The sequence below is a fragment of the Pseudomonas sp. QTF5 genome, assembly GCF_000512695.2.
GTDB lineage: Bacteria > Pseudomonadota > Gammaproteobacteria > Pseudomonadales > Pseudomonadaceae > Aquipseudomonas.
The window spans coordinates 1-57,671 of sequence record NZ_AZRW02000017.1; the positions used below are offsets into that span (position 1 = coordinate 1).

A 57,671-nucleotide genomic window follows, 5' to 3' on the forward strand; every position below is an offset into this window, starting at 1 on the left:
GGGAGGCGAATTCTACAGCGTTACTCGCTGCTGTCAACACCTCTTTTTCTCCGCTTTCGACCGGGAAGATCGAACCGTCAATAAGGCGACAACACACTGCCTTACCAACCCCTTCTGGCCTCGATGAACTGAAGCGTAACCGCTGCCGAAAACCGCATAACTCATTGTTTACCAAGGAGTTTTCCGTTTCGACTGCGCCGGAAGTGGGGCGAATTATAGACTTTCAGAATCTGCCGTCAACCCATGATTTGATTTTTCTATCAGGATGTTCAATATCGCTGCTTATATATAGATGCACCTGCAACGAATGCGCAGTATATTGCCCAACACATAAGACAACACTCTCGCTTGCTACTTCGGACGATGCCACGCAATGAATGACCACCCCCGCAGTCTTGCCTCGACTCTGTTCTCGGTTGGCCTGCTCTTGATAGCCATGGCATCGATCCAGTCCGGAGCTTCCCTGGCCAAAAACATGTTCCCGGTTATCGGTGCTCAAGGAACAACCACCCTGCGATTGATCTTTGCCAGTGTGATCATGCTACTGCTATTGCGCCCATGGCGAGCAAAGCTCACCGCGAAATCCCTGCGCACCGTTATCGTCTACGGAATGGCGTTGGGCGGCATGAATTTCCTCTTCTATATGTCCTTGCGCACCGTCCCCCTGGGTATTGCCGTAGCCCTGGAGTTCACCGGCCCATTGGCGGTCGCTATTTATGCCTCACGTCGAGCGATCGACTTTCTATGGATCGCTCTGGCGGCTATAGGTTTACTGCTATTGATTCCGATAGGCGCCACGAGTGCAGGCATCGATCTGGTCGGTGCAGGTTATGCCCTTGGGGCTGGTGTCTGCTGGGCATTGTACATTCTGTTCGGCCAGAAGGCCGGGGCTGATAATGGGGTGCAGACCGCCGCGTTGGGTGTGATGATTGCCGCATTGTTCGTAGCCCCCATAGGCATTGTCCACGCTGGCGCTGCGTTGCTGACACCCTCGTTGATTCCCGTGGCCATCGGGGTCGCTATCCTATCTACCGCCCTGCCCTACACCCTCGAGATGGTCGCCCTGACACGGATTCCAGCCCGTACCTTCGGTACGCTGATGAGCATTGAGCCCGCGTTCGGCGCATTGTCCGGCCTGTTGTTCCTCCATGAATACCTTTCCCTGTCACAGTGGATGGCTATCCTGTGCATCATTCTCGCTTCTGTCGGCGCGACCATGACCATGGGGAGCACCGCAAAGCCTGTGGTCGCAGCGGATTGAAACGAGATTTGACGAAGGTCTGGTATTTGCCGCTCAATTAGGCCATGTTTAGGTCACGTAACTCAGTGTCAGACATGGATTTTTTCAGATAGGGATATCAGAACGCTTCAAGCAAAAGCGAAGGCAGGTAGACCCAGGCGCAGATCCGGGGCCGCGATTAAGGACAGCAATGAAACGAATTTTGATACTGATCGCCGTACTTGCAATTGCGGGCTGCGCGGCGACCTCGAAACCCCAGATGAAACACGGCAAGAAAGGACTGCATATCAACTGTTCGGGGCTCTCGTCCTCTTGGGACAAGTGCTACACCAGCGCCGCCAATTCGTGTGCGCCCAAGGGATACAAGGTCATCGCCAAGTCAGGGGATGCGGTGGAAGAACCCGGCGACTATCCGTTCGGCCTCAACCCTGCCGGCTATACCAGCCGCAGCATGATCGTCATCTGCAAGTAACCCTCCCTTCCTATCGGGCTTGCGTAGCCCGATAGGCGCTTCGCTCCGATGCTGCTAACGTTCGTCAGTCAATGACCGTTCAGCAAAGGGCGATATCCATGACCACCGCTATCAATAACAAAAAAATCGTATTGGTCGTCGGCGCAGGCGATGCCACCGGCGGCGCCATCGCCAAACGTTTTGCCCGTGAAGGTTATGTCGCCTGCGTCACACGTCGCAGCGCAGACAAACTCCAGCCATTGGTAGAGTCCATCACAGCCAGTGGCGGCGAGGCTCACGGTTTTGCCTGCGATGCGCGTAATGAAGAAGACGTGATAGCGCTCATTGAGCAGATCGAAACCGAGATCGGCCCCATCGAAGCGTTCGTCTTCAATATCGGCGCCAATGTGCCGTGCAGCATCCTCGAGGAAACCGCCCGCAAGTATTTCAAGATTTGGGAAATGGCCTGTTTCTCAGGGTTTCTCAACGCCCGTGAAGTGGCCAGGCGCATGGTCACCCGCCAACGGGGCACGATCCTGTTCACTGGTGCCACTGCTGGCTTGCGCGGTGCCGCGGGTTTCGCCGCCTTCGCCGGAGCCAAGCACGGGATTCGCGCCTTGGCGCAAAGCATGGCCCGCGAACTGGGACCGATGAACATCCATGTCGCCCACGTCGTGGTTGATGGCGCCATCGACACCGACTTTATCCGCAACAATTTTCCGGAAAAATACGCGACCAAGGATCAGGATGGCATCCTCAATCCCGAGCATATCGCCGACAACTATTGGTACTTGCACAGCCAGCCACGGGATGCCTGGACCTTCGAGCTGGATCTGCGCCCCTGGAACGAACGCTGGTAGCCCTCCCCTTCCAACAATAAGAAGAGCACATCGACCATGAGCAAAACCGTGGAGTTCTTTTTCGACCTCGGCAGCCCCGCCACTTACCTGGCCCATACCCAACTGCCGAAGATCTGCAAACAGACCGATAGTCAGCTGATCTACAGACCGATGCTGCTGGGCGGTGTCTTCAAAGCTACCGGCAATGTTTCTCCCATCACCGTACCGGCCAAGGGTCGCTACATGTTTCAGGACCTGGACCGCTATGCCAAACGCTATGGCGTACCGCTGAAGTTCAACCCGAACTTCCCGATCAATACGCTGATGCTGATGCGTGCTGTCACAGGGATGCAACTGCGTCATCCAGAACGCTTTCAGGCGTTTATCGATTGCCTGTTTCACGCGCTTTGGGTTGAAGGACGCAGTCTCGATGATCCCGCGACCGTCGCCGCCGTGTTGACGAAAAACGGTTTTGATCCGAACGAAGTGCTGGCGCTGACCACCGATGAGGCAGTCAAAGCCACCCTCAAGGAAAACACCGAGGAAGCGGTACAACGTGGCGTATTCGGTGCGCCGAGCATGTTTGTCGGTGATCAGTTGTTCTTCGGCCAGGATCGGTTGGACTTCGTCCTTGAAGCCCTACTTGCGCAATAACCAGCGCCTGCCTATGACATGAGCCAGGCGCTGTAAATAGCGTCTGAACTCAAACCGCTCAAATAGACGCAGTTCGGGTGTTCAACCATTCGAGGGCCGCGCCGTCGAGCAACGGGCTCAAGCGTTCACGCACCTCAGCGTGATAGGCGTTGAACCACTGCTTTTCGTCTTCGGTCAGCAGCGACGGTTCCAGGCAACGGGTGTCGATCGGGCACAGGGTCAGCGTTTCGAATTTCAGGAACTCACCAAATTCGCTCTTGCCCGCTTCGCGATTCAACACCAGATTCTCGATCCGCACGCCCCAGCGACCCGGACGGTAAGTGCCCGGTTCGATGGACGTGATCATGCCCGGCTGCATCGCGGTTTGCGGTGCCGCCGCGGCCTGATAGGCGATGACTTGCGGGCCTTCGTGAACATTGAGGAAGTAGCCGACGCCGTGACCGGTGCCGTGACCATAGTCGACGCTTTCGGCCCAGATCGGGGCGCGGGCAATAGCGTCCAGCAACGGCGACAGAATGCCTCGTGGGAACTGAGCACGGGAAAGTGCAATCACGCCTTTGAGCACTCGGGTGCAATCGCGCTTCTGCTCGGCAGTCGGCGTACCCACCGGCACCATTCGGGTGATGTCGGTGGTACCGCCCAGGTATTGGCCCCCGGAGTCGATCAGCAACAGGCCGTCACCCTCGATCACCGCGTGTTCTTCTTCGGTGGCGTGGTAGTGCGGCATCGCACCGTTGGCGTTAAACGCGGCAATGGTGTTGAAGCTCAGCGACACATAATCCGGACGCCGGGTACGCGCCGCGGTCAGGTGTTCGTCGATGGTCAGTTCAGTGATGCGCTCGCGCCCCAAGGCCACTTCCAGCCAGGCGAAGAATTCGCACAGCGCCGCGCCGTCCTGCTCCATGGCCCGACGAATGTGCTCGGCATCGGCCAGGCTTTTCTGCGACTTGGCCAGGGTGGTCGGGTTCAGGCCTTCGAGCAGTTTCACGCCGTTGTTCAGGTTATCCAGCAGACCCGCCGTGACCCGCGCCGGATCGACTTGCAGGCTCTCGCCGCTCGGTACGGCGCGCAAGGCGGCGGTTACTTCGCTGTAATCGCGCAGGGTCACGCCGTCCTGTTCGAGTATGGCACGCAGCTCGGCGCTCACTTTGCTCAGGGCGACGAACAAGGTGGCCTGCTGCTGGCTGATCAGGGCGAAGGACACGAACACCGGATTGAACGACACATCGCCGCCGCGCAGGTTGAACAGCCAGGCGATGTCGTCGAGTGTGGCGATGAAGTGCCAGTCGGCACCGCGCTCTTTCAGCACCTCACGCAGTTTGGCGAGTTTTTCGCCACGGCTGACCGTCGCCTGAGGCGGCAAGTGTTGGTAGATCGGCTCGTTCGGCAGGCTCGGACGGTCACTCCAGACTTCACTCAGCAGATCGATGTCGGTGCGCAGACGTGCGCCACGTTCTTCGAGCTTGCTGCTCAGGGTACGCGCCGACGCCACGGCCATCACCGCGCCATCGACTGCGACGACACCGCCTTCAGGGGTTTGCTCGGCCAGCCAATCGAGCGGGCCGGGTTGACCCGGTTGCAGCTTGACCAGTTCAATGCCGCTGCCCTTGAGCTCCTTGCTCGCTTGTTCCCAATAGCGGCTGTCGGCCCAGACACCGGCAAAATCCGGGGTAACGATCAGCGTGCCCACCGAGCCGTGAAAACCCGACAGCCACTGCCGCCCCTGCCAATAGCCCGGCAGGTACTCCGACAGGTGCGGGTCGGCCGACGGCACCAGCAGAGCATGAATGCCCTCCCGGCTCATCAGCTCGCGGGTTTGCGCCAGGCGCTGGGGTACCAATCCATTGGTCAAAGGCTGTGTACTCATCGTGTCTCCTGCTAACCACTCATCATTATTATTCGGTGCCGATCGGCGTCGGCGCTTAAGGACCTGTCGCCCAGAATGCCGGAGCACTGGCGCAAGCTGCTTTAATCAGGTGTACCGCTTGATCGATATCCTGCTCGGTAGTGAAACGCCCCAGGCTCAAGCGAATGGTGCGACTGGCCGAGCGTGCGTTATGCCCCAGGGCCAGCAGTACATGGGACGGCGCATTGCTGGCGGAATTGCAGGCCGAGGTCGCGGAAAATGCAATCGAGGTGCTCAACGCCGCGGAACTGAATTCGCCTTCGTTGAAAGTCAGGCTCAGGGTATGGGGAATGCGCTGGGTCGGGCTGCCATTGAGGCGCACGCCGGGAATGCTCAGCAGCGGCTCGAGCAAGCGTTCACGCAGACGCGCGATGGTGGCTCTTTCTTCATCGAACGAGGTGGCCGCCAACGCGAAGGCTGCCCCCATTGCGGCAATCTGGTGCGTCGCCAGCGTGCCGGAACGCAACCCGCCCTCGTGACCACCACCGTGGATCTGCGCCTGCAGACGCTGCTGCGCGCGAGAACCGACATACAGCGCGCCAATGCCTTTGGGGCCGTAGACCTTGTGCGCCGAGAACGACATCAAATCCACCGGCCACCGAGCCAGATCGATCGCCACTTTGCCCGCGCCCTGGGCCGCATCGACGTGGAACAACGCATCGCGATCACGCACCACCTGGCCGATGGCCGGGATGTCGTTGATGGTGCCCAGTTCGTTATTGACCAGCATCAATGACACCAGAAAGGTGTCCTCACGCATCGCTTCGCTGACTGCTTGCGGGGTAATCAGGCCTTCGGCATCGGGCACCAGATACGTCACCGCAACGCCTGCGTCCTGCAATTGTTTTGCCGTGTCGAGAATCGCTTTGTGTTCGATCTGGCTGGTGATGATGTGGCCGCCGGACACGCCGCGGGCCTGGGCCACGCCCTTGAGGGCAAGGTTGTTGGATTCGGTGGCGCCAGAGGTCCAGACGATCTGTTCCGCCTGGGCGCCCACCAATTCGGCGACCTGGCGCCGTGCTTGCTCGACCGATTGCCGGGCCTGTTGGCCGAAGGCGTGGGAACTGGACGCTGGATTGCCGAAGTTACCAGTGAAACCCAGACACTCGACCATGACCTTGATGATTCGCTCATCCACCGGCGTGGTGGCGGCGTAGTCGAAATACAACGGACGTTTATTCATAAAAGACTCGCAGAGCGTGTTCCGGGATCAGGAAGCTCGTCACTGGAAGTTTCAAAGCGCCGCCTCATGAGCGACGCCGAATTTTCAGAACGACAGCAATACCTGATCGGAGGCCATTAAAGAAGAACAACTTCATTTAAAAGTGCGTAGGAACGCTCCTGAAGTCGAGCTTAACAGGCATCGGGCCACCGGATGAAGCAATGCGTCAGCTAAAACTTTCGAGCAATAACGGATACATCGAAGCTACCAACAATAAGGCCATGCCCCAGTTGAACAGCCGCAACCAGCGGCGATCGCGCAGCACATTGCGCAACAAAGTGCCGCAACCGGCCCATACACTGACACTTGGCAGATTGATCAAGGCAAAGACCGCGGCAATCACAATCACATTAGTGAAATAGCCCTGCATCGGTGTGTAGGTGCTGATGGCTCCGATGGCCATGATCCAGGCCTTGGGGTTGACCCATTGAAACGCTGCCGCGCCCAAATAACTGATCGGCTTGCCCTCGCCCTGTTCACCCTCGGCTACCGGCCCGGAATGAGCAATCTTCCACGCCAGGTACAGCAAATACGCCGCGCCGACGTAGCGCAACACGGTGTAAAGCATTGGATAGGTTTGAAACACCGTGCCCAGGCCGAAACCGACAGCGACCACCAGAACGAAGAAGCCGCAGGTAATGCCCAACATGTGGGGAATGGTGCGGTGAAAGCCGAAATTCACACCCGAGGCCAGCAACATGGTGTTGTTCGGGCCGGGGGTGATCGAGGTGACAAGGGCAAACAGGGCAAAGCCCAGCAGCAGGTCGAGCGAGAGTGTCATGGGTGGCAGTCCATAAGGGTCAGTCAGGTATTGACCCTATCGCACGCCTTGAGGGAAACCCAGGACAGTTGCGTGAAAGTTCGAGCAGTACAGTTGCCGCTCAGCTTTGGCGACCATGCAGCTGTACTGCGCGTTCAGCGTTCATCTCGCCTTGTTTGTCGAAACTGAACGATTTTGCCGGCTGGCCGAGCAATTCGGCTTTCTTCGCGTGGTACTCGTCGAAGGACAAGCCACGACGATTCAGGGCCTCCAGCGCCAGTTCCCGGGTTTCTTCAGCGGTGTAGGGCCGCAATTCCGGTGAAATATGGCTGGCACATCCGGCGAGAACGGAGATGGCGAGCAATATGAAAGTGGCGAGTAGAGATTTCATTTCGGGCGTCCGGGATATCTGGGTTTGGGCAATGGACACAGGCTACCCGCGCCGCTCGAAGGGCAAAAATCAATGCTCTCGATAGTGGGTATCGGATTACAAAGAATGCCCGGACACGGGCCGAGCCATCGCCCAACCACTAGGCGCGGCGCTGTCGCAAGCGATCTGTAGGAGCGAGGCTTGCCCGCGAAGAACGATACCGCGGTGCATCAACACACCGCGGAGTTTGCTTCGCGGGCAAGCCTCGCTCCTACAGGGAAACATCGTTCAAAAGAGGAATTGCGCGCGACTGCAAAGCCGCTAGGCGTCCTGTTGCCTGACGGCTGAATAGTTGCGCTGCTGCTCGTCGGGCACTCGGTTGCGGGGAAGGGGCTGACCTATAGTTAATCGACCGGAAATCGGCGAAGGAACACCTTAACCCCACAATAAAAGGAGAACCGTCATGAGCGTAAAACCTATTCCAGAGGGTTATCACAGCGTCACCCCTTATCTGGGCATTCAGAAAGCTGCCGAAGCCATCGACTTCTACAAGAAAGCCTTTGGCGCCACCGAAGTCATGCGCCTGTCCATGCCCGATGGCGGCATCGGTCACGCCGAACTTCGTATCGGCGACTGTCCGATCATGCTCGGCACCCCGTGTGACGAGGGACCACTGAGCAATCCGGACAAGTCGCCGTCCGTGGGCCTGCATTTGTATGTGAGCGATGTAGACAAGTCCTATAAACAGGCCATCGATGCCGGAGCCACGGTGGTGTCCGAGGTCAAGGATCAGTTTTACGGCGACCGCTCGGGGACCTTGAGGGATCCCTATGGGCATCTGTGGTTTCTGGCCACGCACAAAGAGGATCTGACTCAGGAACAAATCGAACAGCGGGCGAAGGAGATGTTTAAGCAGGGTTGAGTTTTTCAGTGACTGTTCGGGCCTCTTCGCGGGCAAGCCCGCTGCCACAGTTGATCGGTGTTGAACACACATTATGTGTACACAGCCGATCCGGTGTTGGGAGCGGGAAACATTTACTTTCATATCCCCTTTCGGGATTTTCGATGCTCATACGTCTTATTTAGATGCAGTCGGTCGCGTAGGCAAAAGCCACGGCCGGACTTTTCATGGACCGCAACGCCTGGAAGCCCACAGCAGCGGTCCTCTCATCGAAACAAGACCTTTAATCATGTCGAAGAAATCCCGCTCAAAACTCTGGTTTCTGGTCCATAGCTGGCTGGCGCTGCCCATCTGGTTCTTTGTACTGATCGTCTGTGTAACCGGTACCCTGGCGGTAGTGAGTCAGGAAATCGTCTGGCTGGCCAATCCGCAAATGCGCGCCAGCGCGCCTTCGGATGACGCGCCGTTGCTCAGCTATGACCAGATCATCGCCGCCATCAAAAAAGCCGAACCCCAGACGCTGGTCGAGGGCATCAGCCGCCCTGACGAGTCGCATTTCGCCCTGGATGTGGAAGTCAGTTACCCGGACGGACGCTCGGTGACGGTCTACGTCAATCCTTACAGTGGCGTCATTCAGGGCACTGCCCCGCAGTTCAACTTCAAGGCCTTTACCCGTGCACTGCATGGCTGGTGGCTGGTGCCGTTCACCAACGGCTACAGCTGGGGCTGGTACCTGGTGTCGTTCCTCGGGCTGCCGATGCTGGCTTCGCTGGTGACCGGGCTGGTGGTCTACAAACGGTTCTGGAAAGGCTTCTTGCGACCGACCCTGCGCTTTCGTCATGGCGCGCGGATTTTCTGGGGCGACTTTCACCGACTCAGCGGTATCTGGTCGATCTGGTTCATTGCGGTGATCTCGATCACCAGTGTCTGGTTCCTGATCAAGGCAGTTCTGTACGATAACCAGATTTCGATTTCCACTGCACCGGTCGCACCCGTCGTCGCGCGCGAGAGCGTGCCGCTCACCGTCGATGGTGCACCGGCGCCGATGATTAGTCTGGAGCGTGCGATCCACGAGGCCAAGGAACGCATTCCCGGCCTGGAAGACAGCTCTGTCAGCCTGCCCGCCAATGCCTATAGCCACCTTTCGGTGAGCGGACGCAGTTGGTACCCATTGATATTCCAGAGCGCCGAGGTCAACCCTTACACCGGTGATATCGCCGCCACACGTCTGCTGTCAGACCGTTCGGGTCTGGAGCTGGTGACCGAATCCATGCGACCGCTGCACACCGGCGATTTCGGCGGTATCTGGATCAAACTGATCTGGTTCTTATTCGGCCTGATCCTGAGCATGATGGTTCTCAGCGGCCTATTGATCTGGACCAAACGCACCGCCCTGGCCACGGCCAATGCCCTCAAGCGCAGCAACAAGCGTCCACGGACGGCGGTGGTCAGTCCGCCCGCCCCGGCCATGAGCCGCGAAGCCACGGAGGTCAGCCGATGAACCAGGTCACAGCAGAAAAACCTCGCTCGCCGCTAAGCCGTTTCTGGCACACATGGCGCTTCCACATCAACGTGCTCCTGTTGCTGGTGCCACTGGGGTTCATGCCCAAGTACTTCGCCGACGCGGCGCTGTTTCGCGGTGACACCGGCCTGGGTCAGCGGGAGATCGGTGAAGTTCAGGTCGGTCCCTGGAGCCTGCGCCTGGCCGAATTTCGCAACGAAGCCCCCGTATCCGACGGCCCGGCCGGCCCCATCAAGTACTTCAACGCGGCGCTCTGCGACAGCTGTCGCGATCAGGTCAAGGCGACTTACCTGCGTATTGGCAAACCACGCAGCTTGCGCGCCGCCGGGGTGATTTTCTTCGGCACACCGTACCGCATGGGCGCCGGTGTCCCGGTGCCTGAAAAGACCAAAACCGACGCCGAGCTGTGGATCACCATGGAAGGCTGGGACGGCGCCATGCATCAAGCGTCCATCCCCCTGAGCCAGGCATCCCCGGCTACCCTCGCATGGCTGAACAAACAAGGAGGCAAACCATGATCAACGCTTTTCGCCCCGTTTTACTGGTGCTCTGCGCCGCCTTCAGCAGCAGCGCCCTGGCCCATAACCCGATGTGCGAATGCAAGGCCATCGACGACGAACAGATCCGTTGCACCGGTGGTTTCTCCGACGGCAGCGGTGCACCAGGAGTGACCCTGGACGTGATCGGCTACGACGAAAGCATTCTGGTGCCAGGCAAGCTCGGCGCCGATTCGACCCTGACGTTCAAGAAGCCCGGCGCTGAGTTCTATGTGCTGTTCGACGCCGGTCCCGGCCATGTCGTCGAGATCGACCAAGCGGACATCGAAGCCCCATGACTATGCCAACCACGCACGTTGTCCGCCCGGCCGGTGCCGGCCATGAAACCCTCTATGTGTTGCTGTTATGCCTGATGATCCTCGCGGTTGCCGGCTCGGTGGTCGCTTGGCGCGGAGAGTCCCATGAGGTACGCAGCGTGGGCAGCCATCAACTGGATGCCCGTCGCGATCTGAGCGCATCCGAGCAAGGTATTTACGCCGACCTGCGGGTCACGCTGGATGAAATTCATCTGTTGCGTCAGGAACAGCAAGCGCTGCCCACACCCGCCACCCTCGCCGATGAAGGTTTCGCGCCGTTTGCCCAGGATGCCAGTTCCGTCAGCCGCGGAGGCCATGCCTGGCAGTTGCTGGACACCAAGGCGTACTTCGGCCAGAGCCAGACCCCAACCGTCGCCGGCTCGTTTTTGATGCGCCTGACCGCTGAAGACGACACCGCACCGGACATCTGGCTCAACCGCGGCAACGCCCTCCCCGCTCCGAACGATCTCACCGACGCTGCGCTCAACGGCGCCGGCTGGCAGCAGATCGTCGCGCAATTCGATGCCGGGGTCACCCGCCAGCATCGGCATTGAACCCTTGCCTTCACCCGAGAGAAGACCGCTTTCCCATGCCTAGTTCATCTCAACATCCTTTTTTGCGCCTGCTGCTGCTCGGCTTGCTTGCCTGTTTGCTGACCCCTTTGGCCAGTGCCGACGAAGCCAAGCGTCTGCGCATCGGCATCACCCTGCACCCTTATTACAGTTACGTGGCCAACATCGTTGGTGACAAGGCCGAAGTGGTGCCGCTGATCCCGGCCGGTTTCAATCCTCATGCCTACGAGCCACGAGCCGAAGACATCAAACGCATCGGCGGGCTGGACGTGATCGTGCTCAACGGTGTGGGTCATGACGACTTCGCCGACCGCATGATCGCCGCCAGCGAAACCCCGAACATCAAGGTGATCGAAGCCAACGAAAACGTGCCGCTGCTGGCCGCCACCGGCGTCGCCGCCCGGGGTGCCGGCAAGGTCGTCAATCCGCATACGTTTCTGTCGATCAGCGCGTCCATTGCCCAGGTCAACAACATCGCCCGGGAACTGGGCAAGCTTGACCCGACCAACGCCAAAACCTACACCCGGAACGCCCGCGCCTACGGCAAACGCCTGCGGCAGATGCGCGCCGATGCCCTGGCAAAACTGACCCAGGCGCCAAACGCCGAGCTGCGCGTGGCCACGGTGCACGCCGCCTACGATTATTTGCTGCGCGAGTTTGGCCTGGAAGTGACCGCCGTGGTCGAGCCGGCCCATGGCATCGAACCGAGCCCCAGCCAGCTGAAAAAAACCATCGATCAACTGCGGGAACTGGACGTGAAGGTGATCTTCTCGGAGATGGATTTTCCGTCCACCTACGTCGATACCATCCAGCGTGAATCCGGGGTGAAGCTGTATCCGCTGTCGCATATTTCCTATGGCGAATACACCGCCGACAAATACGAAAAAGAAATGACCGGCAACCTCAACACCGTGGTCCGGGCGATTCAGGAGTCCGGCGCATGACGGCTAAAGAAACCATCACTGAATCCCCTGTGGGAGCGGCGGTGCGACGATTCGACTTGCTCGCGAAGAGTGAGTATCAGTCGACATCAATGTTGACTGACCCACCGCTTTCGCGAGCAAGTCGAATCGTCGCACCGCCGCTCCCACAGGTTTCGGGGCCGACCCTGGATCTCGCCGAGGTCAGCCTGACGCTGGGGCGCACGACGATCCTCGACAAGGTGACCTTTCAAGTCCAGCCCGGCAGCGTGCATGCGCTGGTCGGCCCCAACGGGGGTGGCAAGAGTTCGCTGATCAAGACCCTGCTCGGGCAGATGCCGCATCAAGGGCGCCTGAGCCTGCAATGGCCCGGCGAACCGGGAACCATCGGCTACGTGCCCCAGGCGCTGGAGTTTGATCGCGGCTTGCCGATGACCGTCGACGATTTCATGGCCGCCATGTGTCAGCGACGCCCGGCATTCCTCGGGTTGAGCAAGCATTACGCAGCGGCGATCGGCGAAGCTCTGGAGCGGGTCGGCATGCAGGACAAGCGCAAGCGGCGCATGGGCGCGCTGTCCGGCGGTGAACGCCAGCGCGTATTGTTGGCCCAAGGGCTGATTCCGGTGCCGCAGCTGCTGGTGCTCGATGAACCGATGTCAGCCCTCGATGAAGCCGGTATTCAAGTGTTCGAACGGCTGTTGGGCGACTGGCGCCAGAGCGGCATCACCGTGCTGTGGATCGAGCATGATCTGGAAGCGGTCGGGCGTCTGGCGGACCGCGTCACCGGCCTCAATCGCCGGGTGCTGTTCGATGCCACACCGAAACAGGCACTGACCCCGGAGCGATTGCTGACCTTGTTCTCAACCCATCCCCGGAGCGCTGCTTGATGAGTTACGAAGCCTTTCGTTTGATGGTCCAGGGTTGGGCCTCGTCGGGTTACCTGCCGGAAGCACTGGCCTATGGTTTTGTGGTCAACGCCCTGCTCGCCGGATTGCTGATCGGCCCGGTATTAGGCGGTTTGGGCACGTTGGTGGTGGTCAAGCGTTTCGCGTTTTTCTCCGAAGCGGTGGGTCACGCAGCGCTGACCGGTGTGGCCATCGGCATTCTGCTCGGTGAACCCTACACCGGTCCCTACGGCAGCCTGTTCGGTTACTGCCTGCTGTTCGGCATCCTGCTCAACTATTTACGCAACCGTACGGGGCTGGCGCCGGATACTTTGATCGGCGTGTTCCTTTCCGTGTCATTGGCCTTGGGCGCCAGCCTGTTGTTGATTCTGGCGGGCAAGATCAACGTTCACATTCTGGAAAACGTGCTGTTCGGTTCTGTGCTGACGGTCAACGGCAACGATCTGCTGGTATTGGCCATCGTCGGCTCGCTGGTGATGGCGCTGGCTCTGCCGCTGTACAACCGCATCATGCTCGCCAGTTTCAACCCGCAACTGGCAGCAGTGCGCGGTGTGGCGGTGAAGACCCTGGATTACCTGTTCGTGATTCTGGTGACTTTAATCACGGTGGCGGCGGTGAAAGTCATCGGCGCGATTCTGGTCGGCGCCCTGTTGGTGATTCCAGCGGCAGCCGCGCGTTTGCTCAGCCAGTCACTGAAGGGTTTCTTCTGGTGTTCGGTGCTGATCGCCACGGTGAGCACACTGTGTGGAATTCTCGCGCCGATTGTCTTTGACCTGCCTATCCCGTCCGGTGCCGCGATCATTTTGGTGGCCGGTATTGCCTTCGCCCTGGCCGCCATCGCTCGCGGCATCGTCCCAAGTCTGAAAGGGAACCTCGGATAAATGTCTTTTTCTCTGCGTCAATTGACCCTGGCATTGACCTTCACATTGCCCCTCTGCGGCTTGGTCAACACCCCGCTGCTCGCCGCTGACAGCGCCAAACCGTTACGAGTGCTGGCGTCCTTGCCGATCACTTATGGTTTGGGCGAAGCCCTGCTCAAAGGCACCGATGTCAGCCTGGAGCGCGCCGCACCGGCCAATCTGCCGGGCAGCCGGCAGACCGCTTATTTCACCGGCCGCGGCGCTCCGGAGCTCAATAAGCTGGCGAGCAATGCCGATGCGGTCATCGGCCTGCGCTCGCTATGGCCGGATGACCCGCTGTACCCGAATGCCCGGCGCAGCAATATTCGTATCGTTGAAGTCGATGCTGCCCGCCCGGTGGACGGTGCCCTGCCTGGTATTGCCGTGCAGCCTGGCAGCAAGGTCGACGGTTTGAACAGTCAGCCTTGGCTGGCCAGCAACAACATGGGCCGGATGGCGGATGTCATGGCTGCAGACCTGGTGCGCCTGGCGCCAGCGGCCAAACCGAAGATCGATGCCAACCTGGCAGTGCTCAAACAGCGCTTGCTCAAGCTCAGCGCCGACAGTGAGTCACGATTGGCCAATGCCGACAACTTGAGTGTGATGAGCCTGAGCGATCATTTCGGCTACCTGACCGGTGGGCTCAACCTGGAGCTGATCGGCCTTGATGCACGGCCGGATGCCGAGTGGACGCCGGAGGCGCTCAAGCAATTGGGCGCGACGCTCAAAGACAATGACGTAGCAGTGGTGTTGCATCATCGGCAGCCATCGGACGCGGTAAAAGCGGCGATTGCCGAGGCTGGGAGTCGGTTGGTGGTGTTGAGTGTCGATGGGGCAGATCCGGTGGCCGAGTTGGAGGGGAATGTGGATTTTGTGATCAAGGGCTTGAGCGGGGTGTAACGTCAGAAACAGCGATGGCGGCCTGACAGGCAACACAAACTCCAGACCTGAAAAAGCCCGCTGACCGTCACCGGTTCAGCGGGCTTTTCGTTCCCACGCTCTGCGTGGGAATGCAGCCAGAGACGCTCCGCGTCTCACTTGACAGCTCAGTGAGCCACAGCCGCCTGTTCTTCCATTTTCTGGCGCAGGCTCAGTGGACGCATGTCGGTCCAGACCTCTTCGATGTAGGCCAGGCATTCCTTTTTCAGGCCGCTCTTGCCCACGGTGCGCCAGCCTTGTGGCACGGCTTTGTAGTCGGGCCAGATCGAGTATTGCTCTTCGTGGTTGACCACGACCTGAAAGAGGATGTCTTCGCGGTCGAATACTGACGTCATGCTGTTTCTCCATCGCTGTAGGGTGGGCTGCACGCCGTGCGCAGCCACTATGTAGAAGGAACGTTCAAGGCACCAAAAAATTTAAAGGCTGGCAGTGGCCGCGGCCATGGCCCTGCCGAAAATCTCGGCCACCCGATCGATTTCTGCGGCAGTGATCACCAGCGGCGGCAAGAAACGCACGACACCGCCGTGGCGCCCGCCCAGCTCGAGGATCAACCCGCGCTTGAGGCATTCGCGCTGCACCAGCGGCGCCAGACGACCGAATATCGGTGGATGGCCTTGAACGTCCGCCATGCCGCTCGGATCGACCAGCTCGACGCCCAGCATCAAGCCGCGCCCGCGAATATCGCCCAGTTGCGGGAAGCCCCGTTGCAGGACGCGCAAATGTTCGCTCAAGCGTTCGCCCATGGCCGCAGCGTGCTCGCAAACCTTGTGCTCAGTCAGGTAGCGCATCACCGCAGAGCCTGCGGCCATGGCCATCTGATTACCGCGGAAGGTCCCGGCATGGGCGCCCGGCAGCCAGGTGTCGAGCCAGTCGCGATAGACCACCACCGCCAGCGGCAGGCTGCCGCCGATGGCTTTGGACAGCACCACCACGTCCGGGATGATCCCGGCGTGCTCGAAGGCGAACATCTTGCCGGTGCGGGCAAAACCGCTCTGGATTTCATCGACGATCAACGCTACGCCGGCCTTCTCGGTGATGCGTCGCAAGCCGCGCAACCAGTCGAGATCGGCCGGGATCACCCCGCCCTCGCCCTGCACCGCTTCGACGATCACGGCAGCAGGCAATTGCACTCCAGCCTCTGGATCATTCAGCAGGTTTTCCAGGTAATTCAGGTTGACCTGCACCCCCTGCGCGCCGCCGAGTCCGAACGGGCAACGGTAATCGTAGGGATAGGGCATAAATTGCACACCACTGCTGAGCAACGCACCCAACGGCTTTTTCGGCCCCAGACTGCCCATCAGGCTCAGCGCGCCCTGGCTCATGCCGTGGTAACCGCCCTGGAACGACAACACGGTGCTGCGCCCGGTGGCGGTGCGCACCAGTTTCAGCGCGGCTTCAACGGCGTCGGTGCCGGTGGGGCCGCAGAACTGAATTTTGGCTTCAACGGCCAATGCTGGCGGCAACAGATCGAACAGATCCTGGACAAACTGATCCTTGACCGGCGTGGTCAGGTCGAGGGTATGCAGCGGCAGCTCATCGGTCAGCACTTGCTGGATCGCTTCGATCACCACCGGATGGTTGTGCCCCAGGGCCAGAGTGCCCGCGCCGGCCAGGCAATCGATGAAACTGCGGCCTTCGACGTCCTCGACATAAATGCCCTTGGCACGCTTGAGTGCCAAGGGAATGCGTCGCGGGTAGCTACGGGCATTCGATTCCTGCTGGCTCTGACGGGCCAGCAATGGCGATTCGTTGAACTGATACAGCGTTTCGGCAGGCGTCGGGACGATCCGGGCCGGCTGATCTTCGATAAGGCTGGTAGCGACTGACATCTCTCGATCCCTCAATACGCTGTTGATAGTGACCAAAACTGCACACCGGGCAGGTGCGCGTTCCGGTCACGGGGCGCACTTGCAGGTTTTCCTGTTCTGGAAACGCATCAGGACCTCGAGGATTTAGACCCTCGATCAGCTTTCTATGAAGGTGGCGACAGCGCCTTGTGCATGGGAATGGCGTGGAGTCCCGCCACGGCGAAGGTTTCGGCGCAAGCCCGGTAACCCAGGCGGTGGTAAAACGCCTCGCCGGTTCGAGTGCTGTTGAGCCGCGCCTGAGGCAAACCCTGCGCGATCAACCAGGTCTCGAGATCGTGCACCAGCGCTTGTCCGGCGCCTCGCCGAAACCATTCCGGCTGTACATAACAGAACGCGACCTTGCCGCTGATTGCCGCCATGGCAACGCCGATCGGTTTTTCCTGCAACAGGGCGATGTTCAGGTACAACCTCGGGTCGCTCAGCCAGGGCTGTATATGTTCGATGGTTTTGTTGTGGGTCCAGGTGGCGACGGTTCGCGGATCGTTGCGGTGGTCGAGCGCGCAGCCGACGCGAATGGAGCGCTCGACGATCCGGCTGATGATCCCGGCGTCGGCGGGCGTTGCCTTGCAGATGTGTATCGATGCATCCATGGCGCTGTTACCTCAATCCATTGAGTCAAAGCTGCCGGGGACGATAGCGCTGTGGAGGCTAGGTGGCTAATGGAGAGACGTTACATTTGGTGTGTGACATAAACAAATGTGGGAGCAACTGTCTTGGTTTATCTGGGAAACCGAGGCGCCACTATCGCGAGCAGGCTCGCACACAATGGTTTTGTGTTGATCACAGAACCTGTGGCTACCCCGACCAAATGTGGGAGCGGGCTTGCTCGCGAAAGCGGACTGTCAGTCGCATCATTTCTGGATGTGCCACCGTTTTCGCGAGCAAGCCCGCTCCCACACTGGCTTTGTGTCGTTTGTTAGATGGGTTGCAAAGGCATCGTCAATTCAACCCGCAAGCCATCCGGTCGACTGTCGAAATGCAGGGTGCAGCCGCAGCGCTGGACGATGGCCTGGACAATCGCCAGGCCGAGGCCGCAACCGGTGCTCTGGCCGTTGCGCCAGAAGCGTTGGGTCAGGTGTTGCAGGTCATCTTCGGCAATGCCCGGGCCGTGGTCGCGAACCAAAAAACGCACGCGATTGTCGGTGGTTTCCAGGCTCAACTCCACGGCCCCATCGCCCGGGGTATGGCGCAGGGCGTTGTCGAGCAAATTGCGCAACGCAGCAATCGACAGCACCGCGGGCATTTGCAGCGGCGCATCGGAGAATGTGCTCGGCAACTGAAATTTGATCCGCTGACGATCACCGCTGGCTGCATCCTGAATCGCCAGTTTCGCCACCTGCTCGGCGCTGCACTGCACGCCATCATCGAACGACAGGCTGCCCTCGACACGCGCCAGCAGCAGCAATTGTTCAAGCGTGCGATGCAGTCGGTCAGCGCCCTCTTCGGCCCGGGCCAGGGACTGATCCCGCGCGCTGCCTTCGGTCATGCGCGCCACTTGCAGGTGGGTTTTGATGGCGGTCAGTGGGCTACGTAATTCATGTGCGGCATCACCGGTCAGGCGCCGTTCGCGCTCGATGGTCTTGCCGATGCGCAGGAACAACTGATTCTGGGTTTCCAGCAGCGGCTGCAGCTCGCTGGGCAACGGCTGGATTTGCAACGGTTCCAGAGAATCGGCACTGCGCCGCATCAGCGCATCGCGCATACGATTGAGCGGTGCCAGCCCCTGACCGATACCGAGCCACAACAGACACAAGCAGCCAAGCAGCGCCACGCCGACCGGTACTGAGGCCGCCAGCAGAATGGACATGTTCAGCGCTTCGCGCTCGATCTGCCGGTCGGCGGTGGTAATGCGCACATCCCCGCGCGCCAGGGTGAAGCTGCGCCACGGTGCGCCATCGATCATTTGATCGTGGAAGCCCATTTTTTCGGCTTCCAGGGTTTGTTCGGGGCTACTGTGGCTGCGGGCCAGAATTTCGCCGCGCAACGAGCTGACTTGGCAGGCCATGCCACCAGGGATGCTCAGCTGTTCAGCGCTGAAATGAGTGCCTTCGCCCTTGCTCGGCAACGCCGGCAGTTGCTCCAGCAACCCGGCGACCATCCGCGCCGACGCCACCAGCCGCTGGTCGAGGGAAAACATCATCTGGTTGCGCAGATCACTGAGCATCCAGGCGGCGGCCAGGGCCCAGATCAGCGCAAACGCGGCGCCGAGGGTCAGGCTCAGGCGCAAACGCAGGCTCATCACTTCGATTGTTCTCCGCCATCGGCCGGCCCCAGGCGATAGCCCAGGCCACGCACAGTCTCGACGATGCCGTTGCCGAGTTTGCGCCGCAGGTGATGGATATGGACGTTAAGGGCGTTGCTTTCCAGCTCGTCGTTGAAACCGTAGACGCTGTCCTTGAGTTGCTCGGTGGACAGGACCCGACCGCGGTTGTGCAGCAAGGCTTGCAACAGCGATTGCTCACGGCGCGACAAATCCACCGATTGGCCGCCGAGCAGGGTTTCGCGGCTGCTCGGGTCGTAGGTCAAACGACCGTGTTCAATCAGGTTGACGCTGCGCCCCGCCACTCGTCGCAATAAGGTGTGCAGGCGCGCGGCAAGTTCGCGCAGGTCGAACGGTTTGAGCAAGTAGTCGTCGGCGCCGGCTTGCAGGCCATCGACCCGGTCAGTGACCGAGTCCCGCGCGGTGAGAATCAGCACCGGGATTTCCAGGCCATGGTGACGCAACTGCTGCAACAGCTTGAGGCCATCTTCATCGGGCAGGCCGAGATCGAGCACCATGACGTCGAATTCGGCGACCTTGAGCATCGCCCGGGCCTTTGATGCGGTGGCGACGTGCTCGACGGTCAGGCCTTGAGCGGTCAACCCGGCAACGATGCCGCTGGCGATCAGCTCATCGTCTTCACAAACCAGTACGTGCATGGTGAGTCCCGTAGAAAAAAGGTGATTAGGCCGGTAGCCGATTAAGCGGACATTATGCCGCAAGCGCCATTGTCACAAGGCGAGTGTGGTTAATCATCGGTTAATCGCCGCCCTCCACTGTGCACCTCACTTGCACAGGGATAAGGCTTACCCATGCGTCGATTGTTTTTATTCTTTGTTCTGTTGATCTCGGGTGTGGCCCAGGCTGGAACGAATCCGTTCGAAACCAAAACCGATTTTCTCCCAGTGGAAAAAGCGTTCATCTTCACCTCCGAACGCCTTGAATCCGGGGAAACCCAGCTCTATTGGCAAATTGCCGACAAGTATTACCTGTATCAGAAACGCCTGAAATTCGAGGGTCTGGCCCCGGAGCAAGTGCCGGTTCTGCCCGAGGGCGAGTCCCACAGCGACGAGTTCTTCGGCGAACAGCAGATCTATCGCCAGGGCCTGGAATTGAAGATTCCGGCCGGAGCCACTGGTCAGATCAAAGTAGGCTTCCAGGGCTGCGCCGATGCCGGTTTGTGTTATCCGCCGCAGACTCAAATCATCGATCTCGGTGGCCAGGCGACAGCGGCGGCGACCGTCGAAGCGCCCGACCAGGCCTTGGCCAGCGGCCTGCAGCAACGGGCGTTGGGCTGGAGCTTGCTGGTGTTCTTTGGCTTGGGGCTGCTGCTGGCGTTCACGCCTTGCTCGTTGCCGATGCTACCGATTCTGGCGGGTTTGATCGTTGGCAGTGGGGCCACGCCGAAACGCGGTTTTGCCCTGGCGACCAGTTACGTCGTGAGCATGGCGCTGGTGTATGCGGCGATGGGCGTTCTGGCTGCGCTGCTGGGTGCAAACCTTCAGGCATTGTTGCAGAACCCCTGGTTGCTGGGCAGCTTTGCGGCGGTGTTCGTGCTGCTGGCCTTGCCGATGTTCGGTTTCTTCGAGTTGCAATTGCCGGTGGCCGTGCGGGATCGGCTGGAACATGTTTCGCGCAATCAGCGCGGTGGCAGCTTGATCGGTGCCGGTGTACTCGGGGCTTTGTCCGGTCTGCTGGTAGGTCCATGCATGACCGCGCCGCTGGCGGGGGCCTTGCTCTATATCGCCCAAAGCGGCAATGGGCTGCACGGCGGGCTGATTCTGTTCGCCATGGGCATCGGCATCGGTGTGCCGCTATTGCTGCTGGTGACCGTCGGCAATCGTTTCCTGCCCAAACCCGGCGCGTGGATGAATCTGCTCAAGGGTGTGTTCGGTTTCCTCTTCCTCGCCACGGCATTGCTGATGCTGCGGCCGGTGCTCGCGCCCTCCTTGTGGCTCGGATTGTGTGGTGCCTTGCTGTTAATCGCCGCTTACAGCGCGTGGAAACAGTCCGAGGGCTTCGGTCGCATCGCCCAACTGTTCGGCGCCAGTTCGCTGTTGCTGGGACTTTGGGGGAGTCTGCTGGTGGTCGGTGCGGCGGGTGGCAGTGACGATCCTTATCAGCCGCTGCAGGTGTACAGCGCCGGCCGTACCGACGCTGCCGCGCCCAGCGCGCATGATGCATTCACTACGATCAAGGAGCCCGCCGTCCTGCAACGCGAACTCGATGCAGCCAAGGCCCAGGGTCAATGGGTGCTGCTGGACTATTACGCCGACTGGTGTGTGTCGTGCAAAGTCATGGAAAAACAGGTCTTCGGCAAACCGCAGGTACTGGAAGCGCTCAGCGATGTGCGCTTGCTACGGCTCGACGTCACCGCCGACAATGCCGCCAGCCGCGAACTGCTCGGCCGTTATAAAGTGCCGGGGCCACCAAGCCTGTTGTGGATCGGCCCCAATGGCGAAGAGCGTCGCAGCCAGCGCATCACCGGTGAGGTCGATGCCGGCACCTTCCTGCAACGCTGGACCACCACCCGAGACGCTCGTTAATGCTGACTTTTACCCTCGGCACCTTTGCCATTGCGCTTAATCACCTGCTGCTGATCAGTGCCTTGGCGCTCGCGACTTTTGTCGGCTGGCGGGTGGCCCGGCGCGGCGGCGAGAACCCGGAGTCGGTGTTGTTCAGCCTGTTCCTGGTAGGCATGCTGGCGGCCCGGGTCGGTTTCGTGATCGCCTACTGGGCGCAATATCGCAACGATCCGTGGCAGATCATCGACCTGCGCGACGGTGGTTTCCTCGCCTGGCCCGGGGTGGTCGTGCTGTTGCTCGTCGCGTTGTATCGGGGCTGGCATCGCCCGGGCTTGCGCCGTCCGTTGGGTTTTGGCGTGGGCAGCGGTTTGGCGTTCTGGCTGCTGGCGACCTTCTCCCTGACGATTTACGAACAAGGCACGCGCCTGCCGGAAATCACGCTGCGCAATGCCGCTGGCCAGACCGTGCAACTGGCGGATTATAGAGGTGGGCCGCTGGTCATCAACCTCTGGGCCACCTGGTGCCCGCCGTGCCGCCGGGAAATGCCGGTGCTGGAAAACGCCCAGCAACAGCGTCCGGACCTGACCTTTCTGTTCGTCAATCAGACCGAAAGCATGCACAGCGTCGCCACCTTCCTCGAAACCCAGGGCCTGAGCCTGACTAACGTGCTGTTCGATGGCAGCGGTCGATTGAGTCAGGCCGTGGGTTCCATGGCATTGCCGACTACGCTGTTCTATAGCCCCGACGGGTACCTGCTGGGCAGTCATCTGGGCGAACTCTCTGAAGCCAGCCTGGCCCGCGCCCTGGAAAACTTCGACACCCCGAACCCGGCCACCTCGGCCACGCCTTCAAGGAAACTGCCATGCTCCGCCTCCGCAACCTGCTGACGTTGACCCTGGGTGCCGCCCTGCTGCACTTGCCGTCGGTACAGGCCGAAGAATTGCCTGAAGCGATCAAGAAGATCGAAGCCAAGGGCGCGAAAATCGTCGGCACCTTCGACGCGCCCGACGGCCTGCGCGGTTATGCGGCGCAGTATCAGAACCGTGGCATGGCGCTGTACCTGACCCCGGACGGCAAACATGTGCTGCTGGGGAACCTGTACGACGCCGACGGCAATGACCTGAGCAGCGCGCCGTTGCAGAAACTGGTCTACGCGCCAATGGCCAAGGAAATCTGGGGCAAGATGGAAGCCAGCAACTGGATCGGTGACGGCAACAAGGATGCACCGCGAATCGTCTATCTGTTCAGTGACCCGAATTGCCCGTACTGCAACATGTTCTGGGAACAGGCGCGGCCGTGGGTCAAGGCTGGCAAGGTGCAGTTGCGGCACATCATGGTCGGCATCATTCGCGAAGACAGCCCGGGCAAATCCGCCGCGCTGCTGGCCGCCAAGGACCCGCAAAAAGCGTTGGCAGACCACGAAAAATCCGGCAAGGACAGTTCGCTCAAGGCGTTGAAAGACGTGCCGCCGGCGATTCAAGCGAAACTCGCGGCGAACATGCAGTTGATGGAAGACCTGGAATTGGCCGCCACCCCGGCGATTTTCTACATGGACGACAAGGGGCAGCTGCAACAGCAGCAAGGCGCGCCGACGCCGGACAAGTTGGTGAAGATTCTGGGGCCTAAGTGATTCTGCCTTCAGGGTTGAGGTGATTTCACTGGCGCCTTCGCGAGCAAGCCCGCTCCCACGTTCGACCGCATTTCCATCAAAGAACTCGGTCAACTAATGAAATGGGAGCGGGCTTGCTCGCGAAGAACGATTACACGGACTTGCAGGTTCTCTCGCCCAGAAATCTCAGCAGCGCCTCGGTGACGAATCCCGGATTCTCCAGATTGGAGATATGCCCCGCCTCCGGCACCAGCACATACGGGCAACCGATCAACTCGGCCATTTCTTTGGTTTCCGACGGCGGTCGCGGTTTGTCCTGATCGCCGCACATCAACAGCGTGGTTTCAGGATTCAGTTCACCCAGGCGCGACAACAGATCATCACGACCAAAGGTAATCCGCCCCATCGGCACGATGCTTTCACGCAAGCGGTCGGCCGGCAGCGCAGCCAGTCTGGCGCGAAAATCCTGATACAGCGCCGACTGCGGATCGATACCCGGACGGAAGAAGATCGGCACAATAATGTCGAGCAGTTGCGGCGAGATCACACTTGTCCATCAACCGTTACGAAGGGCATCGACTGTCTCCCTGGTGAAATCGGATCCATTAAAAAAGCACAGGAAGACTGAGCCGCATGGGACCGACAGTCAACCCGGAGCTTTGTGGTGCCTGCACTGGCCCTTTCGCGAGCAAGCCCGCTCCCACTGGACCTGTGTTCGCAGGACAAATGTGGGAGCGGGCTTGCTCGCGAAGGGGCCTTCACAAACGCTAAAGAATCAAAGGCCCTCCAACTCCGCCATCAGGTCATTCAACCGATCCACCTTCTCCTCGGTAATGTCGCTCGCCGCCAACCCGTCGATGTACTCGGCCAACTCCGCCACCGTGCTGCACTCGAACATCGCCCGCAGCGGCACGTTGCGTTGCAGGGCTTTTTGCACCCGCGAGGCGATCTGTGTGGCCAGCAGCGAATGCCCGCCGAGCTCGAAGAAGTTGTCACGCACGCCGACCTTCTCGACCTTCAACACCTCGGCCCAAATATTCGCCAGGGTATGCTCCAGCTCATTGCGCGGCGCCTGATAGTCCTGGCTCTGCAACTGGCCGATCTCCAGCGTCGGCAAGGCCTTGCGATCGAGTTTGCCGTTGGCGTTGAGCGGCAGCTTGTCGAGCCACAACCAGTGCAGCGGCACCATGTATTCCGGCAACTCGGCACGCAAGCGCTGCTTGATGCGCTCCAGCCGTTCGTTCGGATTCAGCGCCGAATCCGCTGCAACCAAATAGCCGACCAAATGCTTGCCGTTGACGCCTTCCTGCACACCGACCGCTGCATCGCGAACTTCCGGTTGCTCGTGCAGACGGGCCTCGATTTCACCCAGTTCGATGCGGTAACCGCGGATCTTCACTTGATGGTCGATACGCCCGACGTATTCCAGCACGCCATCACTGCGACGTCGGGCCAGGTCGCCGGTGCGATACAAGCGATCCCCCGGCGCACCGAACGGGTTCGGCACAAACACTTGCGCAGTGCGCAACGGATCGCTCACATAGCCGCGACCCACGCCGGTACCAGCCACACACAACTCACCCACCGCGCCCAACGGCACCAATTCCATTGCGCCATCGAGCAGGTACAAACGGTTGTTATCCGTCGGCGTACCAATCGGCAGATAACTGCCGCGCGTCGAGGCCAGATCGACACAGAAGAACGCCACATCGTCCGAGCATTCCGCCGGGCCATAGGCGTTCACCAAGCCAATTTCCGGGTAACGCAGCAACCATTGATGCGCCAGTTCCGGCGGCATCGCTTCACCGGTCGGCAGCATCCAGCGCAAGCCATCGAGGCTCATGCGCTCCTGGGCGAGCATGCCCTGAATCAGCGACGGCACGCTTTCCAGCACGGTGATGCCGTGGCTCTGAACATGGGCCAGCAACCCCTGCGGATCATGGGCAATGCTGTTGGACACGATGTCCACCCGAGCGCCGAACAATGGTGCCGCGAGGAACTGCCAGACCGAAATGTCGAAGCTTTGCGAGGCGGTCTGGGCGATCACGTCGGCATCGCTCAGTTTCAGGTACGGCACCTTGCTCAACTGGTTATTGAGCATGCCGCGCTGCTCGACCATCACGCCCTTCGGCAGACCTGTGGAGCCCGAGGTGTAGATCACATAGGCGAGGTTGTCCGGACCGCTGTAGATGCCCGGATTGGCCACCGAAACATCGCTCGCCTGCACGTCTTCCCAGACCAGCAACTTCGGCCGATTGGCGCAGCCGAACTCATCGAGCAACGCCAGCGCTTGTTCGTGGCATGCCTGGGTACAAACCAGCAACGGCGTGCGGCTCAGGTCGATGATCCGGCTCAGACGCTGACTCGGCAGGCCCGGGTCCAGCGGCAGGTAACCGGCCCCGGCCTTGAAGCTGCCGATGATCATGCCCAGCAGATCGAGGTTACGTTCGGCGAGCAGCGCCACCGGTTGATCGAGCCCGACACCCGCGGCGATCAAGGCATGACCGAGACGGTTGCTGCGCTGGTTCAGCTCAACATAGCTGTGCTGCTGATCCAGGCAACTGGCGACAATTCGCTGCGGATGCTCGGCAACCTGCGCTTCGAACAATGAGACATAGCTCTGCTCCAGCGGATACTCGTGTTCGCTCTGGTTGCAGCCATGGATCAGGAAGTCCTGTTCCTCGGTGCCCAGCAGCGGCAGATCGGCCATGTCGCCATGGAAGCCTTCGACCAACGCCAGCAGCAGGCGCTTGAATTCACCGAGCATGCGCTCGACCGTGGATTCGTCGAAATAACGCTGGTCGTAGGACAGGTGCAAGCCCAGGTCATCGCCCGGATAACACACCGCCGTCAACGGGAAGTTGGTGTGGGTACGGCCCGAATCCGAGGTGGCGTTGAGGCTCTGCGCGCGGTCGAGCACCGAGACTTCCACCGGCGCGTTTTCGAACACGAACAGGCTGTCGAACAGCGGCTGGCCTTTAGGCAGCTCGCTGTTTTCCTGAATGCTCACCAGCGGCAGGTATTCGTACTCGCGCAGTTGCATGTTGCTGTCGAGCAAACCGCTGAGCCACTGACGAACGCTGCAACGCTGATCGTCCTCGGGCATTTTCACCCGAAGGGCGATGCTGTTGATGAACAGCCCGACCGTGCGCTGCATCTCCGGCATTTCCACCGGGCGCCCGGCCACGGTGACGCCGAACAGCACGTCGCGATCACCGCTCAAGCGGCGCAGCACCAGCGCCCATGCTGCCTGGGCGAAGGTGTTGATGGTCAGCTGATGGGCCTGGGCCAGTTCGCGCAATTGCGCACCATCGCGGGCATCGAGCCGTGTGTAGCGGTCGCCGACGATCATGCCGCCGCTTTCGCCAGCATGTTCACGCAGGAATGGGCGGTCGCTCGGAATCGGCGTGGTGCGCTCGAAACCTTGCAGGTTTTGCCGCCACCACTGCCGTGCTTCGGCGAGGCTCTGGCGTTGCAACCAGCCGATGTAATCGCGATAACGCGGTGGCACGGCCAATTGCGCTTGCCGGCCTTCGCCGAGGGCGGTGTAGATTTCGAAGAAATCGTTCATCAACAGCGAACGGCACCAGGCATCGATGAGGATGTGGTGGTTGCTCATCATGAACCAGTAACGCGCCGCGCCCACGCGGATCAAGCGCAGGTGGAACGGTGCCTGATTGAGCAAATCGAACCCGGCCTCACGCTCGCTTTTCAGCAGCGCCTGCAACTTCGGTTCTTGCTCGGTTTCCGCGACGCCAGTCCAGTCGAGGTATTCGATCGGCGTGCTGCCCGGTTTGTGGATCACTTGCAGCATATCTTCACCAACGTTCCAGCAGAACGAGGCGCGCAAAGCTTCGTGTCGAGCAATCACCGCTTGCCAGGCCTGGGCGAAACGTTGCGGGTCGAGTTCGCTGTTGATGCGGTAGCGGTCCTGCATGTAGTAGAGGCCGGTGCCCGGTTCGAGCAAGGTGTGCAGCAGCATGCCTTCCTGCATCGGGGTCAGCGGGTAGACGTCTTCGATCATCGCCGCTGGCACTGGCAACGCGTCGAGTTGCGGCTGAGTCAGTTTGGCCAGCGGGAAGTCCGATGGCGTCAGGCCGCCCGCGTTGTCGCTCAGGCAATGCTGGATCAGGCTTTGCAACTCGCCCAGATACGCTTCTGCCAGTTCAGTGATGGTTTGCAGATCGTGGCGTTCGGCGCTGAAGGTCCAGCGCAATACCAACTCACCGCCGTACACCTGACTGTCGACGCTCAGCTCGTTGGGCAGCGGCGCGTGTGGATCGTGGGCCGCGCCCACCGGTTCATCGAGCGGACGGAACAGCGCATCGCTGCCGAAGCTCTGGTCGAATTGGCCCAGGTAGTTGAAGGTGATCGGCGCCACCGGCAATGCAGCCATGGTCTGACGGCACACGCCATCAGCCAGATAACGCAGCACGCCATAACCCAAACCTTTGTGCGGCACCGCGCGCAGTTGCTCCTTGATCGCCTTGATCGACGCCCCCTGTCCATTCGCAGGTGTGAGGCGTAGCGGATAGGCGCTGGTGAACCAGCCGACAGTGCGGGTCAGGTCGATCTCGTCGAACAGGGTTTCGCGGCCGTGGCCTTCGAGTTGAATCAACGCCGACTCATGACCGCTCCAGCGGCACACCACACGGGCCAATGCAGTCAGCAGCAGATCATTGACCTGAGTGCGATAGGCCGTCGGTGCCTGTTGCAGCAGTCGGCGGGTACGCTCGCTGTCGAGGCGCACGCTGACGGTTTGTGCGTCACAATTTTGCTGACCACCCTGTGGACGATCACACGGCAATTCAGCGCTGGTGCCGGCCAATTGCGTCTGCCACCAGCTCAATTCTTCACGCAGGGATTCGCTGCCGGCGTAAGCCTGCAACCGTGCGGCCCAATCCTTGAAGCCGCTGGTTTTCGCCGGCAGTTTTACTGACTGCCGAGACTCGAGCTGACGATAAATCGTTTGCAGATCGTCCAGCAGCACCCGCCACGACACCCCGTCCACCACCAGGTGGTGAATGGCAATGAACAGCCGTTGTTGCCCCGCAGAATCATCCACCAGCAGCGCCCGCATCAGCGGCCCTTGCTCGAGGTCGAGGCTGCGTTGAGCGTCGGCGAACAGCGCCACACATTTATCCATGGCCGGCACATGCACTTGCCACAGCACGGCGGCCTCGGAAACCGCCTGGTGCTCGGCCTGCCAACGGCCGGCGACTTCGGTAAAGCGTAGGCGCAAGGCGTCGTGCTGTTCGATCACCGCCAGCAGCGCTTGCTCCAGACGATGCGGGTCGAGCGCCACGGTCGGCTCCAGCAGCAACGCCTGGTTCCAGTGTTGACGCTCCGGGATTTCAGTGTCGAAGAACCAGTGCTGAATCGGCGTCAAACGCGATTCGCCTGTGAGCAAACCTTGTTCGGCGGTGACCTGCTCGGTGCGGGTCGCGACGGCGGCGAGAGTTTGCACGGTCTGGTGCTGGAACAGGTCACGCGGGCTGAAGTGGATGCCCTGCTGCCGCGCACGGCTGACCACCTGGATCGACAGAATCGAATCGCCGCCCAGTTCGAAGAAGTTGTCGTTGAGGCCGACCTGCTGGACGTTCAGCACTTCGCACCAGATCCCGGCCAGGGTCAGTTCGAGTTCGTTGCTCGGCGCCACGTACTGCTGACGATTCAACTCCGGGTCCGGGGCCGGCAGTGCGCGGCGGTCAAGCTTGCCGTTGGCGGTCAGCGGCATGCTGGCCAACAGGATCAGATGCGTCGGCACCATGTAATCCGGCAACTGCGATTTGAGGTGCGCCTTCAACGCTTCGCGCAATGCAGTTTGTTGCGCCTCATCCTGTTCGGCGACGCTGGTGACCAGGTAGCCGACCAATTGCTTGCCGCTCGGTGCGTCGAGGGCCAGCACCACTGCTTCACGCACGGATTCGTGTTCCAGCAAACGGGTTTCGATCTCGCCCAGTTCGATGCGGAAACCGCGGATCTTCACTTGATGGTCGATCCGGCCGAGGTACTCGACCAGACCATCGACGCGCTGACGGACAAGATCGCCGGTGCGGTACAAACGTCCACCGTTCGCTGCAAAAGGGTCGGCGACAAACCGTTCGGCGGTCATGCCCGGACGCTGGTGATACCCCTGCGCCAGACCGGCACCGCCGACATACAACTCGCCTGTCGCGCCTTGCGGCACCAACGCCAGATCGGCGTCGAGGATGTAAGCGACGCGAGCGCCAATCACGCTGCCGATCGGCACGCTGCCCAGCCCTTCTTCCAGTTGCTCGGGTGCCAGGCTGGCGAGCGGCATGACCACGGTTTCGGTCGGGCCATAAGCGTTGAAAAACAGGCTTGGTTTGAACGCCGCGCGAATCCGTTGGAGGTGTTCGCCGGTCAGGGCTTCGCCGCCGGTGATGCACATACGCACTGGCAGGGTTTCGCCCTGGGTCGCCAGCCATTGCGCCAACTGGCTGCCGTAGCTTGGGGTGAAACCAAGAATATTGATGCTGTGCCGACGAATCAGCCCGCAGATTTCTTGCGCATCCCACTGGCCTTGCGCACGCAGGACAACCTGCGCGCCGCTCAACAGCGGCACCAGCAGACGCTCGGTCGCGGCGTCGAAGTTGATCGAATAGAAGTGCAATTCGCAGTCATCGGGTCGCATGGCGAAGCGCTCAATCACGGCGCGGCAATGCATGGCGATTTCACCGTGGGACACCACCACGCCTTTCGGTTTGCCAGTGGAGCCGGAGGTGTAAATCAGGTACGCCTGATGTTGCGGCAGGCTGATAAACGGCAGTTCGCTGGCCGGGTAATCGGCCAGTGCAGCGGCGTCGTCTTCCAGGCACCAGCGGCCGACGCTGACCGGCAATTCACCGAGCGCCGCGAACATCGCCGCATCGCTGAGCAGCAAACCGATGCCGCTGTCTTCGATCATGTAGTGCAAGCGATCCAGCGGGTATTCCGGGTCCAGCGGCACATAGGCACCGCCAGCCTTGAGGATCGCCAGCAGGCCGATGACCATCTCCAGCGAGCGCTCCAGGGCCAGACCGACCCGCACCTGTGGCCCGACATCGCGCTCGCGCAGCATCCAGGCCAAACGATTGGCGCGGCTGTCGAGCTCGGCGTAGCTCAAGGTTTGCCCGGCGAACGTCAGGGCCGGCGCGTCCTTGCGCACCAGCGCCTGTTCGCTGAACAGGTGATGGATGCATTGATCGAGGCGATGCTCGCCCGGCTCGATGCCGAGGCTGTCGAGCAGGTTTTGCTGTTCAGTGGCTTCCAGCAACGGCAGCTCACTCAAGCGCTGTTGCGGATCGGCAAGCAACGCTTCCAGCAGATTGCGCCAGTGCCCGGCCATGCGCGCAATGCGCGGCTCGTCGAACAAATCGGTGCTGTAAGTCAGGCAGCAACCGAGGCGATGATCGAGGTCGGTGACTTCCAGGTTGAGGTCGAACTTGGTCGCTCGCGCATCGTTAGCCAGGTACTCGACAGTCATCCCGGCCAGGGTGCGACTCTGCTGGAATTCCCAGCGCTGCACGTTGCACATCACCTGGAACAGCGGGTTGTACGCCGCGCTGCGCGGTGGTTGCAAGGCTTCCACCAGATGATCGAACGGCAGGTCCTGATGGGACTGGCCTTCAATCACGGTGTGGCGAACCTGCTCGAACAACTCGCCGACAGACATCTGCCCGTCGAGCTGGCAACGCAGCACTTGAGTGTTGAGGAACGCGCCGATCAGCCCTTCGCTTTCCGGGCGAATACGGTTGGCCACCGGCGCGCCAATGCGCAGATCGGTCTGGCCGCTGTAGCGGTAAAGCAGCACCGCCAGCGCGGCAGTCATGGTCATGAACAGGGTCAGACCATTGTGTGCGTTGAAGGCACGAACCCGCGCCGCGAGCTCATCGCTCAGGTCGAAGCGGAACAATTCGCCCTGATGGCTTTGCACCGGCGGACGCGGACGATCGGCCGGCAACTCCAGCAGCGGGTGTTCGCGCCCCAATTGCGCAGTCCAGTAATCGAGCTGACGCTGACGTTCGCCGGACTCCAGCCACTGACGCTGCCACACGCTGTAATCCAGATATTGCACCGGCAGCGGTTGCAGCGGCGATTCGCGGTCATCGACGAACGCTTCGTAGAGCGCGCTCAATTCCCGGGCAAAGATGTCCATCGCCCAGCCTTCGGTGACGATGTGATGCAGGGTCAGGACGAAGTAATGCTCCTGCTCGGCGGTCTTGACCAGACATGCACGCAGCAGCGGCCCGGTTTCCAGATCGAAAGGTTTATGGGCTTCGTCATCGGCCAGTTGCTGGACCTGCCATTCACGGCCATCGGCATCCAGCGTGGTGAAATCCTTCCAGTCCATGCGCAGGCGGGTGTCTGGATGAACCTGTTGGCGGGCCACGCCGTCGACGCTCGGAAACGTCGTGCGCAGGGTTTCGTGACGCATGATCAACGCTTGCAGCGCAGCTTCGAAACGCCCGACATCCAGCACGCCGCGCAACCGCGCCATGCCGCCGACGTTGTAGGCCGGGCTGTCCGGTTCCATCTGCCAGAGGAACCACATGCGCTGTTGGGAATAGGACAGTGGCACCGGTTGGCTGCGGTCGACCTTCTCGATCGGTGGCTGTTGGTTGGTTTTGCCGCCGGCCTGGATCAAGCGAACCTGTTCGGCAAATGCGCCCAGTTCGCTGTTTTCGAACAGCGCCCGCAGCGGTAACTCGACGTCGCAGGCCTGGCGGGTGCGGGAAATGATTTGCGTGGCCAGCAAAGAATGGCCGCCGAGGGCAAAGAAGTCATCGCGCAGGCCGATCTGTGTTTGGCCCAGCACTTCACGCCAGATGCCGGCGATTTGTTGCTCAAGGGTAGTGACCGGTTCGACGTGCTCGCGGACTTGCCACTGGGGCTCCGGCAAGGCGCGGCGGTCGAGTTTACCGCTCGGGCTTAACGGCATTTCATCCAGACGCATAAGTTGCGCCGGGACCATGTATTCCGGCAGCTCAGCCGCCAGCGCGGTTTTCAGGCGCGTGGTTTGAGCATCGATGGTTTCGCTGGTTTCAGTGGCGGTGTAATAACCGATCAACTGCCCACCGGCCGCCGTTTCGCGTACCAGCACCACCGCTTGGGCGACTCCGGGCTGCGCCAACAAACGCGCCTCGATTTCTTCCGGCTCGACACGAAAACCACGCAGTTTGACTTGCTGATCGAGACGGCCGAGGTATTCGATCACGCCGTCGGCGGTCCAGCGAGCACGGTCGCCGGTGCGGTACAGACGTGCGCCCTGCTCGCCCATCGGATCGACCACAAAGCGTTCCGCGGTCAAGCCTGGACGACCAAGGTAACCTCGGGCTAAACCGATACCGCTGATGCACAGTTCACCCGGCACACCGGCCGGTACCGGATTGAGATCGCTGTCGAGTACTCGGCAGAAGACGTTGCCCAATGGCCGGCCAATCGGCGAACGCTCGCCATCGGCGGTTGTGCAGTGCCAGTGGGTGACGTTGATTGCCGTTTCGGTCGGGCCGTAGCGGTTGTGCAGTTGCACCGCCGGCAGGTGTTCCAGTACGCGATTGCGCAGTTCGGCGGGCAACGCTTCGCCACCGGAGAACAGCCGGCGCAAGCTGGTGCATTCGGCGCTGAGTGGTTCGTCGATGAACAACGCCAGCAACGGTGGCACGAAGTGCAGTGTGGTCACGCCGTACTGCTGAACCAGTTGCGCGATGCGATGCGGATCGCGGTGTTCGCCAGGGCCGGCGAGCAGCAGGCGGCAACCGGTGATCAGCGGCCAGAAGCATTCCCATACCGACACGTCGAAACTGATCGGCGCTTTTTGCATCAGCACATCGGTTTGGTCCAGACGGTAGGTGGCTTGCATCCATTGCAGGCGTTCAGCGAGGGCCGCGTGAGTATTGCCAACGCCCTTCGGCTGACCGGTGGAGCCGGAGGTATAAATCACGTAGGCCAGGTTGTCGCCGTGCAGGTGCAGACCGGGCGCATGGCTTGGCCAGCTCTCCAGATGCAGGGCGTCCATGGCAATCACGCTGACGCTGTCGGTGGCTGGCAAGCGATCGAGTAATTCGGTTTGGGTCAGCAGCAGCTCGACGCCACTGTCGCTGAGCATGTAGGCCAGGCGCTCGGCCGGGTAGTCCGGGTCCAGCGGCACATAAGCGCCGCCGGCCTTGATGATCGCCAGCAAGCCAATCAACAACTGCGGCGAACGCTCGGCGGCGATGGCCACGCACACGTCCGGGCCGATGCCTTTATCGCGCAGGTAATGCGCCAGGCGGTTGGCTTGGGCGTGCAGCTCGGCGAAGTCCAGGCTGCCACCGTCCCACAGCAGCGCGATGCGTTCCGGGGTCTGGCGCGCTTGTTCGTTGAGCAACTCAGGCAGCCATTGGCTGGCTGGTGTGCACGGTGCGGCGCTCCAGGCGGATTGCTGATCGTGCTCGCCCGGGGTCAGCAGTTGCAGGTCGCCGATGGCGGTCGTCGGTTGTTCGCAGACGGCTCGCAGCAGATTGGCGAAATGCTCGGCCAGACGCTCGATGGTTGTCGCGTCAAACAATTCGCTGGCGTAGTCGAACGACAGGCTCAGGCGACCGTTGCGGTCCTCTTCGCTGTGCAGTTGCAGGTCGAACTTGGCTTCGCGACTGTGCCACGGCAGCTCTTCGGCGAGCAGTCCCGGCAATCGGCGCAGTGCGCTGAGATCACGTTGCTGATGGTTGAACATGACCTGGAACAGGCCTTGTTCGCGGGCCTGCGGGAAGGCTTCGAGCAGTTGTTCGAATGGCAGATCCTGATGCGCTTGCGCGCCCAATGCGGCTTGACGGGTTTGCGCCAGCAACTCAACGAACGGCAGTCGCGAATCCACCTCGGCGCGCAGCACCTGGGTGTTGATGAAGAAGCCGATTAGCCCTTGGGTTTCGAGGCGCGGACGGTTGGCATTCGGCACGCCGATGCGGATGTCGCGTTGGCCGCTGTAGCAATGCAGCAGGCTCTGGAATGCTGCGAGCAACAGCATGAACGGTGTCGATTCATGGGCCTGGGCAGTCTGGCGAATGGCATCGCTCAGGCTCGCGTCCAAACGTAGCGTGTGGCGGGCGGCGCTGTGAATGTGTTGCGTCGAACGCGGATGATCGGTGGCCAGGCTCAGGGTCGGATGTTCAACGCCCAACTGCTCTTTCCAGTAAGCGAGTTGACGCTCGCCCTCCCCTTGCGCCAACCACTGGCGCTGCCAGCTGCCGTAGTCGGCGTATTGCGTCAGCAACGCTGGAAGGCTGGCGGTCTGGCCTTGGGAGGCCGCCGCATACAGGCGAGAGAACTCGTCAATCAACACGTTCATCGACCAGCCGTCGGCGATGATGTGGTGCATGGTCACCAGCAGTTGATGGTCCTCATCGCCGAGGCGTACCAGCGTCACCCACAGCAGCGGGCCTTTTTCCAGATCGAACTGGGTACGGGCTTCGTCCTCGCGAATTTGCTGCACGCGGGCTTCACGCTCGGCGGCTGGCAGGTCGCTGATGTCGATCACTTGCGGGTTGAATTCGCCGGCAGCAATGACCTGTTGCAGGGCCACACCGTCACGCTCGAAAAACCGTGTGCGCAAGGATTCGTGACGTTCGATCAGTTGCTGGAAGCTGGCGCGCAAGGCGTCTTCGTCCAGCTCGCCGCGCAAGCGCAAGGCACCGGGAATGTTATAGGCGCTGCTCTGCGGGTCGAGTTGCCAGGTGATCCATAAACGGTTTTGCGCCAGGGATTGCGGCATGGCATCACTGCGCGACAAGGGCATGATCGCGCCTTGGGCCACGCCGCCATCCTGTTGTTGCCGGGCAACCGCGGTAGCGAATGCGCCGAGGGTCGGCGCTTCGAACAACAGGCGCAGATTCAGCTCCAGCCCCAGCTCTTCACGCAGGCGTGCGACCACTTGAGTGGCGGCGATGGAGTTGCCGCCGAGCAGGAAGAAGTGATCGTCGGCGTTGACCTGTTTGACCTGCAATTGCTCACACCAGATCTGGCCAATCAGGGTTTGCAGCTTTGAGCCGGTGTTGGTTTCAGATGTGCTTGCGATGTCTGCCGACGGGAACAGCGCATAGCTGTCGAGGCGTCCATCGGCCAGGCGATTGCGGCACGCCGAGCGTTGCAACTTGCCGCTGGACGTCTTCGGCAGCGCCCCCGGATTGAGCAATACCACCACGCTCGGCGCTTCCTGATACGCCTCGGCCACCGCTTGGCGGATGGCTTTGATCAGCGCCTCGGGCGGCAGGATTTTCTGCACGCTGCGGCTGATTTCCGCGGCGATGCCGATGCCTTCCTGCCCCTCGATGTTAATCGCGAATGCAGCCGCGCGACCTTTGCGCACCACCTCCACTTCACGCTCGATGGTCTGCTCAATGTCCTGCGGATAAAGGTTGTGACCGCGAACGATCAGCATGTCTTTCAGGCGCCCGGTGATGAACAATTCCCCATCACGCAAAAAGCCCAGGTCGCCGGTGCGCAGCCAGGTGCGGCCGGCGTGCTGGACGAACGTCTTGGCCGTGGCTTCGGGGTTGCGCCAGTAGCCATGGGCGATGCTCGGCCCGGCAGCCCAGACCTCACCGACCGCGTTGTCGGTGAGTTCTTCGAGCGATACGGCATCAACAATCAGCACCGCGTGATCCGGCTGGCTGATGCCGCAACTCATGATCGGACTACCATCGCCCGGTTCGGCGCGATTCTGCGCCAGGGCCTGATCATCCACGCGCAACGCCGGGATGCCCTGACCGCGCGGGCTGCCGGCAACAAACAGCGTGGCTTCGGCCAGGCCGTAAGAGGCCATGAAGCTATCCGGCGTAAAACCACAGGCCGCAAATTTCTCGGCGAAGCGTTCCAGGGTGTCGAGGCGAATCGGTTCGGAACCGGAATACGCCACGCGCCAGCCACTCAGGTCGAGGCGTTCCAGCGCCGATTCGCTGACCCGTTCGCTGCACAGTCGATAGGCGAAGTCCGGCCCGCCGCTGATGGTGCCGCCGTATTCGCTGATCGCTTCCAGCCAGCGCAATGGCCGACCGAGGAAGTACGCCGGCGACATCAACACGCACGGCACACCGCTGAAAATCGGCTGCAACAGGCCGCCGATCAGGCCCATGTCGTGGTACAGCGGCAACCAGCTGACGATCACGTCGTCGGGGTTCAGATCGATGCCAAAGCCATGACGAATCAATAGTTCGTTGGCCACCAGGTTGCCGTGACTGACTTGCACGCCTTTAGGCAACGCGGTGGAACCGGAGGTGTATTGCAGGAAAGCGATGTGATTGCCTTGCAAGTCCGGCGCGACCCAGCGTTCGGCCAGGGCGCTGTCGAGGGTATCGACACACAGCAGCGGCGGCGCCTCGTTGATTTGCAGCAACGCGTCGCGCAGGTCGGCGCTGGTCAATAGCAAGCGCGGCTCGGCATCGCTAATGATCGACAGCAAACGTTCCTGGTGATGACGACGGGTCGATTCAGGCGGATAGGCCGGTACCGCAATTACACCTGCGTAAAGACAGCCAAAAAACGCCGCGACGTAATCCGGGCCGCTGGGAAACAGCAGCACCGCGCGATCGCCGAACGATGCCTCGGCCTGCAACGCGCCGGCAATGGTTCGCGCCCGTTGATCGAGCTCGCGATAACTGAGCACCACAGCCTGATCCTGGGTTTCGGCGAGAAAACGCAAGGCCACCCGGTCCGGCGTCAGGGCCGCGCGGCGCTGGAGGGCTTGGACCAGTGTGCTGGGGAGTTCGAACGCGTCGGTCATGAGGTTTCCTGCCTGAATTCGGCTTGCAAGTGGAATCGGTTTCGTACGTCACACCCGTTCACGGGCATGCAGAACGCAGTCTTCGCCGACCGCGCAAGGCTTGGGAATGCTGTTTTGGCCGGGGGTTGCCGCCCGCAGCCATTCACCAATGAGAACGGATGGGGTCTGGAAATAATTAGTCGCCAGGCTAGAGCGCCAGCAGGCTTGCGGTCAGTAGGTGAGTCAGCGTGTCGCAGTTCTCACTCTGCTCTTTTGTGGCGCATTAATTCTCTTTCTCAATTGACAATCATTATCATTAAGCCTAATTTGTCGCTCGATGTGTAGGACGACTCCGATCCCCTGTCGTCCCACGACCCTATTTGCAGCAAGGTGATTTCCAATGACGGAACAAGTATCCACAAGCAGGTGCGATTCACCGCTACTTCAGGCCTTCGTCGACAACCGACTGATTCTGGTCAAGATTGCCGCCCGCATCACCGGCTGCAGATCCCGTGCCGAAGACGTGGTGCAGGATGCGTTCTTCCGGCTGCAATCGGCGCCGCAGATCACCTCGTCAATCAAGGCGCAGCTCAGTTACCTGTTCCAGATCGTGCGCAACCTGGCGATCGATCATTACCGCAAACAAGCGCTGGAGCAGAAGTACTCGGGCCCGGAAGAGGAAGGTCTGAACGTGGTGATTCAGGGCGCTTCACCGGAAACCTCGCACATGAATTTCTCGACCCTGGAAAACATTGCCGATGCACTGACGGAGCTGCCCAGCCGCACCCGTTACGCCTTCGAGATGTACCGCCTGCACGGCGTACCGCAAAAAGACATCGCCAAGGAACTCGGCGTCTCGCCAACCTTGGTGAACTTCATGATTCGTGACGCGCTGGTGCATTGCCGCAAGGTGTCGGGCAATCGTGCGGATACGTTCGCCCGACGCTGAAATTTGCGTCGCGCCATTCGCGAGCAAGCCCGCTCCCACATTTGATCGGTGTGAACACAGATTTTGTGTTCACCAAAAATCTACTGTGGGAGCGGGCTTGCTCGCGAAGGCTGACTCAAGCCCGCAACAGACCTTGAGCCATACACCTCACACCAACGAACACCGATCAAAAAACCGCTCACGCCCCAGCATCATCAGCGCCGCGCGCTTGTGCGGGAAGTCGAACTCTTTTTCGCAGTGGAAACACTGATTGTGCATATGCCCGATCATCTTCGCGTTGTCGGCGCGAGGCTCGGCGACCACCCGTTGAGTGCGTGAATCATCGAGAAACAGGTAATGCACCAACGCCGATAGCCAGCTCGCCACCTTGTGCGGGCCGCGGTGATGTTCTTCGCCGACCAGCATGTGAATGCCACGGTCGTAATCGCCGGCGTCATAGAACGGCGCAATGCGATCTTCCTTGGCCCAATAGGCTTCGAAATAGGCAAATGGCTGATCATCGAAGCAACCGATCAGCGTCAGGGTGTGCGGGTCGGCTTCGAGCTTGCTCAGGTATTCGCGATGCTTCTCGAGACTGCCCTCCTCTTGCCAGAAACTCGCCACCCGCGGGCTGTTCTGCCAGCGGTTGAAACGCGCCAGGTCTTGCTCGATTTCTACTGTGCGCAAGGAAATCCACGCACCGAGCCGCGCATCGAAGCGTCGATACACCTCACCACGGGGTTTCACCGCACGCAATGGATGGCGCTTGCCGCCACTGATGACCATTTGCTGCGGATAGCTGCCGGTGCGCGACTCCCCCAGCCAAGGCTGGGGCAATTGCCAGAACAGCGTGCGTTCGCAGCGATACTGACCGGTAACTTCGGTCGCGATCAGCAATCCGCTGAGCAAAGCTTCGGTGGGCACGTCATCGAGGTGCCAGGTCAGACGCTGACAATCCGCATCACGGGCAAACAGCCAATAGCAGGCCACCCAGAACGCCTGACCGTCAGGACGGCCGAAACGCTCCTCCAGCCGCAGATGCAACGCGGGCTCGCGGGAAAGCCGCAGTTCGATCAGCGGTTGCCCTTGCAGGCTGAGGCTCAGGCGGCTGGCGGTTACATCGGCTACAAGACAATTGCCTGACGGCAAGGCCAGGGTGGTCAGGTCATTCAGATTGGACATGGGTGGGGCTCACGATAATCGTCGACTGTTCAACGATGTGACGTGAGCCGGGGAGGGAAATTTAAGCGCAGTCGCCAAATGTGCGTCTCATGGCACGAATCAGGGGCACGAATCAGGGTTTGCCCACCGGTACCAAGGCAATTTTGTAGGGATCGAAAATCTTCAGCATCTGCCCATTGTCTCGCAGGCCTTGCAGCAACTTGCCGAATGCTTCGCCAGTAATCGGCGCCTGCGGGCGAATCAGCGCGTAATGGTGGTAGACCTGATCGATCCGTTGCGACACCAGCAATTGCTCGCCGACTTTCTCGTTACGCAGCAGGTAATCGCTCAGGTAGGAACGTGTCACCAAGGCAATGTCCGCTCGTGCGCGCAGCACCATCAGCAAGTTGCTGTCATGGGAATAGGTCAGCGTGGCCTTGTAGGCGTCGGCCAGATACTTGGGATCGGCATTGAAATTGGCAAACTCGTAGTGATAGCCGCTGTACAGCGCCAGGCGCTTGCCCATCAGGTCCTTGAAGTAATTCTGATCGCGATCGGGTTTCTTCTGCGCGACAAAGATTTCTGCATCTTCCAGGCCCATGTCGACGAGGGTATGCGGGATGTCCTTCCAGCCCCAGTCCGGGTTCTCGAAAATCGCCATATCGACCCGGCCTTCCTTGAAGTCGTTGAAACGTCGAGGAATGGAGGTGGGCACCAGCACAAACTGATAGTCGGTTTGCACCTGATTCAGCGCTTCCACCAGTTGTGGCAACAGACCGGTGTCGGCACCGGACTCCGGGCGCACGGTATAGGGTGGAAAATGCGCGGCACCGACCCGCACCAACTGTGCAGCCTGAGAGGGCAATACGCAGCACACTGCAAGCGCCGCCAGCAAAAGCCGAGACACTGTTCGAATTGGCGAAGACATCAAAACAGCCCACTCCCCAAAAAATACTCATCAATGCATACAAGCTAGGCGGTTTCGCCGACTTAGCCAGTTTCCTGCCGAGATAGACGGCTCACTGCCGTTCTTCAAGCACCAGAATAAGCGCTTCATCGGCCAATTGATCGAGACTCATGCTGCCATCGGCACGAAACCAGGTGGTGGTCCAGGACAACGCGCCCGTCAGGAAACGGCGGGTGATGAACACGTCGCCACGAATAAAACCGGCGTCCTTGGCTTCGCCCAGTACCTGCAACCAGATGTCTTCATAAATATCACGCAGCGCCAGAACCTGCGCCTGGCCTTCCGCTGACAGCGAACGCCACTCATACACCAGCACCGCCATGGCTTCGCCGCTGCCGCCCATGATCGACTGCAATTCGCAGCGAATCAGCGCCAGAACCCGCTCGCGCACACTGCCGGCCTCGGTCAGGGCTGCGCGCATTAACGCGGTGTTGTAGCGAATGGTCTCTTCCATCACGGCCCGCAGGATCTCATCCTTGCTTTTGAAGTGATGAAAAATACTGCCCGACTGAATACCCACCGCACCGGCCAGATCGCGCACGGTGGTCCGTTCATAACCTTTGTTGCGAAACAGGTGAGCGGCCACTTGCAGCAGTTTGCCGCGGGCGCTGTCCGGGTCGGTCAATTGGCCGTTGTCGACCAATTCGCGCATCACCCTCAGGGCTTTTTGCTCGTCCACCCGTTCTCTCCTACAGTCGATCAATCAATTGCACCGCTGCCCGCTAAAACAGCGGGGTTGCGCGGGCAATTTAAGCTGGCGGGGGCGACCAAGCAAGCGCTTGGGCAGAAGATATTTCAGTCGTTTACAAACCAAGCGCTTGCTTGGTAGTCTCGAAGCACTTCTGTCGGAGGTGGTTATGGAATTGACTGCGCCCAAAACAATCCGCATCGGTTGCGCCAGCGCATTCTGGGGCGACACCTCGACCGCCGCCGAGCAACTGGTGGACGGCGGGCGGCTGGATTACCTGGTGTTCGATTATCTGGCCGAGATCACGATGTCGATCATGGCCGGGGCGCGGATGAAAGATCCGGCGGCCGGCTACGCCAGCGACTTCATCGAAGTCCTCAGCCCCCTCCTCAACCAGCTCGCCGAACAGAAGGTCCGCGTCATCAGCAATGCCGGCGGCGTCAATCCACAGGCTTGCGCCGCTGCCCTGCAATCGGCCTGCGACAAGGCTGGGGTAGCGCTGAAGATCGCCGTGTTGTCGGGTGACGATCTGCAACCGCAGTTCAAACGCCTGAGCAGCCTTGGCCTCCATGAGATGTTCAGTGGCACGCCCCTGCCGCCGATGTGCGTGTCGACCAACGCCTACCTCGGCGCGCCGGGCATCGTCGAAGCCCTGCGCCTGGGCGCCGACATTGTGATTACCGGACGTGTGGTCGACAGCGCCGTGGTCAGCGCCGCGCTGGTGCATGAGTTCGGCTGGTCATGGCACGACTACGACAAACTCGCCCAGGCCGCATTGGCCGGGCACCTTATCGAATGTGGCGCCCAGTGTACCGGCGGCAATTTCACCGATTGGTATGACGTGCCCGACTACGAACACATCGGTTTTCCGATCATCGAAGTCAGCGCAGACGGCCAGTTTATTGTCAGCAAACCCGATAGTTCCGGCGGTCTGGTCACGCCCCTGACGGTGGGCGAGCAGATGCTTTATGAAATCGGCGACCCACAGGCCTATTTGCTGCCGGACGTGGTGTGCGATTTCAGTCAGGTCAAACTCGTGCAACAAGGCAAAAACGCGGTGCAGGTGCATGGCGCAAAAGGCTTGCCGCCGACCGATCAATACAAGGTCAGCGCCACGTATCCGGACGGTTTCCGCTGCACCGCCAGTTGCCTGATCGCCGGGATCGATGCCGTGGCCAAGGCCCGACGGGTCAGCCAGGCGATCATCAACAAGACTTCGGAAATCTTCAGCCAGCGCGGCTGGGCGCCCTACAGCGAAGTGAACATCGAACTGCTGGGCAGCGAAGCCACTTATGGCCCTCACGGCCAGCGCCAGGACAGCCGCGAAGTGGTGATCAAACTCGCCGTACGCCATCCGGGCAAGCAGGCCTTGATTCTGTTCTCCCGGGAAATCGCCCAGGCCGCCACCGGCATGGCGCCGGGGTTGACCGGGATCGTCGGCGGGCGGCCGACGGTGTACCCGCTGATCCGGCTGTTTTCATTCCTGATCGACAAAACGGCCTGCACCCTGGAAATCGACCTCGCCGGTGAGCGCCATCCGTGCGCCCTGCCCGCCCTCGATGTACTCGACCCGGATGACTTGCCGCTACCGTTCGATCCGCCCCAACCCACAGAGCGCGCCGACGCCAGCGTCGCCCTGATCAAACTCGCCGTGGCGCGCTCCGGCGACAAGGGCAATCACAGCAACATCGGCGTCATGGCCCGCCATCCCGACTACCTGCCGTGGATCGCCGAAGCGCTGACACCTGAGGTGATTGTCGACTGGATGAGTCATGTCCTCGACCCGATCCACGGGCGTGTCGAACGCTGGTATTTACCCGGCACTCAGAGCTTTAATTTCCTTCTGGAGAACGCACTCGGCGGCGGTGGCGTAGCCAGCCTGCGGATCGATCCGCAAGGCAAGGCGTTCGCTCAACAACTGCTGGAGATCCAGATTCCGGTGCCGCAGCGCATCGCCGATCAGGTCAACTAGAGGACCGTCGCCATGGCTTATGACTCGATTTACAAACCCGACCTGTTCGCTGGCCAAAACATCATTGTCACCGGTGGCGGCAGCGGCATCGGTCGTTGCACCGCTCACGAGCTCGCTGCCCTCGGCGCGCATGTGCTGCTGGTGGGGCGTAATGCCGACAAACTGAAAAAGGTCGCCGCTGAAATCACCGAAGACGGGGGTAAAGCCAGTTGGCAGGTCTGCGATATCCGCGATGAAGACTCCGTCACGCAATTGGTCAGCGAATTGATCCGCAAACACGGGCCGATTCATGGGCTGGTCAACAATGCCGGGGGGCAGTACCCCTCGCCGCTGGCGTCGATCAATCAGAAAGGTTTCGAAACCATACTGCGCACCAATCTGGTAGGCGGTTTTCTGATGGCCCGGGAGGTGTTCAATCAGTCCATGAGCAAGCATGGCGGCGCCATCGTCAACATGCTCGCCGACATGTGGGGTGGCATGCCCGGCATGGGTCACTCGGGCGCGGCGCGCTCGGGCATGGACAACTTCACCAAGACCGCCGCGTTTGAATGGGGCTATGCCGGGGTGCGGGTCAACGCCGTTGCGCCAGGCTGGGTCGCCTCCAGCGGCATGGACACCTACGAAGGTGCGTTCCGGGCCGTGATCCCGACCCTGTGTGAACACGTGCCGCTCAAGCGCATCGGCACCGAATCGGAGGTCAGCGCGGCGATTGTTTTCCTGCTCAGCCCGGCAGCCGCTTTTGTCAGCGGCAGCACGTTGCGCATCGACGGTGCCGCCAGCCTCGGCGGGCGGGCCTGGCCGATGCACAAGGCGCAGAACAGTCATTCGTACAACGGCTTTCACCGCGCCTATTTACCCGAAGTACTCAGACCCGACGTGTCCAAACCAGACATCCCCAAGCCAGACGAGCTCAAGGACAAGGAGTAACCATGCCGGTCATCCAGTCCCAAGTCGACCCGTTCAGCGAAGCGTTCGCCCGCAACCGGGCGGCCATGCTGGCCGGCATCGAGCAGGTCCGTCAGCTCGAGCAGAACCTGCTGAGCAAAGCCGCCGAAGCCAAACCCAGGTTCGACAAGCGCGGGCAACTGCTGCCCCGTGAACGCCTTAATCTATTGCTCGATCCCGGCGCGCCGTTCCTCGAACTCGCGAGCCTGGCCGGCTACAAGCTGCACGACGACAAGGACGGCAGCTCGGCTGGCGGCGGTTTGATCGCCGGGATCGGTTACGTGTCCGGCGTGCGGGTTTTGGTGGTGGCGAACAACAGCGCGATCAAGGGTGGAACGATTTCCCCCAGCGGTTTGAAAAAGTCCCTGCGCCTGCAACAGATCGCCATGGAAAACAAACTGCCGGTGATCACCCTCGCGGAAAGCGGGGGCGCCAACCTCAATTACGCGGCGGAGATTTTCGTCGAAGGCGCGCGCAGCTTTGCCAATCAGGCGCGGATGTCGGCCATGGGCCTGCCGCAAATCACCGTGGTCCATGGCTCGGCCACGGCGGGCGGCGCTTATCAGCCGGGGTTGTCGGATTACGTGGTGGTGGTGCGCGGCAAGGCCAAGCTGTTTCTCGCCGGGCCGCCGCTGCTCAAGGCAGCGACTGGTGAAGTCGCCACCGATGAAGAACTGGGTGGCGCCGAGATGCACGCGCAAACCGCCGGCACCGCCGAATACCTGGCCGAGAACGATGCCGATGGTGTGCGCCTGGTACGCGAAATCATGAGCCTGTTGCGGTGGAACGATCAGCTGCCATGGTTACCCGAACGTCGCTGGGAAGAACCGCTCTACCCCATCGACGAACTGCTGGGTCTGATCCCGGATGACCCGAAAAAACCCTACGACGTGCGCGAAATCATCGCCCGGATTGCTGACGCTTCGAACTTCCTCGAATTCAAGGGCGAGTTCGATCAGCAGACGGTGTGTGGGCATTTGCAGATTCAGGGTCGAGCCTGCGGCTTCATCGGCAACAACGGCCCGATCACCCCCAAAGGCGCGAGCAAGGCGGCGCAGTTCATTCAGCTCTGCGATCAGAGCCAGACGCCCCTGCTGTTTTTCCACAACACCACCGGCTTCATGGTCGGCACCGAGTCGGAACAGCAAGGCGTGATCAAACACGGCGCGAAGATGATTCAAGCGGTGGCCAATGCTCGGGTGCCTAAATTGACGATCGTCGTCGGCGGCTCCTACGGCGCCGGCAACTACGCGATGTGCGGCCGCGGCCTCGACCCGCGCTTCATCTTCGCCTGGCCCAACAGCCGCACCGCGGTGATGGGCGGCGCTCAGGCCGGCAAAGTGTTGCGGATCGTCACCGAAGCCAAACAGCTCAAGGACGGGTTGGTGCCCGACCCGAAAATGCTCGACATGCTGGAACAGGTCACCGCGCAGAAACTCGACAGCCAGTCCACCGCGCTGTATGGCAGCGCCAACCTGTGGGACGACGGGCTGATCGATCCGCGGGACACCCGCACGTTGCTCGGGTATTTGCTGGACATCTGCCATGAGGCCGAGGTTCGTTCGCTGCAATCCAACAGCTTTGGTGTAGCCCGTTTTTGATGACGCAGAGCCTCTAAGGCTGCATTCCCACGCATAGCGTGGGAACGATCACAGGAGAACAATAAAAATGATCTTCACCCAGGAACACGAAGCACTGCGCCGCACCGTCCGCCAATTCGTCGATCACGAGATCAACCCTCATGTCGAGGAATGGGAAAAGGCCGGGCGCTTTCCGATCCATGAGATCTTCCGCAAGGCGGGCGACCTCGGTCTGCTGGGGATTTCCAAACCGGAAAAATTCGGCGGCATGGGGCTCGATTACAGCTATTCGATTGTGGCTGCCGAAGAGTTCGGCACCATTCATTGCGGCGGCATTCCGATGTCCATCGGCGTGCAGACCGACATGTGCACCCCGGCTCTGGCGCGTTTCGGCTCCGATGAACTGCGCGATGAGTTCCTGCGGCCGGCGATCACCGGCGAGCAGGTCGGCTGCATCGGCGTCTCCGAAGTCGGCGCGGGCTCCGACGTAGCAGGTTTGAAAACCACCGCCCGCAAGGACGGCGACGACTACGTGATCAACGGCAGCAAGATGTGGATCACCAACTCGCCGAGCGCCGACTTCATCTGTCTGCTGGCCAACACCTCGGACGACAAGCCGCACATCAACAAGTCGCTGATCATGGTGCCAATGAACAGCCCCGGGATCAGCCTCAGCTCGCACCTGGACAAGCTCGGCATGCGCAGCTCGGAAACCGCCCAGATATTCTTCGACAACGTGCGCGTGCCGCAACGCAACCGCATCGGCCACGAAGGCGCGGGGTTCATGATGCAGATGCTGCAGTTCCAGGAAGAACGATTGTTCGGCGCGGCGAACATGATCAAAGGCCTGGAGTACTGCGTCGACAGCACCATCGAATATTGCAAGGAGCGCAAAACCTTCGGCAATGCGCTGATCGACAACCAGGTCATTCATTTCCGCCTGGCGGAATTGCAAACCGAAATCGAATGCCTGCGGGCGCTGGTCTATCAGGCCACCGAGCAATACATCAAAGGCCAGGACGTCACCCGTTTGGCGTCCATGGCCAAACTCAAGGCCGGGCGACTCGGTCGGGAAGTCAGCGACAGTTGCCTGCAATATTGGGGCGGCATGGGCTTCATGTGGGACAACCCGGTGGCGCGGGCTTACCGCGATGTGCGGCTGGTGTCGATCGGCGGCGGTGCCGACGAAATCATGCTGGGGATCATCTGCAAACTCATGGGCATCCTGCCGGGGAAAAAGAAATGAGCACCCTCCCTGTTTGTCAGACCTTGTTGCTCGAACAACATAACGGCGTTCTGCACATCACCCTCAATCGTCCCGACAGTCGCAACGCCATGAGCCTGCAAATGGTCGCCGAGCTGCGCGCGGTGCTGGCGGCGGTGCGGGATGACCGGCAGGTTCGCGCGTTGGTTATCGGCGGTGCCGGCGGGCATTTTTGTGCCGGTGCCGACATCAAGGACATGGCTAATGCCCGCGCTCAAGGCGCGACCGCCTACCGCGAATTGAACCGTGCGTTCGGCGCCTTGCTGGAAGAAGCTCAGCACGCGCCGCAAGTGGTCATCACGGTGCTGCAAGGCGCGGTGCTTGGCGGTGGTTTCGGTCTGGCCTGCGTCAGCGACATCGCGATGGCCGATCATCAGGCGCAATTCGGCCTGCCGGAAACCAGCCTCGGCCTGTTGCCGGCGCAAATCGCGCCGTTCGTGGTGCAGCGCATCGGCCTGACCCAGGCCCGTCGACTGGCCCTGACCGCCGCACGGTTCGATGGCACCCAGGCACGACGGATGGGGCTGGTGCATTTTGTCGAGCATGACCCGCAAGCCCTGGCCGAGCGCCTCGATGAGGTGCTGGCCCATGTGTTGTGTTGCGCACCGGGGGCGAATGCGGCGACCAAAAAACTCTTGCTGGCGAGTGCCGCACAACTTTCGGATGGCCTGCTGGATCAGGCGGCCGAGTGGTTCAGTGAAGCAGTGACCGGGGATGAAGGGGTCGAGGGGACGATGGCTTTTGTGCAGAAGCGTAAACCGGGGTGGGCCGTTTAAAAGCTTCGCGAGCAAGCCCGCTCCCACAGGGTTCATCAGTGGTCATTCAATCCTGGACACCCTGGAGATCCAATGTGGGAGCGGGCTTGCTCGCGAAGAGGCCATCACATTCACCGCAAAAACCAAGGGAACAACCCATGCCCGCCTTCAGCAAAATCCTGATCGCCAACCGCGGTGAAATCGCCTGCCGCATCCAGCGCACCGCGCAAGCGCTGGGCTACCGCACCGTCGCCGTGTTCAGCGATACCGACGCCGATGCATTGCATGTGCAGATGGCCGACGAAGCCGTGAACATCGGCCCGGCCCCGGTGAAGCAGTCTTATCTGAACATCCCGGCAATCATCGACGCCGCCCGGCGCACCGGTGCCGATGCGATCCACCCCGGTTACGGCTTCCTCTCGGAAAACGCAGAATTCGCCCTCACCTGCCAACAGGCTGGCATCATCTTCATCGGCCCCAGCCCCGAGGCTATTGAGCTGATGGGCAGCAAACGTCTGTCGAAACTCGCCATGATCAAGGCGGGCGTGCCCTGCATCAAAGGCTATCAGGGCAGAGAACAGGACGACGCGACCCTGAGCCGCGAAGCCGCGCGCATCGGCTACCCGCTGATGATCAAGGCCAGCGCCGGCGGTGGCGGTCGTGGCATGCGCCTGGTGCACAGTGCCGCCGAGTTGCTGGAGCAACTCCGCACTGCGCGTTCCGAAGCGCTGCACGGGTTTGGCAGCGACGAACTGATCCTCGAGCAAGCCTTGATCGACCCGCGTCACGTCGAGGTTCAGGTGTTCGGCGATCAGCACGGCAACCTGATCTACCTCGGTGAGCGCGACTGTTCGATCCAGCGCCGCCACCAGAAAATCATCGAAGAAGCGCCCTGCCCGATAATGACCACCGATTTGCGCCAGGCCATGGGCGAGGCAGCGCTCAAGGCGGGTCGCGCGGTGAATTACGTCGGCGCTGGCACCGTGGAATTCCTGCTGGATGCTCGCGGGCAGTTTTACTTTCTGGAGATGAACACCCGGCTGCAAGTAGAACACCCGGTGACCGAACTGATCACCGGCCTCGATCTTGTGGCCTGGCAGTTACACGTTGCCGAAGGGCTGCCATTGCCGTTGCGACAGGAGCAGGTGCAGCTCAACGGGCATGCCATGGAGGTGCGCCTGTACGCCGAAGATCCAGCCCAGGGATTTCTGCCGCAAACCGGGCGAATCGCAGCCTGGGAGCCTGCGTTGCTGGGCAGCGTGCGGATCGACCATGGCCTGATCGACGGCCAGTCTGTCAGCCCGTTCTATGACCCGCTGCTGGGCAAGCTCATCGCCCACGGTGCCACCCGCGAAGAAGCCCGGCGCAAGTTGCTGCGGGCGGTACAAGACAGCGTGCTGTTGGGCGTGCAAAGCAATCAGCGCTTGCTCGCCAGCCTGCTGGAACATCCACAGTTCATCAGCGGCGAGTTCAGCACCGGGTTCATCCCCACGTACTTCGCCGATCATCCTTGCCTGCATCCCCACGTGCCGAGCGCCGAAGAACTGGCCATCGCCGCGGCGCTGTTTTATCAAGCTTCAGCACAGACTCATCGCGCCCCGCTGGCCGGTTGGCGCAACAACGCCAGTGTGCCTTTGCACTACCGAATCGGCCTGGAGGATCAGGCTTGGCCGGTGGAATTGAACGCTGAACCTGGCAAACCCTACCGTGCTCGGGTTGGCACTCGCGCCCTCGAACTGAAGGTCATCGGGTGCGACGGACGCTGGGCTACCCTGGAACTCGACGGCATCCGCCAACGCCATGCCTACCGCCTCGAAGCCGGGCAACTCTGGTTGTTCATGCGCCCCGGCAGCCTGCGGCTGGTGGATGGGACTCAGGCGCTGGTCAGTGGACAGGTTAGTGTCAGCTCCGGCACGCTCAAGGCGCCGATGGACGGGGCGATCGTCGATGTATTGGTCAGTGAGGGCAGCCCGGTCAGCAAAGGCCAGCTGCTGGTGGTGCTCGAAGCGATGAAAATGGAGCATCCGCTCAAATCGGGTATCGACGGCGTGCTCAAACGCTTGCAGGTCAGAGTCGGCGATCAGGTAAAAAATCGTCAGATTTTGTTGGAGGTCGAATAAGCCGCTAGGCGGATCCGCCGGGTTTGGCTACGCTCAAGCCCTATCAGGACGCGGATACCAGGAACCCTGCGATGCCTCACTGGTTGGTCATTGATCTGGAAGCCACCACCGATGAGGGTGGCTGGCCAGTAACAGAAATGGAAATCATCGAAATCGGTGCCACCCTCGTGGACCGCAAGGGCCAGGAACTGGATCACTTCCAGCGCTTCGTGCGCCCGTTGCGCCGGCCCTTGCTGACGCCGTTTTGCCGGGAGCTGACCCACATCACCCAGGCGAATATCGATGCCGCACAGCCGCTCACCGACATTTGGCCGTTGTTCGAACGCTGGCTCGGCCAACATCACGCGCGCCTGGAAGGCTGGGCCAGTTGGGGCGATTACGACCGCAAACAACTGCTTCAGGACTGGCAGCGCCTGCAACTCGACAGCGCCCTGAGCCGGGTGCCGCACATGAACCTCAAGCAACGCTTCGCCAAGGCTTGTCGGCTCGAGCGCCCGCTGAACCTCAATGGAGCCCTGCAACTGGCGGGCCTGCAGTTCAACGGCCAGCAGCATCGGGCACTGGAAGACGCGCGCAATACTGCGCGTTTGTTACCGCTGATTTTCCCCGCTAATCCTTGAGTGCAGGAGGTGACGCCTATCGACACCTTGTGCATACTGGCCGGCCCTTTTTAGCCCTTTTCGAGGAACCGCCCATGTTTAAAGTCAACGAGTACTTCGACGGCACCGTCAAGTCGATCGCCTTTGGCACCGCTGAAGGTCCGGCGACCATCGGCGTCATGGCACCGGGCGAATACGAATTCGGCACCAGCCAACGTGAAATCATGCACGTGGTGTCCGGCGCCCTGACCGTCAAACTGCCTGACAGCGACACCTGGGAAACCTTCGCCGCCGGCAGCCAGTTCAACGTGCCCGCCAACAGCAAATTCCAGCTGAAAGTGGCCGTCGACACCGCTTACCTGTGCGAATACCGCGGCTAAACCCCTGGGTTTTCACTGCGACAAAAAAATGCCCATGTCCAAGGACACGGGCATTTTTTCATTTTGAAGGGCTTTTATTCGAGGATCGTCACCGGCATGCCGACTTCAAGCCGGCCATTGCCGTCGTTGACCAGGTTCTGACCGAACATCGCGCCGTCGGCCTCGGTGCGGTATTTCTGCAAGGTGGCCAATGGTTCACGATCTTCGCTGCGTACACCGGTTTGCGGGTCGATGGTGGTCAGAATGCAGCGTGAACAGGATTTGACTACACGGAACTCGACGTCGCCAATGCGGATGCGCTTCCAGCTATCTTCGGCATACGCTTCACTGCCCTCGATCACCAGATTGGGCCGGAAACGCAACATTTCCAGTGGCCGCCCGACCTTGCTCGACAAGTCTTCCAGCGACGCCTGGCCAATCAGCAACAACGGAAAGCCGTCGGCAAAAGCCACTTGATCATCGTCCTTGCCATAGCCGGCCTGGGTGGTTCGCGCGCGATCAAGCGGCACTTGCACCAGGCGCGTCGGCTTGCCGATGAACTCACTGACCCAGGCACCCGCCGCATCGCCCGCATCGGGAACGCGCAAGGTGTCGCGCCAGATGGTCACGCCACGCAGATCGGCATCGCCGTCAGGCAACACAATATCGATCGGTGAATGGTCCGGGGCACTGAGGGTCAAGCCGCCGTCGGCATTCCACAACGCCGACAGCTGACTCATTTTCGCGACCGCGCGCTGGGTCAGAAAGCGCCCGCTGGCCTCGTCCACCAGCATCCAGCGTCGATCGCCGTCCAGTCCCAGCTTGTCCAGGCTGACCTGATTGAGGGTCTCGCCCTTGCCGGATTTCAACGGATAACGATAAAGCGCGCTCAGACGCAGCATGGCCAGCTCCCTGGTGGATAAAACCGCCACCCTATACGAGCTTGATTACCGAATCAAAGGCCTATGGAGAGGGCTTGCCCGCTTTTCGTAGGAGCCAGCGGTGCGGCGATCCGACTTGCCCATTTCAGGCCGGTACTGCGTCGAGCATCAAGCGCTGGCGCACCACGTCGACGAGTTTGTCGGGCTGGAACTTGGAGAGGAAATTGTCGCAGCCAACCTTCTTCACCATCGAGTCGTTGAAGCTGCCCGACAGCGAGGTGTGCAAGACCACATACAGGCCGCGCAAACGGGGGTCGTTACGGATTTCGGTGGTAAGGCGATAGCCGTCCATTTCCGGCATTTCCGCATCGGTGAAGATCATCAGCAGCTTGTCAGTCATGACTTCGCCCGTATCAGCCCAGGCCTTGAGCATGTTCAGCGCCTTCAAGCCATCGCTGGCAATGTGCATCTTCACGCCCAGTTGCCCCAAGGTGTCGCGCAATTGCGACAGGGCCACGTTCGAGTCATCCACCAGCAGCACTTCACGGCCACGGGCGCGCTCCAGAACCGGATCGTCGAGTTTGTCGCGCGATACCTTGGCGTTGTACGGAACGATTTCAGCCAGGACTTTTTCAACGTCGATGATTTCCACCAACTGGTCATCGACCTTGCTGATGGCGGTCAGGTAATGCTGGCGACCGGCACTGGTCGGCGGCGGCAGAATGGCTTCCCAGTTCATGTTGACGATGCGGTCCACGCCACCGACCAAAAACGCCTGCACCGAGCGGTTGTACTCGGTGACGATGATGGTACTGGTAGGGCTTGGTACCAGCGGGCGCATACCGATTGCCTGGGACAGGTCGATCACCGGCAACGTCTGGCCACGCAGGTTGACCACACCGCAAACAAAGGGATGGCGTTGCGGCATCAGTGTCAGCTTCGGCAGCTGCAGCACTTCCTGGACCTTGAAGACATTGATCGCGAACAATTGCCGTCCGGCCAGCCGAAACATGAGAATTTCCAGGCGATTCTCACCCACCAGTTGCGTGCGTTGGTCTACCGTGTCGAGAATGCCGGCCATTTAATGACTCCTGGGCTTGTTCTGATGAATTCACTAAAGGGAGTTATCGGCTGTTTTTGCCGGATCTTGACTCCCAGACAAAATGCCACGACCAAGCATTGATGCCACATTAACATCATGCTTTACTGGCTCCGTGATTTTCATCTGCTTCATTCCCTGCCGCGCGACCTCGGTTTGCACGTAAGGTTCCCCTGCGTAAGGGATTCCCCTAGTAACAATCAGGCCCAACCTGATATTCGCAATATCCAATAGCCATTAATGTGACGCCATTCTCATTGCATGAATGGAGTCAGGCTTTTGTGTGCAATCGCAGGTCAGTGGCCATCCAACCTCTCGAGTTCCCTGTCGGCGCTCAAACCTGCCAGAGCGCGATCTCACAAGGGCATGGCAGCGCCGGGACACGTAGGGTTCCCATCGGCATACACGACATTCCCTTATCTGACATGACGTTGTGGAGATAAACATGCCGAACGACACCAAAGAGTGGGCTCAACGATTTCCAGAGTTTCTCGTCGAGGCTGAAACACTCTTGACCAAATCCGAGGAATGCCTGAGTCATTTGCAACTGATCAGCAATGACAAGGACGCCATCGATTGCATGCTCAGCACCCTTCTCAAGCTGTCCAGCAAGGCCGATGCCCTGGCATTGGCGGCGGTCTCGGAGTTCTCGCTGCATATTCATGGATTGCTGAGCCACGCGCAGAACCACATCGACCTGCACGATCAAGCCCTGGATGCACTCAAGGACTGCTTCACATTACTGGCCTGGCAACTCGAACTCATCGATCAGACTACCGGCCAACTCGGTCTCGATGACAGTGAACAGACCTCGCTAATTGAAGCATTTGCGTTTCAAGTGGGGTAAAGTCAGTTTCAGCCGCCCAGCCACTCCAGACCGTTCAGGCTCGTTTCGTTCTCGGAACGACCAGCTTAAAATCACCAGCTTCTAGCCGTATTGCGCTTTTTATTGCCATGACGCCCGCCGTAATTTGATGCGCTCGTCGCAATTGAATATTTCATACCCGTCGATGACAGCTCTGAACAAATACCCCCTGACTCGACCTCAGATAGTACTGTCAGGTAATCGCTATCTTTTCACGATAAAAATTCGACGCCTTTTCCATTATGGAACTATTGTCCAAAAACTATATTCCTGTCTGTGTAGCGCTATATACCGAACGCGACCAACGGTATCTTAAGTGGTATTATGCCGACCATTAGTTGACGTCAATTAATGACAGAGTGATTCCACACGAGCACATTGAAGGCTGTAATTTCGAGCACTGCACCGCAGCCATTTGAAGGCGACTTCACAACAGATTTCCACCCAGAGACCCGTCAGCCCTTATGGCCGGTCTGCCCGCAGCGAACATCCATTGGCTCCATCCGCTATGTACGCCAGCCTCAAGTCAATTACCCTTTGGCCGCCTTCCCGAAAAAACGCGCGCCGGTTCACGCTTTTACTGTGCATCTGCTCGGCGCTCGGCAGCCTGCTGGTCTACAGTCTGTCCATGCCTCTGCCGGTGAGTTTGCTGGCACTCAATAGTGCGGCGTTGACCTGTGTCTGGGTGGGACATCGCCTCTCGCGAAAATCGATAAAGTTTCAACCTCAAGAACTGGCTGACCGTCTGCTGCAAGTGCAGGAAAACGAACGCCACCGGCTCAGTCGTGAGTTGCATGATGACATCGGTCAATTGCTGACCGCCGCCAAACTTCAAAGTGAATGGCTCAAACGACGATTGCCCGAAGAACTGCAGGGGCAGTGTTCGGTACTCTGCGATACGCTGGACGAAACCCTGACCAAGGTTCGTGACGTTTCGGCCATCCTGAATCCGCGGCAACTGGCCAGTCTCGGGCTGGAAGCCAGTTTGCGTGCGCATTTGCTCAGGACCCTGGCCAATACCTCCGTGCACTGGAGCCTGGAATGCCATCAACGCTTGACAGGCATTCCGGAAGAAATGGCAGTGGCGGCTTTTCGAATCACTCAAGAAGCGATTACCAATATACTGCGTCACGCCGAGGCCAGTAATCTGTTAGTCCGCCTGCAACGCCTGCCCCAGGGCCTGACGCTGTTGATCAGCGATGACGGCCTGGGTTTCTCACCCGCGGCAGATCCCGCACGCGAGGGGCAACGCGGAATGGCCGGGATGTCGGAACGGATCGATCATTTGGGTGGCACACTGACCGTGACCAGCGAACCGGGCAAAGGCACTCAAATAGAAGCACTCTTCCCCTGGGCGCCGCGTGCGCTGGAACGGGCCAGTACGAATAAGGTTATGCATTGACTTGTAACTTACTTCTGGTGGACGACCACTCGCTTATCAGGGCTGGCGTGCGCGCTCTGGTGCTGGATATTCCCGGCTATGCGGTAATCGGGGAGGCCAATGATGGCTCGCAGTTGGTCGAGATGGTCGAGCTGCTATCCCCGGACATCATTCTGCTGGATATTTCCATGAAGCAAACCGATGGCCTTGAAGCCTTGCAGCGACTCAAAAGAGTACGCCCGCAGTGCAAAGTGCTCATCTTGTCGATGCACACCGACCCGGCGCTCATCATGCAGGCATTGGAATCAGGGGCTCATGGCTACCTGCTCAAGGACACCACGGCCAGCGAACTCGAGCATGCGCTGGATGCCTTGCGCAATAACGAACGCTACCTGAGCCCGGCCATTGCTCATACCGTCATCAACCAGGCGCTGACCCGACACCAGAAAAATCAGGCGCAAACCCAGGACTCGCACAACCTGACGGCACGTCAGCTGGAAATCCTGCGACTGATTGTCCGCGGAAAATCCACCCGGGAAATCGCCAATGGCCTGGGCCTGAGCATCAAGACCGTCGAAACCCACCGCTCGCAAATCATGAAACGCTTGCAGATCTACGATGTGGCCGGCCTGGTGCTGTTCGCCGTACGCGAGCAAATCATCAGTCTGGACGATTAGCCGGATTCGAGACGCTCAGCAGCGGCGAACCCTCGGGCAAATGCACACGCAATGCCGCCGGACGCGCCGAGAAACGCAGACTATCGCCCTCCAGAGGTTCACCATCAAGGTTGATATAAAGCCCCTCCGAGACTTTGATCTCGACCCATGGCAAGCGAGCTCGCACAAACATGTTGTCGATTCCGAAGCCATCGGTCAGCAGGTCTTTCAAGGTACTGACCACCTCCTGTGGCGCGGGCAAAATGCTGATATCCAGCAGGCCATCGTCAGCCAGCGCCTGTGGGCACAACACATGACCACCGCCAGCCTGACGGCCATTGCCAATACCCAATGCCAACAATTCGCCGCTCCAGTGAAAATCCGGCCCCTGCAACTCGCCATAGGCCGCATGCAACTCACTGAAGCGCGATAAACCCGTGAAGAGATAAGCGGCGCCTCCGAGAATTTTTTTCAGATCCTCGGAGGTGTTGGCCGTGACCTGACTGCCAAAGCCGCCCGTGGCCATGTTCAGGAAAACTTGCCCGCCGACTTCTCCCAGATCAATGGCTCGCGGGGCAGTCTCCAGAAGGTCCAACGCCTGAGCGGGCTCCAGAGGCACACCGGCAGCGCGGGCAAAATCGTTGGCGGTGCCCAAGGGCAAAAGCACCAGACTGGCCTGCGTCGAATGCGCCGCCATGGCTTCGGCAATATCACGCAAGGTCCCATCACCGCCGCCGGCAATCAGCTGTGTATAGCCTGCCGCCAGCGCTTCTTCTACCAACCGCTGCGCATCACCGGCCTCCCAAGTCAGTCGAACAGCCAGTTCCCAGCCCTGCTGGCGCTTGCCTTCGACAGCTGCACGGACCTCCTCATTGGGGGCCTGCTTGCCATGCAGAATCAACAGCGCCTTGCGCTCACTCATTTTTGCCACTCCCGAATCCGCAATCTCATGGGATATGTTGACCTCGCAGCCCCTTATAAAAGTCGCAAGAATTTGAATTATTTCCAGGGGAAGGAAACGTGAGTCCTACAGAGTGGTGTTTTTTCTTACAAAACGTGAGGAATCGGCTCAATTGACCCACCTGGGCAATTGGTACACCGTTGTGTCTCGGTTATCAGTCATCACCCGTTAATTGGACACAGGGACGTGAAAAACAATGAATAGAACCCCCTCAGGAACCTCAAAAAGCGCAAGCAATGGTATCGACCACTTGAATGGTTTAACGCAAGGAGCCAACTCCTCCATGCAAAACAATGAACTCAGACTACCGGTAACTCCGGTCGCGCCGTTCGCAGAAAATCGCGCCAATCATCAGGCTGAACTCAAAAACAGCGCAAAGCCCGCCGGAGAAGTCGATATGGAACCTCGCATCATTGAACTGGAAGCACACCTCAAGTACATCCGAAGAGACATGGATGAAGTCCGGGATGACGTCAAATCCATCAAACACAGGCTTGCCTATTCAGCTGGCGGAACAGCCGTGATCCTGGGACTTCTGGCCTGGATCGCCAACAGCCGCTTCGACCAGGTCGTGACACTTCTGGCACATTAAGGAATGGTCATGCATGCAAGCCCAAGGCGATGACCCGGGCTTGCGTGGCAAAACCAGCGCCAACTCAGCTCAAGACTTCACTCAGCGGGATGAAGCTCACCCAATCACCCTCGATCAGCGTACGGCCCTCCAGCACTTCAACCAGGCCGTCAGCCCAGGCTGCACTGCGCAGTACGCCAGAACTCTGATTCCTGTAGATGATTGCCCGGCCATTCTCCAGACGTCCGCGCAAGTACTCACGTCGGTTACCGGCCTTTGGCCAGACAAACCCTGCCGGCACCTGAAACTTCAGGGGCTCAACCTCTTTGACGCCTTGGCGGCGCAAAAGGTAGGGCCTAGCCAACAGAGCAAAAGTCACCAGTGTCGACGCCGGATTGCCGGGTAAACCAATCACAGGCACGCCACGAAAATGCCCGAACGTCAGTGGTTTGCCTGGTTTGATGGCAAGCTTCCACAGAGTCAATTCGCCCTCTTCCCGCAAGGCAATGCCCAGAAAGTCGGCCTCTCCCACCGATACACCGCCGGTCGAGAGAATCAGGTCGACATCCTTCAACTCGCCAAGGCGGGCACGAGTGGTCGCTAAATCATCGGGAAGAATCCCGGCATCGATCACCTCACACCCCAAGCGCTGTAACCAGCTGCAGAGCAATACTCGATTACTGTTATAGATCTGTCCCGGCCCAAGGGCCTTGCCTGGCTCAATCAGCTCATCACCGGTAGACAAAACCGCAACACGAACCTTGCGAACCACCTCCAGCTCAGCGCATCCCAGCGACGCCGCCAGCCCCTGCTCGATAGGCCCCAAACGCGTTCCCGCGGGCAAGATCAGCTCACCGACGGTGGCTTCCTGACCTTGTGGACGGATGTTCTGTCCTGGGGTCATGGTCTCGGTGAAACGTACCCGCTCATCCGCCTGAACCTCGGCGTTCTCTTGCATCTCGACAC

The 57,671-nt window shown here is 60.2% G+C and carries 46 protein-coding genes and 2 pseudogenes (1 of these 48 running past the window's edge); 30 read left to right on the forward strand and 18 right to left on the reverse strand.

Going from position 1 to position 57,671, the window contains the following annotated elements:
• The 5 genes from IC37_RS30170 to IC37_RS15100 all read left to right on the forward strand — a co-directional run.
• On the forward strand, positions 1-377 hold a 377-nt coding region (locus tag IC37_RS30170; RefSeq protein ID WP_218244344.1), incomplete at its 5' end, for a hypothetical protein.
• The gene (rhtA, locus tag IC37_RS15085) at positions 374-1,261 is read left to right on the forward strand and encodes a threonine/homoserine exporter RhtA (protein ID WP_030132256.1); all 888 of its coding nucleotides are present in this window, start codon (positions 374-376) and stop codon (positions 1,259-1,261) included. The genes IC37_RS30170 and rhtA, both read left to right, overlap by 4 nt.
• A 169-nt stretch (positions 1,262-1,430) precedes the next feature.
• Positions 1,431-1,712, forward strand: a complete 282-nt coding sequence (locus tag IC37_RS15090; RefSeq protein ID WP_030132257.1) for a hypothetical protein — start codon at positions 1,431-1,433, stop codon at positions 1,710-1,712.
• 98 nt (positions 1,713-1,810) lie between these two features.
• Complete coding sequence (locus IC37_RS15095; protein WP_030132258.1) at positions 1,811-2,551, forward strand: SDR family oxidoreductase; 741 nt, start codon at positions 1,811-1,813, stop codon at positions 2,549-2,551.
• 36 nt (positions 2,552-2,587) lie between these two features.
• Positions 2,588-3,184, forward strand: coding sequence for a 2-hydroxychromene-2-carboxylate isomerase (locus tag IC37_RS15100; RefSeq protein ID WP_030132259.1), 597 nt, complete (start codon positions 2,588-2,590; stop codon positions 3,182-3,184).
• A 58-nt stretch (positions 3,185-3,242) separates the two neighbouring features.
• Here IC37_RS15100 and IC37_RS15105 read toward each other — a convergent pair whose 3' ends face one another.
• From IC37_RS15105 to IC37_RS15120, 4 genes are all read right to left on the reverse strand, one after another.
• Positions 3,243-5,051 (reverse strand): aminopeptidase P family protein, encoded by a 1,809-nt coding sequence (locus IC37_RS15105; RefSeq protein WP_030132260.1) that lies wholly within the window; start codon positions 5,049-5,051, stop codon positions 3,243-3,245.
• A gap of 55 nt (positions 5,052-5,106) precedes the next feature.
• A complete protein-coding gene (locus IC37_RS15110) occupies positions 5,107-6,273 on the reverse strand; it encodes a cysteine desulfurase family protein (protein WP_030132261.1) in 1,167 nt (388 codons plus the stop codon).
• Positions 6,274-6,478: 205 nt separating this feature from the next.
• Positions 6,479-7,093 carry a LysE family translocator gene (locus IC37_RS15115; RefSeq protein ID WP_030132262.1) on the reverse strand — a complete coding sequence of 205 codons (615 nt, stop codon included), beginning with the start codon at positions 7,091-7,093 and terminating at the stop codon, positions 6,479-6,481.
• Positions 7,094-7,193: 100 nt separating this feature from the next.
• Positions 7,194-7,463 (reverse strand): hypothetical protein, encoded by a 270-nt coding sequence (locus IC37_RS15120; protein WP_030132263.1) that lies wholly within the window; start codon positions 7,461-7,463, stop codon positions 7,194-7,196.
• A gap of 442 nt (positions 7,464-7,905) precedes the next feature.
• On the opposite strand from IC37_RS15120, the gene IC37_RS15125 reads away from it, so the two are divergent.
• From IC37_RS15125 to IC37_RS15165, 9 genes are all read left to right on the forward strand, one after another.
• The gene (locus tag IC37_RS15125) at positions 7,906-8,364 is read left to right on the forward strand and encodes a VOC family protein (protein ID WP_030132264.1); all 459 of its coding nucleotides are present in this window, start codon (positions 7,906-7,908) and stop codon (positions 8,362-8,364) included.
• 268 nt (positions 8,365-8,632) lie between these two features.
• Complete coding sequence (locus IC37_RS15130) at positions 8,633-9,844, forward strand: PepSY domain-containing protein (RefSeq protein WP_030132265.1); 1,212 nt, start codon at positions 8,633-8,635, stop codon at positions 9,842-9,844.
• Entirely contained in the window at positions 9,841-10,383 is a 543-nt protein-coding gene (locus IC37_RS15135; protein ID WP_030132266.1) for a hypothetical protein, read from the forward strand. The genes IC37_RS15130 and IC37_RS15135 overlap by 4 nt, the downstream gene beginning before the upstream one ends.
• On the forward strand, positions 10,380-10,700 hold the full coding sequence (locus IC37_RS15140; RefSeq protein WP_030132267.1) for a hypothetical protein: 321 nt from the start codon (positions 10,380-10,382) through the stop codon (positions 10,698-10,700). Before IC37_RS15135 ends, IC37_RS15140 begins: the two co-directional genes overlap by 4 nt.
• Positions 10,697-11,272 carry a DUF6162 family protein gene (locus IC37_RS15145; protein WP_030132268.1) on the forward strand — a complete coding sequence of 192 codons (576 nt, stop codon included), beginning with the start codon at positions 10,697-10,699 and terminating at the stop codon, positions 11,270-11,272. Before IC37_RS15140 ends, IC37_RS15145 begins: the two co-directional genes overlap by 4 nt.
• Positions 11,273-11,307: 35 nt before the next feature.
• Positions 11,308-12,234 (forward strand): metal ABC transporter substrate-binding protein, encoded by a 927-nt coding sequence (locus tag IC37_RS15150; protein ID WP_030132269.1) that lies wholly within the window; start codon positions 11,308-11,310, stop codon positions 12,232-12,234.
• An 89-nt stretch (positions 12,235-12,323) separates the two neighbouring features.
• Complete coding sequence (locus IC37_RS15155; RefSeq protein ID WP_371916327.1) at positions 12,324-13,097, forward strand: metal ABC transporter ATP-binding protein; 774 nt, start codon at positions 12,324-12,326, stop codon at positions 13,095-13,097.
• Positions 13,097-13,996: a metal ABC transporter permease gene (locus tag IC37_RS15160; RefSeq protein ID WP_007906536.1), complete on the forward strand. Its 900-nt coding sequence runs from the start codon at positions 13,097-13,099 to the stop codon at positions 13,994-13,996. Before IC37_RS15155 ends, IC37_RS15160 begins: the two co-directional genes overlap by 1 nt.
• On the forward strand, positions 13,997-14,914 hold the full coding sequence (locus IC37_RS15165; RefSeq protein WP_030132271.1) for a metal ABC transporter solute-binding protein, Zn/Mn family: 918 nt from the start codon (positions 13,997-13,999) through the stop codon (positions 14,912-14,914).
• 146 nt (positions 14,915-15,060) lie between these two features.
• On the opposite strand, the gene IC37_RS15170 is transcribed toward IC37_RS15165, so the two are convergent.
• The 5 genes from IC37_RS15170 to IC37_RS15190 all read right to left on the reverse strand — a co-directional run bounded on the left by IC37_RS15170 (position 15,061) and on the right by IC37_RS15190 (position 19,740).
• Entirely contained in the window at positions 15,061-15,288 is a 228-nt protein-coding gene (locus IC37_RS15170) for an MbtH family protein (RefSeq protein ID WP_007934245.1), read from the reverse strand.
• Between the two features lie 81 nt (positions 15,289-15,369).
• The gene (locus tag IC37_RS15175; protein ID WP_030132272.1) at positions 15,370-16,782 is read right to left on the reverse strand and encodes an aspartate aminotransferase family protein; all 1,413 of its coding nucleotides are present in this window, start codon (positions 16,780-16,782) and stop codon (positions 15,370-15,372) included.
• Positions 16,783-16,925: 143 nt separating this feature from the next.
• Positions 16,926-17,411, reverse strand: a complete 486-nt coding sequence (locus tag IC37_RS15180; protein WP_030132273.1) for a GNAT family N-acetyltransferase — start codon at positions 17,409-17,411, stop codon at positions 16,926-16,928.
• A gap of 326 nt (positions 17,412-17,737) precedes the next feature.
• On the reverse strand, positions 17,738-19,063 hold the full coding sequence (locus tag IC37_RS15185) for an ATP-binding protein (RefSeq protein ID WP_030132274.1): 1,326 nt from the start codon (positions 19,061-19,063) through the stop codon (positions 17,738-17,740).
• Positions 19,060-19,740 carry a response regulator gene (locus IC37_RS15190; protein WP_030132275.1) on the reverse strand — a complete coding sequence of 227 codons (681 nt, stop codon included), beginning with the start codon at positions 19,738-19,740 and terminating at the stop codon, positions 19,060-19,062. The genes IC37_RS15185 and IC37_RS15190 overlap by 4 nt, the downstream gene beginning before the upstream one ends.
• Positions 19,741-19,893: 153 nt before the next feature.
• Here IC37_RS15190 and dsbD point away from each other — a divergent pair, with 153 nt between their 5' ends.
• From dsbD to dsbG, 3 genes are read left to right on the forward strand one after another with little or no spacing between them, the layout of a single operon-like run.
• Complete coding sequence (gene dsbD, locus IC37_RS15195; protein WP_030132276.1) at positions 19,894-21,627, forward strand: protein-disulfide reductase DsbD; 1,734 nt, start codon at positions 19,894-19,896, stop codon at positions 21,625-21,627.
• Positions 21,627-22,493 carry a TlpA disulfide reductase family protein gene (locus IC37_RS15200; protein ID WP_030132277.1) on the forward strand — a complete coding sequence of 289 codons (867 nt, stop codon included), beginning with the start codon at positions 21,627-21,629 and terminating at the stop codon, positions 22,491-22,493. The genes dsbD and IC37_RS15200 overlap by 1 nt, the downstream gene beginning before the upstream one ends.
• A complete protein-coding gene (dsbG, locus tag IC37_RS15205; protein WP_030132278.1) occupies positions 22,469-23,236 on the forward strand; it encodes a thiol:disulfide interchange protein DsbG in 768 nt (255 codons plus the stop codon). Before IC37_RS15200 ends, dsbG begins: the two co-directional genes overlap by 25 nt.
• A gap of 130 nt (positions 23,237-23,366) precedes the next feature.
• Here the strand turns inward: dsbG and IC37_RS15210 are convergent.
• Positions 23,367-23,768: pseudogene (locus IC37_RS15210) on the reverse strand (alpha/beta fold hydrolase); the annotation flags it as partial.
• 222 nt (positions 23,769-23,990) lie between these two features.
• Positions 23,991-36,974: a non-ribosomal peptide synthetase gene (locus IC37_RS15215; protein ID WP_030132280.1), complete on the reverse strand. Its 12,984-nt coding sequence runs from the start codon at positions 36,972-36,974 to the stop codon at positions 23,991-23,993.
• 379 nt (positions 36,975-37,353) lie between these two features.
• On the opposite strand from IC37_RS15215, the gene IC37_RS15220 reads away from it, so the two are divergent.
• On the forward strand, positions 37,354-37,902 hold the full coding sequence (locus IC37_RS15220) for an RNA polymerase factor sigma-70 (protein ID WP_007894994.1): 549 nt from the start codon (positions 37,354-37,356) through the stop codon (positions 37,900-37,902).
• 147 nt (positions 37,903-38,049) lie between these two features.
• Here IC37_RS15220 and IC37_RS15225 read toward each other — a convergent pair whose 3' ends face one another.
• From IC37_RS15225 to IC37_RS15235, 3 genes are all read right to left on the reverse strand, one after another.
• Positions 38,050-39,063 carry a GNAT family N-acetyltransferase gene (locus IC37_RS15225; protein ID WP_030132281.1) on the reverse strand — a complete coding sequence of 338 codons (1,014 nt, stop codon included), beginning with the start codon at positions 39,061-39,063 and terminating at the stop codon, positions 38,050-38,052.
• A 112-nt stretch (positions 39,064-39,175) separates the two neighbouring features.
• Positions 39,176-39,970 carry an ABC transporter substrate-binding protein gene (locus IC37_RS15230; protein WP_030132282.1) on the reverse strand — a complete coding sequence of 265 codons (795 nt, stop codon included), beginning with the start codon at positions 39,968-39,970 and terminating at the stop codon, positions 39,176-39,178.
• 91 nt (positions 39,971-40,061) lie between these two features.
• Positions 40,062-40,688, reverse strand: a complete 627-nt coding sequence (locus tag IC37_RS15235) for a TetR/AcrR family transcriptional regulator (RefSeq protein ID WP_030132283.1) — start codon at positions 40,686-40,688, stop codon at positions 40,062-40,064.
• A gap of 178 nt (positions 40,689-40,866) precedes the next feature.
• Here IC37_RS15235 and IC37_RS15240 point away from each other — a divergent pair, with 178 nt between their 5' ends.
• The 8 genes from IC37_RS15240 (at position 40,867) to IC37_RS15275 (ending at position 50,312) form a co-directional block, all read left to right on the forward strand.
• The gene (locus tag IC37_RS15240; RefSeq protein WP_030132284.1) at positions 40,867-42,669 is read left to right on the forward strand and encodes an acyclic terpene utilization AtuA family protein; all 1,803 of its coding nucleotides are present in this window, start codon (positions 40,867-40,869) and stop codon (positions 42,667-42,669) included.
• A 12-nt stretch (positions 42,670-42,681) separates the two neighbouring features.
• Entirely contained in the window at positions 42,682-43,596 is a 915-nt protein-coding gene (locus IC37_RS15245; protein ID WP_030132285.1) for an SDR family oxidoreductase, read from the forward strand.
• A gap of 2 nt (positions 43,597-43,598) precedes the next feature.
• Positions 43,599-45,215, forward strand: a complete 1,617-nt coding sequence (gene atuC, locus IC37_RS15250) for a geranyl-CoA carboxylase subunit beta (protein WP_030132286.1) — start codon at positions 43,599-43,601, stop codon at positions 45,213-45,215.
• Between the two features lie 67 nt (positions 45,216-45,282).
• A complete protein-coding gene (gene atuD / locus IC37_RS15255; protein ID WP_030132287.1) occupies positions 45,283-46,440 on the forward strand; it encodes a citronellyl-CoA dehydrogenase in 1,158 nt (385 codons plus the stop codon).
• Positions 46,437-47,234: an enoyl-CoA hydratase/isomerase family protein gene (locus tag IC37_RS15260; protein ID WP_030132288.1), complete on the forward strand. Its 798-nt coding sequence runs from the start codon at positions 46,437-46,439 to the stop codon at positions 47,232-47,234. The genes atuD and IC37_RS15260 overlap by 4 nt, the downstream gene beginning before the upstream one ends.
• Before the next feature lie 137 nt (positions 47,235-47,371).
• Entirely contained in the window at positions 47,372-49,333 is a 1,962-nt protein-coding gene (locus tag IC37_RS15265; protein WP_030132289.1) for an acetyl/propionyl/methylcrotonyl-CoA carboxylase subunit alpha, read from the forward strand.
• A 71-nt stretch (positions 49,334-49,404) separates the two neighbouring features.
• Positions 49,405-49,953, forward strand: coding sequence for an exonuclease domain-containing protein (locus IC37_RS15270; RefSeq protein ID WP_030132290.1), 549 nt, complete (start codon positions 49,405-49,407; stop codon positions 49,951-49,953).
• A 74-nt stretch (positions 49,954-50,027) separates the two neighbouring features.
• Positions 50,028-50,312 (forward strand): pyrimidine/purine nucleoside phosphorylase, encoded by a 285-nt coding sequence (locus tag IC37_RS15275; protein ID WP_007895072.1) that lies wholly within the window; start codon positions 50,028-50,030, stop codon positions 50,310-50,312.
• A gap of 74 nt (positions 50,313-50,386) precedes the next feature.
• Here the strand turns inward: IC37_RS15275 and IC37_RS15280 are convergent, their stop codons facing one another.
• Together IC37_RS15280 and IC37_RS15285 are read right to left on the reverse strand one after the other, a co-directional pair.
• Positions 50,387-51,193, reverse strand: a complete 807-nt coding sequence (locus tag IC37_RS15280) for an MOSC domain-containing protein (protein ID WP_030132291.1) — start codon at positions 51,191-51,193, stop codon at positions 50,387-50,389.
• A gap of 124 nt (positions 51,194-51,317) precedes the next feature.
• A complete protein-coding gene (locus IC37_RS15285; RefSeq protein WP_030132292.1) occupies positions 51,318-52,253 on the reverse strand; it encodes a chemotaxis protein CheV in 936 nt (311 codons plus the stop codon).
• 463 nt (positions 52,254-52,716) lie between these two features.
• Here IC37_RS15285 and IC37_RS15290 point away from each other — a divergent pair.
• The 3 genes and pseudogenes from IC37_RS15290 to IC37_RS15300 all read left to right on the forward strand — a co-directional run bounded on the left by IC37_RS15290 (position 52,717) and on the right by IC37_RS15300 (position 55,194).
• Positions 52,717-53,187 (forward strand): annotated as a pseudogene (locus IC37_RS15290) (hypothetical protein).
• Positions 53,188-53,644: 457 nt separating this feature from the next.
• Entirely contained in the window at positions 53,645-54,538 is an 894-nt protein-coding gene (locus tag IC37_RS15295; protein ID WP_030132293.1) for a sensor histidine kinase, read from the forward strand.
• The gene (locus IC37_RS15300; protein ID WP_030132294.1) at positions 54,535-55,194 is read left to right on the forward strand and encodes a response regulator transcription factor; all 660 of its coding nucleotides are present in this window, start codon (positions 54,535-54,537) and stop codon (positions 55,192-55,194) included. The genes IC37_RS15295 and IC37_RS15300 overlap by 4 nt, the downstream gene beginning before the upstream one ends.
• Here IC37_RS15300 and yegS read toward each other — a convergent pair.
• Entirely contained in the window at positions 55,178-56,095 is a 918-nt protein-coding gene (gene yegS / locus IC37_RS15305; RefSeq protein ID WP_030132295.1) for a lipid kinase YegS, read from the reverse strand. The two genes, IC37_RS15300 and yegS, sit on opposite strands and share 17 nt — an antisense overlap.
• A 322-nt stretch (positions 56,096-56,417) precedes the next feature.
• Here yegS and IC37_RS15310 point away from each other — a divergent pair, with 322 nt between their 5' ends.
• Positions 56,418-56,726, forward strand: coding sequence for a hypothetical protein (locus IC37_RS15310; protein ID WP_030132296.1), 309 nt, complete (start codon positions 56,418-56,420; stop codon positions 56,724-56,726).
• A gap of 64 nt (positions 56,727-56,790) precedes the next feature.
• Here IC37_RS15310 and glp read toward each other — a convergent pair whose 3' ends face one another.
• A protein-coding gene (gene glp / locus IC37_RS15315) for a gephyrin-like molybdotransferase Glp (protein ID WP_371916328.1) crosses the window boundary here: on the reverse strand, positions 56,791-57,671 show its 3' portion. It continues 307 nt past the right edge of the window; only the last 881 of its 1,188 coding nucleotides appear in the window; the start codon falls outside the window, past its right edge — the gene reads right to left on this strand; it ends in the stop codon at positions 56,791-56,793.

Bases quoted from the DNA above. Each gene is read 5' to 3' on its own strand.
- IC37_RS15145 (WP_030132268.1), top strand. From the start codon at position 10,697: ATGACTATGCCAACCACGCACGTTGTCCGCCCGGCCGGTGCCGGCCAT.
- IC37_RS15160 (WP_007906536.1), top strand. From the start codon at position 13,097: ATGAGTTACGAAGCCTTTCGTTTGATGGTCCAGGGTTGGGCCTCGTCG.
- IC37_RS15155 (WP_371916327.1), top strand. From the start codon at position 12,324: ATGTTGACTGACCCACCGCTTTCGCGAGCAAGTCGAATCGTCGCACCG.
- IC37_RS15270 (WP_030132290.1), top strand. From the start codon at position 49,405: ATGCCTCACTGGTTGGTCATTGATCTGGAAGCCACCACCGATGAGGGT.
- IC37_RS15190 (WP_030132275.1), bottom strand. From the start codon at position 19,740: ATGCACGTACTGGTTTGTGAAGACGATGAGCTGATCGCCAGCGGCATC.
- IC37_RS15260 (WP_030132288.1), top strand. From the start codon at position 46,437: ATGAGCACCCTCCCTGTTTGTCAGACCTTGTTGCTCGAACAACATAAC.
- IC37_RS15170 (WP_007934245.1), bottom strand. From the start codon at position 15,288: ATGACGTCAGTATTCGACCGCGAAGACATCCTCTTTCAGGTCGTGGTC.
- IC37_RS15180 (WP_030132273.1), bottom strand. From the start codon at position 17,411: ATGGATGCATCGATACACATCTGCAAGGCAACGCCCGCCGACGCCGGG.
- IC37_RS15230 (WP_030132282.1), bottom strand. From the start codon at position 39,970: ATGTCTTCGCCAATTCGAACAGTGTCTCGGCTTTTGCTGGCGGCGCTT.
- IC37_RS15165 (WP_030132271.1), top strand. From the start codon at position 13,997: ATGTCTTTTTCTCTGCGTCAATTGACCCTGGCATTGACCTTCACATTG.
- IC37_RS15125 (WP_030132264.1), top strand. From the start codon at position 7,906: ATGAGCGTAAAACCTATTCCAGAGGGTTATCACAGCGTCACCCCTTAT.
- IC37_RS15115 (WP_030132262.1), bottom strand. From the start codon at position 7,093: ATGACACTCTCGCTCGACCTGCTGCTGGGCTTTGCCCTGTTTGCCCTT.
- rhtA (WP_030132256.1), top strand. From the start codon at position 374: ATGAATGACCACCCCCGCAGTCTTGCCTCGACTCTGTTCTCGGTTGGC.
- IC37_RS15280 (WP_030132291.1), bottom strand. From the start codon at position 51,193: ATGCTGCGTCTGAGCGCGCTTTATCGTTATCCGTTGAAATCCGGCAAG.
- IC37_RS15295 (WP_030132293.1), top strand. From the start codon at position 53,645: ATGTACGCCAGCCTCAAGTCAATTACCCTTTGGCCGCCTTCCCGAAAA.
- IC37_RS15090 (WP_030132257.1), top strand. From the start codon at position 1,431: ATGAAACGAATTTTGATACTGATCGCCGTACTTGCAATTGCGGGCTGC.
- IC37_RS15095 (WP_030132258.1), top strand. From the start codon at position 1,811: ATGACCACCGCTATCAATAACAAAAAAATCGTATTGGTCGTCGGCGCA.
- IC37_RS15215 (WP_030132280.1), bottom strand. From the start codon at position 36,974: ATGACCGACGCGTTCGAACTCCCCAGCACACTGGTCCAAGCCCTCCAG.
- IC37_RS15220 (WP_007894994.1), top strand. From the start codon at position 37,354: ATGACGGAACAAGTATCCACAAGCAGGTGCGATTCACCGCTACTTCAG.
- IC37_RS15135 (WP_030132266.1), top strand. From the start codon at position 9,841: ATGAACCAGGTCACAGCAGAAAAACCTCGCTCGCCGCTAAGCCGTTTC.
- IC37_RS15150 (WP_030132269.1), top strand. From the start codon at position 11,308: ATGCCTAGTTCATCTCAACATCCTTTTTTGCGCCTGCTGCTGCTCGGC.
- IC37_RS15140 (WP_030132267.1), top strand. From the start codon at position 10,380: ATGATCAACGCTTTTCGCCCCGTTTTACTGGTGCTCTGCGCCGCCTTC.
- IC37_RS15285 (WP_030132292.1), bottom strand. From the start codon at position 52,253: ATGGCCGGCATTCTCGACACGGTAGACCAACGCACGCAACTGGTGGGT.
- IC37_RS15245 (WP_030132285.1), top strand. From the start codon at position 42,682: ATGGCTTATGACTCGATTTACAAACCCGACCTGTTCGCTGGCCAAAAC.
- IC37_RS15265 (WP_030132289.1), top strand. From the start codon at position 47,372: ATGCCCGCCTTCAGCAAAATCCTGATCGCCAACCGCGGTGAAATCGCC.
- IC37_RS15120 (WP_030132263.1), bottom strand. From the start codon at position 7,463: ATGAAATCTCTACTCGCCACTTTCATATTGCTCGCCATCTCCGTTCTC.
- IC37_RS15310 (WP_030132296.1), top strand. From the start codon at position 56,418: ATGCAAAACAATGAACTCAGACTACCGGTAACTCCGGTCGCGCCGTTC.
- IC37_RS15175 (WP_030132272.1), bottom strand. From the start codon at position 16,782: ATGTCAGTCGCTACCAGCCTTATCGAAGATCAGCCGGCCCGGATCGTC.
- IC37_RS15200 (WP_030132277.1), top strand. From the start codon at position 21,627: ATGCTGACTTTTACCCTCGGCACCTTTGCCATTGCGCTTAATCACCTG.
- dsbG (WP_030132278.1), top strand. From the start codon at position 22,469: ATGCTCCGCCTCCGCAACCTGCTGACGTTGACCCTGGGTGCCGCCCTG.
- yegS (WP_030132295.1), bottom strand. From the start codon at position 56,095: ATGAGTGAGCGCAAGGCGCTGTTGATTCTGCATGGCAAGCAGGCCCCC.
- atuC (WP_030132286.1), top strand. From the start codon at position 43,599: ATGCCGGTCATCCAGTCCCAAGTCGACCCGTTCAGCGAAGCGTTCGCC.
- dsbD (WP_030132276.1), top strand. From the start codon at position 19,894: ATGCGTCGATTGTTTTTATTCTTTGTTCTGTTGATCTCGGGTGTGGCC.
- atuD (WP_030132287.1), top strand. From the start codon at position 45,283: ATGATCTTCACCCAGGAACACGAAGCACTGCGCCGCACCGTCCGCCAA.
- IC37_RS15105 (WP_030132260.1), bottom strand. From the start codon at position 5,051: ATGAGTACACAGCCTTTGACCAATGGATTGGTACCCCAGCGCCTGGCG.
- IC37_RS15110 (WP_030132261.1), bottom strand. From the start codon at position 6,273: ATGAATAAACGTCCGTTGTATTTCGACTACGCCGCCACCACGCCGGTG.
- IC37_RS15225 (WP_030132281.1), bottom strand. From the start codon at position 39,063: ATGTCCAATCTGAATGACCTGACCACCCTGGCCTTGCCGTCAGGCAAT.
- IC37_RS15100 (WP_030132259.1), top strand. From the start codon at position 2,588: ATGAGCAAAACCGTGGAGTTCTTTTTCGACCTCGGCAGCCCCGCCACT.
- IC37_RS15275 (WP_007895072.1), top strand. From the start codon at position 50,028: ATGTTTAAAGTCAACGAGTACTTCGACGGCACCGTCAAGTCGATCGCC.
- IC37_RS15240 (WP_030132284.1), top strand. From the start codon at position 40,867: ATGGAATTGACTGCGCCCAAAACAATCCGCATCGGTTGCGCCAGCGCA.
- IC37_RS15130 (WP_030132265.1), top strand. From the start codon at position 8,633: ATGTCGAAGAAATCCCGCTCAAAACTCTGGTTTCTGGTCCATAGCTGG.